The sequence below is a fragment of the Synechococcus lacustris str. Tous genome (assembly GCF_003011125.1).
GTDB lineage: Bacteria > Cyanobacteriota > Cyanobacteriia > PCC-6307 > Cyanobiaceae > Synechococcus_D > Synechococcus_D lacustris.
This window is the reverse complement of sequence record NZ_PXVC01000007.1, coordinates 1-57,671: the sequence shown is the minus strand read 5'-3', so window position 1 is coordinate 57,671 and position 57,671 is coordinate 1. Positions and strand designations below refer to the sequence as shown.

The window sequence follows — 57,671 nt, the reverse complement described above, 5'->3', positions numbered from 1 at the left end:
CAAACTGGGGCCCAAATCTTTGCTTAGCAACCGCAGTAAMCCCACCAACAATCCGCCGAGCACGGGTCCYARAACCACAGGCCAACTGCTCAACCATGGCRGCGGCATTGGCACCGGCGGCAACACAGGTTCAGGCGGCAGCACAGGTGGTGGCGATAGAACTCCCAAGCCACCTAGGCCTATTTGTAATAAAGACTGCAATGGMGTTGCAGCCGCTGGCGGTGGCGGCGGCGGCAGCACYTCMGGCACYAATGGATGGGGGCCAACCGCATCCATCACGAAGGCAACAAATGGKCCGTAGATCAGATTATTAATAAAGCCAAGTAGATAATGAAAACCAACAATTGCCAARCCGGTAAGTAAGCCAACTAGGGCTGCCCACGCCAGTAAACCCCACTGAAATGGAGCGGCAGTGGCTTCAGCYTTGGGGTCTAACATCTGCAAATATCTGTTGGAGAATTTCCCCTGCCCCTTGGCTGCGTAATTTTTCRGCCAGGGCAATTCCTATCGCTTCAGGATCAGCCTGGCTGCCTTGCACTTGATCACGTATTAAACGCTTTCCATCAAGGCTCGCCACCATACCTGTGAGCACTAAATTATCGGCAGAATCAAAGCTGCTATTWACGCCAATTGGCACCTGGCAACCSCCCTCAAGGCTGCGCAAAAAAGACCTTTCTGCTAAACAACGCAATGCCGTTGGGCGATGCTCTAATACTTTGATTAATGCCAACACTTCAGGATCMGCTTYCCTGCATTCAATTCCCAATGCACCTTGACCAACAGCATGGAGTGAAATACTTGGATCAATTAACTCGTGGATACGATCTGCAAGTCCTAAGCGGCCTAGGCCCGCGGCCGCTAATATCAAACAGTCATAATCGCCAGAATCAAGCTTCTCTAACCTAGTTATTACATTACCTCGCACATCCTTAAAAACAAGATGGGGATAGTGGTAGCGCAGTTGCGCTAAACGCCGCAGGGAACTAGTGCCAACAACTGATCCTTCAGGCAAGCTGGCAAGSGATTTATCGAGRTGGCGGGAATGAACCACCAGGGCATCCGCTGGATCCTCCCTTTCGGTAACACAGCCCAGCATYAAACCAGCGGGCAGATTGGTTGGTAAATCCTTGAGGCTATGCACTGCAATATCTGCATGATTAACCAACATCTGCGCTTCTAATTCCTTAGTAAATAAACCCTTATCACCAATTTTTGCCAATGCMACATCAAGGATTTTGTCCCCTTGGGTGGCCATTGCCTCGATGCTGATTTCWAGGCCGGGATGGGCCCGCAGCAATTCAGCCTGCACCCACTCGGTTTGCACCATCGCCAATTGGCTGCGGCGGGAAGCGATTCGAAGGGTGGAGATGGTCATCAGTGCGTTGGGTTGTCCGGTAACCGGCCAAAAACAGCCATTTAGCCTACGTAGTCGCCCCCTAATAAAGGGATCAGATGAAGAAATCCAGCGGCAGGGGSCCCCAGGTGTCTTCAGCGGCAGGATTAGAGGGGCATTGGCCGCTGATTAACAAGCCCTCCCCCAGGCCAGCCTCATGGCGAAGCGTTACGGTTCCAGTGCGTTGATTGGCCTTTAAAAACACAGCCCCATCTGGTAGTTGGTGTTGATCAAGCAATTGCATCGCTTGCCAGCCAAGGCTKGCTTCCATGGCACGCAAACTAGCCAAGGCTTGATCTGCGCCGGGGGCCATAACCCCCACCGTGAACCAATCGCAAGCGGCAATGCGCTGCTTGAGATCCTCTGCGAGCTGTTGTTTCTGCTGGGCTGTTAAATCAGGGGCAGATCTCAAACCCTTTAAATCTTCAAGAATCACTTAATACACCTTGTTTGTATTATTTAATATATTCTTTGAGGATGCCATTGCGATTTGGATGGCGCAATTTGCGTAGGGCTTTAGCTTCAATTTGACGAATTCTTTCGCGTGTAACATCAAAAATTTGACCAATTTCTTCCAAGGTTTTCATCCTTCCATCATCTAAGCCGTAGCGTAAACGCAATACATCGCGCTCCCGTGGGCTGAGGGTWGCAAGTACGCCCTCAAGATCTTCCCTTAACAGATTTTTTGCAACATCTTGATCTGGATTCTCGATATCTGCTTCGATGAAATCACCCAAGCGGGAGTCTTCCTCTTTRCCAATTGGTGTTTCTAGGGAAATMGGCAATTGGGCTGATTTAGCTATAAAACGTAATTTTTCGATGGTCATTTCCATCGATTCTGCAATCTCTTCCTCCGTTGGCTTGCGTCCAAATTCCTGGCTTAGGATTTTAGTAGTTTTTTTAATCCGCGARATTGTTTCATATAAGTGCACTGGCAAACGAATTGTTCTGCTTTGATCTGCAATGGCGCGGGTGATTGCTTGACGAATCCACCATGTTGCGTAGGTGGAGAATTTATAACCCTTCTCATGGTCGAACTTTTCAGCTGCCCTGATCAAACCTAGGCTGCCTTCCTGGATTAAATCCTGGAAGGAGAGGCCACGGTTCATATACTTCTTRGCAATYGAWACAACAAGGCGCAAATTAGATTGCACCATTTTTTCCTTTGCTCGCCTGCCAAGCATCAGCCGACGCCTAAACTTAATCAATGGCATCTCAACTAAGGCTGCCCATTCCTTGTTATCTGGATAGTGGCCGTTATCTTCTTCAAACTGGGTGGCAAGTTCTTCTAATTGCAATAAATCAGCAATTTTACGTGCTAATTCGATTTCTTCATCCGCCCTTAGCAAACGAATYCGGCCTATTTCCTGCAAATAAACCCTGATTGAATCCTCGGTGTAAACACCTTTGGGSCCAATTTTGATGCTAGGGGTTTTAATAGCGCCCTTGCCATCTTTAAGATCTGAGGAAAGGGCATCTGCCACCTCCTGCAATTCTTCGGCGCTCACCTCAACGGTGAACTCCTCATCAGCAACGGGATCTGCTGCTGATTTKGCTGATTTCTTTRGTTTTGGCTCAGCTGAGCAGGAGCTTTGGTTTTAGCTGCTGCTTTTTTTGCCACCACGGGCAATTCAGCCGTTTTGGCTGTAGCCAAAGTGGGCTCGATTTCTGCCACTTCGGGCACAGATTCAGTCACAGCAGTAGCAGTCATGCGATCGGGATGCAACAGGGGGAAGCAAGCAAATAAAGGCTTCAGCCAGAAACAATCGGGCAGGGGCCAAATATTTTTTGAAAATAGTTTTCAGCAAGATCTTTCGCCAAGCATTGCTGGCGAAATGGTTTGACAGGGTTGTCAGGGGTGATCGCAGACCCGAAGCAAGCTTCCCAAGGTCTACCCACTGGCCGGAACTCTGCCGTGTTCCGGGAGCTGCTTAGCAGCCCAACCCYCATATCTTAAGAAAAGATCAGAGGATCGGCAAGTAATCAATAAGTRGGTTTGGATAACGGGTTGGGCTCCCCAACGAGCGGGCATTAAGTGGGCGGGCTAGGAACAGCTGTAAATGTGTGGGTTGAAGCGGGCCGGGAAGGGCTGCTGCTCACCTATGGCCAAGGCGATTGCCCCGCCCTGCAAAAGGGGGATCTGGTGAGGGTGAAACTGCGGGGCAGGCTTCATAACGGTTTGGTTTGTTCAGTTAATGCCGAAACCCCTGAAGGGTTAGCACTGGAGCCAGTGCTTGAAAGRCTTGAAAGCGCAGCCATAAACGAACGCTGGCAGGATTTGCTCGTGGCAGTTGCAGCCCAGTGCCACACCGCCCAATTCCARGTGCTTAAAACTGCTCTGCCGAATGGCTGGCTAGGTAAAAAGCAGCAGGCAGCTGGCCTTGGTTGYAAGCAGTTGGTGGCCTCAGCCATCCCCGGGGCGGCCCCAGCATGCCTCACCCAAAAGCAACAAGGCCTTCTTGAGCAATTGCAGCTAACAGGTTCTCAGCCGGCAAAAGAACTGATTGCGGCTGGCTTTGGTAGGTCGTTATTGAAGGCCCTTGAACGCAAGGGTTTAGTTCAACTCAAAAGCGAACTTCAGCCCCCAAAGGGTTGGCCAAGCAGCTCTAGCCCCAGCCTTGAAATCCCACCAGAGCTAAATCCGGATCAAGCAGCGGTATTAGAGCGGCTTAAGCAGCAAAGCAATCAACGCCAATGGCTGCTTTGGGGAGTAACCGGATCAGGTAAAACCGAGATCTAYCTGCGCTGCTGTGCTCCAGAACTAGCTGCTGGCAAAAGTGTTTTGCTCCTYACCCCTGAAATAGGACTCATACCCCAACTTTTRGAGCGYTGCCGCCGCCGCTTTGCTGGCGCTGTGGTGGCCTATCACTCAGGCCTAAGCGAAGGCGAACGACTTGCCGCCTGGCGCCATTGCCGTTCCGGCAGCCCCTGCATTGTGGTGGGAACCCGTTCSGCAATTTTTTTACCRCTGCCCAAGCTTGGTTTAATCGTGCTGGATGAGGAGCACGACAGTTCATACAAACAAGAAGCACCAATGCCCTGTTATCACGCCAGGGATGTTGCTCGGCTCAGGCAGGAAAAGGAGGGTTGTTTAATCCTTCTGGGCAGTGCCACCCCTTGCCTGGAAACCTGGCTTGCCTGCCAAGGTGCCAAAGCCAGCATTGGCCTATTGCGTTTGCCGCAACGCATTGCCGCCAGGCCATTGCCGCCGGTGCGGGTGGTGGATATGCGGCTTGAGCTGGCAGAGGGCCATCGACGCCTGCTCAGCAGACCACTTTTGGATCGACTCAGCGGCCTAGCCGATCGCGGCCAACAGGCTGTGGTGTTAGTACCCCGGCGGGGTTACAACACTTTTTTGAGCTGTAGGAGTTGCGGGGAAGCGGTGAGCTGTCCCCATTGCGATGTTTCACTCACGGTGCATCGCAACAGCAATGGCCAAAGCTGGTTGCGCTGCCATTGGTGCGACCACCGGGAAGAGCTGGCAAGCCGCTGTGGGAACTGCGGTTCTACCGCTTTTAAGCCGTTTGGAGCCGGCACCCAAAAAGTATTGGAGCAGCTAGAGCAAGAGCTAGAAGGTATGCGCCTATTGCGTTTTGACCGTGATAGCACCCGGGGAAGGGATGGCCACAAACAATTATTGGATCGTTTTGCCGCTGGAGAAGCCGACGTTTTAGTTGGCACCCAAATGCTTGCTAAGGGCATGGATCTGCCAAAGGTAACTCTGGCGGTTGTTCTAGCTGCCGATGGCCTTTTGCATCGCCCCGACCTACGGGCAGCGGAACAAAGCTTGCAATTACTACTTCAACTGGCAGGCAGAGCGGGCCGGGGGGARCAACCAGGGGAAGTTCTAGTTCAAASCTACGATCCAGACCATCGCGTTATTAAGCATCTTTTGGCGGGTAGCTATGAACAATTTTTGRAGGAGGAGGTTGCCCTAAGGCGCTCGGCCGGGTTGGTGCCCTTCAGCCGCGCCTGTTTACTGCGCTTTGCAGGCACGCAAGCAAGCATCACAGCCAGTGCAGCAACCACCCTGCTGAACCATGTATCGAAGCAATTAAAAGCTGCCGATTGGCTGGCCATCGGGCCWGCCCCGGCACCTCGGGCAAAGGTAGCTGGCCTYAGCCGCTGGCAACTCCTGCTTCAAGGCCCATCTRGCAGCGCCATTCCGCTACCAACTGAGCAAGAGTTACGCCAATTGCTGCCTAAAGGGGTGCATCTGGCGATCGATCCAGATCCGTTGGAGCTTTAAGCAATCTCTGTTGGAGCAACAAGCTAGTTGCAAGCAAAAATGCTGTTGCCAGTGCGCCTAAGCCCAGGCCACTCCATCGCCAGCAGGAAAATTCGAATCGATTTAATTGGCCTGGCAATAGTTGCCAATCCAAACCATTTGCACCCTCTGCCTCCGGCATTAGGGGTTCTGCTAGTTCAACAGCCCTTGRGGCCAGGGGCCTGAAATGCAGGTGCATAAACAAGCCGGGCACAGGATCAAGCGCTCTCAGATCCCAGCTCAATTGCATCTGCTGCTGAACTCCCACAAGCCAGTTGCGCTCACGCCAGTTGATTTCCGGCTCCTGCACTTCAATGCCATAGCGCTGCTCAAAGCGTTGCAACTCAACCCCAATTAGTGGTTTTAATTGCTCGAGGATTAAAACCCCACTGCGGCTGGCTGGTTGCCCCTGCAATTGCTGCTGGAATTCAAGCCTGCCTGGCCCATGGAATTCAATGCTGCTATCAACCCTCATGCAACCGGCTAGCAGCAGGGTGAGGCATAGCAAAAAGAGGCCAGCGAATAGGGCAAAGCCAATGGGAGCCTTTGTTTTACCAACCGGTGGTGCAGGTTTAGGCATTTCTTTTTTTGCCCTGCCACGGCTTGCCGCGCCGCGGGCTAAGCCCTCAAGGGGGGGGCTATCACCAAGGTGGGGCAATTCGATGCTCCATTCCTTAGGGCGTTGCAAAACGGGCGCTTCGATAATTGCTAAAACCGCCTGGGCCTGGCGGCGTTGCTCACCACCACCAACCAGGATCACCTCACGGCAACAGGAAACAGCACTGGCTTGATCATTCAAACCTTGATATGCGGTAGCCAGCCACAGCCGCAATTCAGCTCCCTTGGCATTGGATGCAGGTAGTTCGGTTCGCAGCGGCTCGAGCAAGCTCACCACCTTGCGATATTCACCACAATCAAGGGCTCGCCGCGCTTCTGGGTGCATCTGGCCTAACCCGAACTGCTTCCCACCACCATGGTGCCAATGCCCGCCTTGGTRAACACTTCGAGCAAAAGCGCGTGGGGCACMCGRCCATCAACGATATGGGCTGCCTTAACCCCTTGGGCTAGGGCGCGAATGCAGCATTCGGTTTTTGGAACCATGCCACCGGCCACAACCCCGCTGGCGATCAATTCCCTSGCTTGAGAAAGGGTGCTGTGGCGAATCAATGAACCTGGATCGGCCCGATCCCGCAAAATCCCMGGTGTGTCGGTGAGGAGCACAAGCTTTTCGGCATCTAAAGCAGCCGCCAACTCACCTGCAACCGTATCGGCATTGATGTTGTAAGACTGCCCTTCARCGTTTGGGGCAACACTGGAAATCACTGGGATATAACCCAAATCCAAAAGCGGAATAATCACGGCCGGATTAACCCGTGCCACATCGCCAACAAGCCCCAATGAGCCGTCCCCATGGGTACGTGCCTGCACAAGGCCTCCATCGGCGCCACTRAAGCCAACGGCATTGCCGCCCACATGATTTAAACCATTAACAATTTGCTTATTTACCCGCCCTACCAAAACCATTTCCACCACGTCCATGGTGGCGGGATCGGTAACCCTTAAACCCTCTTGAAAAACCGCCTCAATCGCCAAACGCTTTAACCATTGATTGATCTCGGGTCCACCACCGTGCACTACAACGGGTCGCACACCAACACTGGCAAGYAGGGCTATATCGCGAAAAACCGCCTCGCGCAGATGTTCATCCACCATGGCGGCACCGCCGTATTTGATAACCACCCTGCGGCCACTAAAACGCTGGATGAAAGGCAGTGCTTCACTAAGAACCTCCACCCTTAGGGCGTCGTGGGGGGAGATGCTCGGATCTATGGGCATGGCTGTCTAAAACAAATGTTCAGGGCATTGGCACCGTTTTCCTCTAGGCAAGCCTCTAAGCCGGGGCCAAAAAATCTACCCAAACGATCCTCCAAGGCAAACCAACGGCTTTTATCAACGGCGTTGAGCTGCACTTGCAGGCGCAGGGCATAGCGATCGCCATAGTTGTATTCCTCGATGCTTTCAAGCTGGGGCGGATTATCTTCATCCCACAATTTGAGCGCCTCCAAGGAACTTTCCAGGTGTGCTTTTTGGCCATAACGCCATCGCACCACATCCTTGAGCAATTTGAGTTGACCCTCGGTGGCAGTTTTATCGCGCAGTTCTTGAAATTGGGCAGGGGCCGTTAGGCGCCTCACCGGCGGCAGCTCGGAGGATTTAAGGGCAAGGCCCCCCAAAAATATGGGGATGCCATAGAAAATTGTTGGCAAACTGAGATTGGGCGCGTCGGTGGCGTAGGCAATCGAACCGATAACCGTGAGCACCGAGCCCAACACGGTTAARAGGGAACCGGGGGAAAGAATGGCTTGCATTCCGCCATCTTCCTCCAAAGGGCTCCAGGATGGGGCTTGATTCAAGCTTTATATGACCAGCAGCTCAGAAGCTTCTGAACAAAGCGATGCCAAAGAGCTGATTACAGCTCTTGAGCAAGACCGTGGTTGGTTAYTAAGGGAACTTGATGGCGGCAGCTGGCCGGAACTGCGCCTTGATCTAGCGGCCTTAGAGAGGGAATTAGGCCAACTGCTGGAGCTAGCAAGCCAAAAAATATCCCCCAATTAAGCCGGCTAGAAGGGAATTTCATCCTCTGGTAAATCCACCAGGGGGCCTGTGTTCCAACTGGTTGGTTGCACCGATGGGCTGGCTTTAGCTRCTGCTGCCGGCGGCTTGTTCGCCACCGTTGCCACAGGCGCTACYGCAGCAACTTGRGGCGTTGCTGGGCTGGCACCCAGCGGGTGGATACGGGCCAAGGTGAATTCAACCTTTTTTTCCTTAACTCCATCGGCACGGGCCACGGTGTTCATGCGTAAACGCCCTTCAACCACCAAGCGTTGACCAACGCTTACTCGGTTTTGTAGGTCTTGGGCCAAGCTGCCAAAACCAACAACCTTAAGTTCGCCGGCTGGGTCYTCRGGCCGCAAACCCTCAAGCCGCACGGCCATTTCGGCAATAGGGGTTTGGTTGTCTTGGGTGTATCTAATTTTTGGAGCCTCCAGCACTTCAACTTCCAGCAGGCATTGGTTCACAACAAAAACGCAACCGTGGTTCCTATTCTCCCCCAATCAGTCCCCAGCCACCAGCGGCTCTGGCTGCTYAGTGGTACGGGAGAAGGGCCAAAACTGGCCRRGGCCTTGATAGGGCGGGGCTGGCAGCTAAGGGTGAGTGTTGTTTCAGCCGCCGCTGCCCGCGCCTATCCAAACCATCCCAAACTGGAAATCCAAATTGGCGCCCTGGGAAATAACGGCGAATTAAAGCTTGCCCTCGAGCAATGGCCCTGCCGCTGGGTAATTGATGCCACCCATCCATTTGCMCGCCATATTCATCAGCAACTAAACCAAGCCTGCRGCGAATTACACCAGCCACTGCTGCGCTATTGGCGGCCGGAGCTGGCACCAGGAAAGGCAAARATTTTGCCCAATCTTGCCGCCCTAAACAATGAAGCYCTTGAGGGCAAGGTATTACTCCTAGCCCTTGGGGCCAGGGAATTGAGCAAAGCATTGCAATACAGCAGAGCTAGCGACCACTGCGTGCGCCTATTGCCTAGCCCTGGGGCCCTAAGGCAGGCCCTTAGCCATGGCTTTGCCCCTGAGCGGATTGCCTGCTTGAAACCCCATCCGAGCCAATGGTTYGTGGAGGCAGCTCTCTGCCGCCAATGGGGCTGCCACAGCGTGCTCACCCGTCAATCGGGGGGCCTGAATGAGAACCATTGGCATGAACTTTGTAAAGCCTTAAATCTGCAATTGCTTTTGCTTTCCCGCCCTAACGGCGCTGGCTTAAACATCAAAGAACTACTGGCTCAAATTGGGCAACCGTGTAATTACGGGAATTGAATTATGTAAAAATGAATAACTGCTAAAGGATTCCACAGGCTTAAAATTGTTGCGGAATTGAGATCGCTCAGCTATTATTATAATAAATTTATTTAATAAAAATGGCCGAATTAGCAGTTGAGGTGGAGAAAGTACTCCAGGCGGACCCGTTAAATTCCTCAGAGATAAAACCTTTACCTTCTAGCGAGAAAGGAGCCTTAGACCTCCTCGAAGAAGAAGTTGCAACAAGCACGAAAGAATCCACTGCAGTAGATACGTCTAGTAGCACTCAAGGAACATCAGAAACCATTGACACATCCCAAGAAACCATTGATGTATCTGATACTTCTCAAAAACCAGAAGAAGCTAATACTAGCGAAAAGGCACCAACTGAGATGGCGACTTCAGATTTCTCGGAAGTTGCAAATGATTCAATGAGTGAATCCATGCAAAAACTTCAAGAACTTAGCGCGGGTGAGTTATATTTTGCACTTGCCATGGGGCAAACAAGTGATTCAAATAAAATATCTGAAATAGCCAATTGGCAATCAACATTTGGAACAGGTGAAGACTCAGCAATTTTGTATCATAATGTTCATAACGCTTAATCAATACCAACTAAATTAGCTTCAATTAATCCCAACAAATCAACCTGCGAACGGGGACCCATTTGGGTAACAACCCTACCCGCGCAGATCGAACCRGCATGCCCGCAACGTTCGTAGCTCCAGCCYTGGCTATAGCCATAAAGGAAACCAGCGGCGTAGCARTCACCGGCACCTGTGGTGTCGAGCAAATCGCCAAAAYGATAGGGCGGTATTGAAAAAGTAGTATCRCCAGTGAGCACCAATGATCCCTCAGARCTGCGCGTGAGGCAAGCAATCTTGCAATGACCACGCACTAAATCCGTAGCAACTTCAAAGGAATCAGTGTTATACAAACTAGTGATTTCTGCTTCATTAGCAAACAAAATATCAACATAACCTTCCACTAATTCAAGAAAGCTCTGTTGATGCCGTCCCACGCAAAATGGATCAGAGAGGCTTAGGGCAACCTCACCGCCATGGGCTTTTACTTCAGCGGCAGCGGCAAGAAAAGCTTGTTTTGCGGCCTCAGCATCCCAGAGATAACCCTCTAGATACAGAACTTTGGTTTCACGCACCATMGAAAGGTCTAGATCCTTGGGATCTAAATCAATAGAAGCGCCAAGAAAAGTGCCCATCGTGCGTTGGGCATCAGGGGTAACAAGAATCATGCAGCGGGCAGTGGCAGCTCCTGATTCAGCGGCGGGAGTATCAAATCTTGCGCCAGTGGCCCTTAAATCATGGGCAAATATTTCACCCAACTGATCATTGCGCACCCGGCCGATAAAACCGGCCCTAGCCCCAAGCTGGGCAACGGCTGCAATCGTATTTGCGGCAGAACCTCCGGAGGTTTCGATGCCATTCCCCATGGCGCTATACAAGCTATCTGCCTGCTCAGCGTTCAAAAGGGCCATGGTGCCTTTTTGCATACCTTGCGATAGCAAAAATTGCTCACTGGMTGGAGCCAACACATCAACGATGGCATTACCAATGCCAACCACATCGAAGCGGGGGGATGTCATGCGCTCAGGAGTGCTCGTTTTGGTCCGTGGATGGGATCCTCCACCACGATCGTTTGATCACGGCTGGCCCCAAGCGACACAATTGCAATGGGCACCTCCATCAATTCAGCCAGAAAACGCAAGTAGGCCATTGCCGTGGCGGGCAATTCATCTAAMCGGCGACAATCGGCCGTGGAGGTTTGCCAGCCGGGCAGGGTTTCATAAACTGGGCGGCAACGGGCGAAATCAGCTGCACTGCTTGGGAAATGCATAATCCGCTCACCATCGAGCTCATAGGCAACACAAACTTCAATTTCATCTAGTTCATCGAGCACATCCAACTTYGTGATCGCCAAGCAATCAAGGCCATTCACYTCAACGGCATAGCGRCCGATCACTCCATCAAACCAACCACAGCGGCGGCGGCGGCCAGTGGTAGTGCCGTATTCACCGCCGCGATCGCAGAGGTGATCCGACAGGCTCCCCTCCAGTTCCGTTGGGAAAGGGCCCTCACCAACCCTTGTGGTGTAAGCCTTGGCAACCCCAATTACGCGATCGATCAGGGTGGGCCCCACTCCAGCGCCAATACAGGCGCCCCCAGCCACAGGATTTGAGGAAGTTACGTAGGGATAGGTGCCGTGATCTAAATCAAGCAGGGTGCCCTGGGCCCCTTCAAAAAGAATATTTTTGCGTGCTTTTGCTGCCCCATGGATGCTGCGGATGCAATCCACCACATGGGGTGCCAATAGGCGCCCATAACCGGCGTATTCAGCAATAACAGCCTCAGCGTTAAGGGGCTCTAGGCCATGRATKCGCTCCAGRAGCAAATTCTTGGTTTTAATTGGGCCCTCGAGCCTTTCGCGCAGGTGTGCCTCATCAAGGAGGTCGATTACCCGAATGCCATTGCGCTCTGCTTTATCTGAATAGGTGGGGCCGATGCCGCGGCCGGTGGTACCGATGCGACCACTACCCCGTTGCTCCTCAATCGCCTTATCGAGCAGGCGGTGATAGGGCATGGTTACGTGRGCAGTGGATGCCACCTTCAAACCACTGGCATCAATGCCATTGCTGGCGAGCATCTCCAGCTCACCGAGCAACACCTTGGGATCTACAACAGTGCCGGAACCGATCAGACACATGGTGTCTGGGTAGAGGATTCCCGAGGGAATGAGGTGCAACTTGAGCACCTTGCCATCCACAACAATCGTGTGACCGGCATTTACCCCCCCCTGGTAACGCACCACCACATCGGCGGAGCGGCTTAGCAAGTCGGTAATTTTCCCCTTGCCTTCGTCACCCCACTGAGCCCCTATGACGACAACGTTGGCCAAGGCAAGGGCGGCACGGGGCCGCTTCTCAAGACAATCCGAAAGTTTCTCAGATCAAGGTGCCTTGAGTCAAAGAAAAACTTTTAAATTGCTGCAAGATTGCTCAAGATCCYCTGGTAACACTAGTTTCAGCCTTGTGTAATTCCTTATCTATGCGCTTTACCAAGGCCTCGGGCAATGGTCTATTGGCATAGCTGGCGTAGTGGCCAGCTAAGGAATTCAGGGCTGTTTGCATTGTGGTGAAGGAGGCGAGTCCGTTCACGGAACTATTGGGGCGATAGAGGGCGATGTAGCTATTGATTAGGGCCCTGGCATCTCGCTGCTGGTTAGCCCGCTCTGGCCCCTCAGCCGGAGTGGAGATGGTGGTTATCAAGGCTTCTGCCACCGCCATGGTGTCGTCTACATAGGATCCGGTTAAACCGGAAGCAGATTCACCACAAGCCGTTAGGCCAAGGGCCAAACAGCCGATCAGAAGAAAGCTGAGCAAAGGCYTTATCAGTTGCTCGTTTATTTGGTTTTGCATGTGCCTTAAGAGCGATTGCAGCTTTGTGGGCAACATGGTTTCCAAGCAATTGCTAAAGCTTAATTGCTACGCCAACGGGGGGGCAGCTGCGCAGCTGKGCAATGGCTGATTGCAAGCTGTTTTAGCCAAGTTGGAGGAAGGCTTCCATCAGCCCCCGACCAACTGCGTTCAAGGGAAGGATCGCGTCGATTAATACCCAGCAGCGGATCCTCACGGCGCAAATTAATCAAACTGATCAAACCGCTGGCCGGCCTAGCGCCATCGCACTCCAACTGAACCTCCAGGCTGATTTGCTCGCCAGCTGGATTTTTAATTAAAACCGGCAGTTGCCAAAGGCTTCGATCTGGCCCTAAACGGGTTTTGGTTTTTGATTCACCTAGCCACACCTCACGGCTGCCTAAGCGGGCAACAGGCTGCCCGCAGCCCCATAGGCAAAGCAAAAGGCCAAAGCCCGAGAGGGGGAGCAGGGATTTCACTAATCACCTAGCCGTTGAAGGCTCAGGCGCTTGAGTAAAAAATCTATTAGTTCAGATGCAGGGCCCTCCTGTTTATCGCCACTGGAGCGTTCAACCAACTCCACCACCCCATTGGCGGCTCCCCTGCCCACCACCAGTCKCCAGGGAATGCCGATCAATTCAGCATCCTTAAATTTCACTCCCGCCCGCTCGCTGCGATCATCCAAGAGCGCATCAACACCAGCTGCKAGCAATTGCCCATAGAGCCCCTCTGCCAGGTCTACCTGTTGGGGATCTTGGGCACTGGCGATTACTAACACCACCTCAAATGGGGCAATCGGCACTGGCCAAATGATGCCGGCAGAATCGTGGTTTTGTTCCACAGCAGCCTGGGCCAAGCGCGAAACCCCAATGCCGTAACAGCCCATCCACAGGGCCTCCTCCTCTCCCTGTTCATTGGTGAAACGGGCATCAAGCGCTTCTGAATACTTCCTACCCAATTGAAAAATGTGCCCCACCTCAATGCCGCGGGTGGCCTGGAGCACTTGAGCTGGATCGTGGCAGCAGCGGTCGCCCGCTTGGGCGGAACGCAGATCAAGCACCTCAGGCAGTGGAATCCCATTGGTGCCCCAGCGGGCCCCAACCAAATGTTGGTTAGGGGTGTTTGCACCGCAAACAAAACAGTTGAGCTGGGCGGCGCTGCTATCGGCRTAACGCAAAAATTTTGGCGCCAGTGATGGGCTGCCWGCCAGCACGGAATCATCCAGATCAGGACCCACATAGCCCATCGGAATCAAGCKGGGATCTGCCAAGCARGATGCTTCCAAGGCCTGCAGTTTGAGCAGGCTTCCCCATTGGGAACCATGGGCTCTGGTTAGGGCATTGCTCAATTTCACCTCATTTARTTGCTGGTCGCCCCGCAGGCTCACCAGCAATGCGTGGCTAGTGCCATTGCTGAAACGCGCCACCAGCAAAAGCACCTTCACCGTTTGGCTCKGTTGAAAGCCATGGGCTGAACAAAGGGCTTCAATGCTGGTTTGACCAGGGGTAGCCAGATAACTGGCTTCGGCTATCAAAAGTGGTTCAGCTTCCGGTGCCAAGGATTCAGCCCTTTCCTGGTTGGCGGCATAGCTGTTATCTGCGCTGATCAAAATCAGATCTTCACCGGCGTCGGCCGTAACCATGAATTCCTTACTGGCGGAGCCACCAATCGCACCGCTATCAGCATCAACTGCGATCGACTGCACACCGCAACGGGCAAAAATTCGCTTATAGGCCGCTTCCATCACCCCATAGGTGTTGGCCAGGTCGCCGCTGCTGGCATGGAAGGAATAGGCATCCTTCATGATGAATTCGCGGCCGCGCATCAAGCCAAAGCGGGGTCTGATTTCATCACGGAATTTGGTTTGAATTTGATARAGGCTTGCWGGTAATTGCCTGTAGGAACGCAACAAATCAGCAGCCAGGGTGGTGATTACCTCTTCATGGGTGGGGCCAAGCCCCAGGGCACGATCCTGGCGATCCACCAGGTTGAACATGATTCCTTCCCCATCGGTGTAGCCAGCCCAACGGCCACTGCGCTGCCAGAGCTCTGCCGGCTGGAGCTGGGGCAAGAGGGTTTCCAGCGCGCCGGTGGCATTCATCTCCTCTCGAACAATCGCTGAGACCTTGCTTAAAACCCGCCACATCAAAGGCAGATAGGCGTAGATGCCAGCCGCCAGCCTTCTGATGTAACCGGCCCTCACCAGGAGGCGATGGGAGGGGATTTCAGCTTCGGCGGGGTCATCGCGCAGCGTCACCAGGAGTAAACGGGAGACGCGCATGGGGAATTTGTGGCTTGGCCGGAAGCTATCACTGGGCCGCGGCGATGGGACGCTTTTTTTAGCTCCACAGCACAGGATTTAAGCCTGGACCAACGAAAAACATCTGCTATGGTCTGGCGAAATCCCGCTTGTCCAAGAGCTGTCTCATGGTTGCCATATCCCCCATGGGTTACACGAACGAAGAAGTAGTTGCCAGTGATGCACTCATCTCCATCGATGACGTGCAGCGGGCCCTAAATCGCTCTAGGGCATCYGTTTACAGATACACAAACACCGACCCCCGCAACCTCAATCCACCCTTTAACGCCCGCAAGCTCAATCCTGAATATCGCAGCGACCAAAAGGAAGCGTTGCTATTTCACCCCAATGAGGTGGCTCGTTTTGCCAGGGATGTGCTGCGCATCAAGGAGGTAACGGTTGAGGTGCTCAACTCCCCCTATTCAGCAACTCAACAACTGCTCAGCACAATCCTSGAGGAACTGCGTGATATCCGTGTTCTGCTAGCTGAATCAAGTAGCAACAGCACCACCGACCTGAATTCGCGCCGGGATCTAAAGCGCAATGTTGCCTGATGCAAACCTAAAAGCTGCATATCCTTGCAGCGCCTGTCATTATGCAAATAACCCAATCCAAGGGTTGTTGTTGATCCCTTTGTATGACACCTGGCTTAGAAACTGATAGTGAACAAAATGGAGAGCCCCACAGTAGGGGCTTCCATCCAGTTGCTGAATTAACCGGACTGAGCATTGGCTTTGCAGCGATTTTATTGCCAATTTGCTGCGTTTTGGCTGATCAAATACTGCCCTTGCCCACCAATCAAGTGATTATTGGCGTCGCAGCGCCACAACCCCTTCGTACTGAAGCGCCTGAAATACCCGGATTGGATCGCTGAATCCCGCCGCATCCAGCAGAGCCGAGCGGCGAGCTTCACCAATCGGGTAGAGCCCTTGATTGATAAGGGGCAGTTCCTGGCCTAGGCCACTGGMCCTTTGAAATTGCCCTAGGGCCCCCTGGAATTGCTGTTCCATGGCGCTATTCAAGCCGCTGCCACCGCCCATTAAATCAAGCAGCAACAGGGGCGCCCCAGGCTGAAGCAAGCGGGCCAAGGAAGCGAGAAAGGCCAATTTGGAGCCATCGTCTGCCAATTCCTGCAACACCAGCACCGCTGTGGCAGCAGCAAAACATTGCTCCCCAGGCAAATTCTCCACCGGACCTTGAACCCATTGCACCGCTTCGGCATCACTGCCAAGCCTCTGGCGGGCCGCCTCCACCATGGCAAATGAGGGATCCACTGCTGTGAGCTGCCAATCRCTTCTTTGCGCCCTGGCCTCTAGTAGTTCAGCCCCAGTGCCGCAACCAACCACCAGCACAGGCGCCCCCTCTACGGCGGCCGTTGGGAARCCAGASATCAAGGCCACCGATAAACGAGCCAAACTGCGATAGCCAGGAATTTGGCGTTCGGCCCTGTCGTCGTAGGCGGAACTGGAAAGTTGTGTTTCCAAAATTTGTGGCCTGGGTAAGTTGCCAAATGTTAGGCAGAGCCATTCGGTTGCCCCGGCCGGTTAAGTTGGCTGGCACCTAATCAATCCAAACGCCGTGCCCACCATCCGTTTTGAGCAGGAAGCCCAGCAGGTTGGTTGCATTGAAGGGGCAAATCTCCGCAAAGCCGCCTTGGATGCTGGTATCAACCCTTACAAAGGCCTGAATAACCTCAACAACTGCGGTGGGGTAGGCCAGTGCGGCACCTGCGTTATGGAAGTGGTGGAGGGTATGAACAACCTCTCGCCCCGCTCAGATGTGGAGGAGGTTTACCTCGCTGATCGCCCCGCTAACTACAGGCTGAGCTGCCGCACCAGCGTGAATGGCGACGTAACTGTTAGAACCCGCCCTGCCGATGGGGCGGGMCAAGGATCAAACAGTTTGCTTGGTGCCCTCAAGGCTCTGTTGCCAAGCCTCCGTCGCTAAATTGCTCTAGTTTTTGCAATAAATTATCCACGCCAGCACTATTTATCCCTGATAAGTAGGTGAGTTTTAACTGCTCCAAGATTTCCGAGAGCAGAGCCTGGCTCTGCTCCAATGTTGCTGTTTCACCTAGGGCGTCCCCAAGCTCATGCCAAAAGGCTTCACTGGCACTTAGCCATAAATCTTTAACCCGTTGGTCATCCCTACTCAATTCAGCGGCTGTGCCTTTGGATAGATCTAAAAGGGCYTCGATTACACCAGCGGCTAATTGCCTACTGAATTCCCTCTCCATTATTTGCACYGGCTGAAGTTTTTGCAGCGGTGCTGATAGTGGGGTTTTAACTAAACTTCTTTGCAAGCCATAGGCCAACAATTCCTTACCTTGGGGCGCCAATCTTGGCAAAACCCGGCCAAGTAATAAGGGAAGCCACAGCCGCAATAAACCTTCAATATCTTGCTTTTCAGCAACTTGAAAACTGTTTGGTTTGCCTAATCTTTTAATTCGCTGTTCCCATTGGGGGGAACGAATTAACCCCTGCAAACCCTCTACTAATTGCAGCGCAATTACTTCAATCAGTTCCACAGCCAACAGGGCCACAACGCCCCTGCTCACCACCACTCGCACCGGTTCAACATCCACTAGRCCACTACTCCTAAGCCTGCTTGCCACTGGTATCACCCGGGCAACACGCCAAAAAGGCAGTAGTAAAGGCAAATCCATCCAACGTCTCAAGCAAGCATCACGCCATGAAAGAGCTGGAAAGCGGCGTTTTAATTGCAGCACTCGCAAGAGAATATCCAGGGCAAATACGCTTTGAAACCACACCAAATCAATGCGCCAGAACCGCTCAGTTGCCCTACCGGTTTCATCGATTGAACGCCAATAATTAGTTGCAACCAGGGGTARCACCTCCTGCTGCCAAAAAATACGTTCTGCCGGCCATGGATTTAAAAGTAACCATTCAGAGCTGAATAGTTTGGCCGCCCCAAGCCGAGCAGATTCAAGGCCGGTGCGTTGCCTTAAACGGTTTTTGATCCGTTCCAGGGTGCCTGTTTTATTAGCCGCCAAAAAGGGGTTTTCGGTTATTAATTTATCCGTAAGCGCCAACTGTTGCCCTAATAATTGTTTGCTTTTATTAGTTGTAAGTTTATTGCTTAATAAATGTTGATCCAAATCATGCCAACGCCTTAAATAGTTTTCCGTATCGCGATGGGGTTCGATACCTTTGATCGGGTCGTAGTAAGGAGTGATATCAGGTAAAAAAGTAAGCGGTATGGCTATGGCAACCCCTGGAAATAAATACAACTGCCGTTGCAACCAAAAATTTCGCAATGGCACATAACTGATATCAAACACCACCAACAGCAAGTTGAGGCTGGCCCAAATGGCCACAAATAAATCCCAACTGTGCCCCAAAGGCCTTAGGGGCAGATGGTTGCGCCATTTAGGGGCATGCAGCCAGCGGGGTCGCACCATCACATATTTTCAATCACCCCAGGCTATAGGGAGTAACTTGCCCTTGATTGCGGGCTAACAAGGTGGCATTGCACCAATTAGATCAATTTTTGCAGCAAGCGCGCCTGGATCCAAACCTGGCCGAGCAATTGAAACAGCCCATGGATCTAGAGGCTTTCCTTGCTTTGGCAAGCCGAGCCGGTTACCAGCTCAGTGAACAGGATGTGTTGGCAGCCCAGGCAAGGCAGGAAGCAAGCCTGAGCAACCGCGACCTACAACAGCGTGCTGGGGAAGAAGCCCGCCGCTTGCGTTCTTTCATTCCCGGCTAGTGCTCAGTTTGTAAATTGCAGCGCCTTGCCCCGGCAGGCTTCATTGAATTGGCCCTTTTCATAGCCAACAACACCTGCCACCACCGTTGCTTCAGGCCAACCGATCAATTCCCAACCCTCAAAGGGACTCCAGCCACAGCGGCTTACCACCTCCTCCCTAAGCACGGGCTTGGAGCGATTCATATCTACCAACACCAAATCCCCATCCCAACCAGGCTCCAACTTGCCTTTACGTTCAATTCCATAGAGTTCRGCTGGTTTCAAACTCATCCAGTTGGAAACTTGGGCCAAGCTGCATCGGCCAAGGCCAACTTGAGTAAGCATCAAAGCCAGTGATGTTTCAACCCCTGGCATACCAGAGGGACTATGGGGATAGGGTTTTGCCTTTTCTGTGAGGGTGTGGGGTGCGTGGTCGGTGGCGATGCAATCGATAACCCCATCCAATAGGGCTTGCCAAAGCATTTCTCTGTCTGCAGCGGTGCGCAGGGGTGGATTCATTTGGGCAAGGCTGCCGATTAAGCCATAGGCACTGCTATCCAGCAAAAGATGCTGGGGGGTTACCTCTGTRCTGATCAGAGYGGTTTTGTTGTGGCGCAACCATTCCGCCTCTGCCCCAGTGGTGAGATGAAGCACATGTAAACGGCGGCCATARCGATTTGAAAACAGCACAGCCCGCTGGGTGGCAAGCATCGCTGCCTCTGGATCATGCACTTGGGAATGGAGATCCGGCGGCCGTTCAGAGGGGTTGGGGTATTGGGCTARAAGCATTTCACTGCGCTGGCGCAGCCGCTCTTGATCTTCTGCGTGCACGGCAATCAAGGCCTTGCCAGTTGCAAAAATGCGTTCCTGGCCATCGATATCACCACAATCAAGGATGCCCTTGCCGCTTCCCATAAACATCTTTATGCCGCACACCGGGCCTGGGTTGCTTAGGGCATCCAGGTTGGAGCAATCACCGCAGGCACCAAAAAAGAAGCCGTAGTGCACGCGGCTAACCGCTGCAGCCCGTGCCAACTTGGCTGTGAGCGCCTCGGCRCTAATTGTTGGTGGCACCGTATTAGGCATTTCCAGGTATGCCGTTACCCCTCCCCGTAAACAGGCCCGGCTGGCGCTAATTAGGTCTTCCTTATGGGTGAGGCCAGGATCACGGAAGTGCACTTGGGGATCAATCACCCCTGGCAACACGGTTAACCCATGGGCTTCCAGCACAGGGCCATCCCAAGCAGCGGCTKGAATCTCATGGCAGGCCTCAATTACGCCAGCTCGGATCTCTAAATCCAGCGATCTCAAACTGCCATCGGCTTGCAGCACTTGGCCACCGCGCACCATCAAATCWCCTTCGGCCATAGCCATGGCAAATGCGCAGCAGCTTTGCCCCTAGTGTGCATATAAAGCACTGTTTCGGCTTGGAAGAACCACAACAGGAAGGGGGGTTTTGGCGCAGCCTGCTGTTACCGCTGGCTTTGATCTTGCTAACGAGGCATTTTTTGCTGGAGGCCCGCTATATCCCCTCCGGTTCAATGCTGCCCGGCCTGCAGTTACAGGATCGTTTAATGGTTGAAAAACTCAGCAGCCGCCAACGCAGCCCCAGGAGGGGAGAAATAATTGTTTTTAATGCCCCCCAGGCCTTTGATCCGGCCCTTAAAGACTCCTACCGCCCAGGCCCACTGCAATGCTTTTTTGTAAACTTGCCAATTATTGGTGCCCTGGCTGGCCTCCAGGCGCCAGCCTGTGATGCCTACATAAAAAGAGTGGTGGCAATAGCGGGAGATCAAGTTGTTGTTGATCCAAGCGGCAAAATACAAATAAATGGTAAAAAAGTTTTTGAACCCTATGTAAGCAATTACTGCAGTTCATCACCCTGCAAATCATTGCAAACTGTGGTGCCAGCTAAATCTGTTTTGGTTYTAGGTGATAACCGCGCCAAYAGTTGGGACGGACGCTTTTGGCCTGGCACAAACTTTGTGCCAGAGGATCAAATAATTGGCMGGGCGCTGTTTCGTTTTTGGCCGCCTAACAGGTTTGGYTCACTTTTGCACCCTGATCCCAGCGCCAAGCCTGCGGCGCCTGCAACCCAGTAGCCAGCACTTGTCCTTTTAATTGCTCTTGCCTTAAGGGGCGATTAGCAGCAAGGCTGCCAGCTTGATAGGAAAAGGGGTGCTGGGGATCAAATAGCAACCAACGGCTACTGCCTGGCACCAGGMTYTCTGGCCGAACACCCAGAAAACTGGCAGGTCCCCAACTAAGGGCCTGCCATAGTTCCGCAGCACTCCAKCCCTCCCCTTCCACCAGGGCATGCCAAAGGCTGGGCAACACCGCTTGATAGCCGGCCACACCAGGCCGCCTTTGATCAAGGGGTAGCAGCTGTTCCTCAAGATCTAAGGGGCAGTGATGCACCGCCACAGCCTGCAATAAGCCCGATCGCAGGGCTTGCCTCAAACGGCAACGATCMAATTCCCCGCCAAGGGAGGGTTGCACCCGCCAGCCCTCAGCCTGGGGATTTAGTTCTGCGTTGTGGGTTAGCAGGTGCCACCAGCTCACGCTGGCCTGGGGAGGTTGCTGGCAGTGTTGCAATTGATCCAAAGCCGCTGCCGTTGATAAATTCATCAAGCGAAATGGCAGGGCTGAACCAGTTGCCGCAATAAGCGCTAATAAACTTGCCAATGGCAGCGTTTCGCTAGCGGGGGGGTCGCCTGGCCAACCAAGCCGCAGGGCAGCAACCCCATCGCGCACAAAACCACCTTGGGTTAGAGCTTGGTCCCTTGGCGCCAGCAATAGGGGAGCCTCCAATACCTCACCGAGCACAACAGCCCGCTCCAGCAGAGGCATTGGTGGAATCGACTCCGATTCGGCAAGGCCAATGGCCCCTGCCTGCAGCAATTCTCGATGGGGTGCAAATGCCTTGCCATCACCCGCAAGGCTTAGGGCGCCCCAACAATGCAACTGCAGGGGCTGGGGCCATTGCAGTTGCAACTGTTCAGGTTGATCCCTCCAGCAACGGGCCTGGGGTAACAARGCAACACTTCCATAGCCAGCGGCGGCACATTCRATGCCAAGGCTTTTGAGGGTTTCGGCAGGGCCTAGTTCTGGATCTTCAAGAATGCTGTGGGGATCTACAAGTACAGGTGCGATCAGCCATTGGCTTTGGGCCTGCAGAACAACAACCTCAGCATCAAGGGCTGCCAATTGCTCTGCTTGCTGATCAAAGGCCAGCAGTTGTTGGCCAGCTAATAGAACCGATGTTCGCCTCAGGGGTTGATTTGGGCCCTCTAAGAACTGCAGCTCACGCAGAAGAAACTTCACAGGGCCCCAGCTGCAGTGCGATCAAGCACCCCCCCCAGATGACCGGTGAGATTTAAACCTGCCACCACAGGTTCGCCAATCCCCCCGGGGCCGTAATCGATCACACTCACCCCACCATTGCCCTGCTTAACCGCCCAAATATCAGCTGGGGAGAGCCCTAGCAGGTAACAAAGGATTGTTTTATTCACTGCATCGTGGGCCACCACCAGGGCGGTTTCCTGGTTGCTTAAACCAGCCACAATCGCCTGCCAACTTTGAACCGAACGGTCCCACACCTGTTGAATTGTTTCGCCACTGGGCATTTCCACCGTATGGGGGTGGCTTTGCCATGCGGCCAACAAATCAGGCCAACCAGCTTGGATTTCWGCTTCTAAACATCCCTCCCATTCGCCGTGGGCAATTTCCACAAGTCCGCCACAACTGGTAAGTGGAACTGCTTTTGCTTGGGCCYTAAGGATTGCTTCTGCTGTTTGACGCGGCCTGGCCATGGAACTGGTGTAAGCCCGATCCAATTCAACATTTTGCAAGAACTGAGCTGCTGCCTCAGCCTGGGCGTAGCCCCGATCGTTTAGAGGAATGTCGATTTGCCCCTGAAACCTGCCCTCGCGGTTCCAATTTGTTTCCCCATGGCGAACAAGCAAAAGCCTGGGGCCACCTGAACGCTGGGGCAATGGATCATCAAGGTGGGAAATCGTATTGAGGGATTCAATCTGCACTTCGCCGCCAGGGCGCAAATTCAGAACCGATAGGGAACAGTTATTGATGCGGTAGCGGTTGAAATGGCTGGCAGGTAAGCCAAGGGCAGCAAGTAATAAACAACGCAAAATTCCGTTATGGGCAACCACTAAAACCGTGTGATTTGCCTCTGGTGGATGTTCAGTAGTTAGTTGCTGCCAGAATTGYTCAGCTTGGCTGTGCAGCTCCTGTACTGGTAGGTAGGRCCTGCCATCTGCTTGCTGCAACTGCAGTTCAGCCGGTGCCTGCTTCCATTGCAGGTGGGCCTCTGGATACTGTTCAGCCACCTGGTTGCGGGTGAGCCCAAACCATGGGCTGAGGTCGATTTCAAGCAACAGATTGCTGCTTGTGATCGCTGCTTTACCCCCTTGGCACTCCATTAACAACTGGGCAGTGCGTTGGGCCCTCTGCAGGGGGGAACACAAAATCGCATCAATGCTTAATTCCGCCAGGGCCTTACCCAGCTGGCGGGCCTGTTGCTCCCCTGCGGCACTGAGCAMAGAGGCATCCTCCCGCCCTTGGATGCGTCCTTCGAGATTGAAGSTGCTGAGCCCGTGTCGTACCAGTAAAATCCTTGTGGCCACAGGACTCTTTAGGATCTGATTAGCCATCGTAGGACGCACCGTTGCCCCCCAAGCGCACTGCCGTTGGTATCACTCTGTTGGCTTGGCTAAGCCTGCTATTAGCAAGTTTGATCTGGGGCTTTTCCCTGCTGGATAGCCTTGATCGCCCCTCCGTGGGCAATGCCCTCGAGCAAAGGCAACTGGAACTAAATCTGCTGGCGATCCAAGGAAAACAAAGCCCAATAATTGAAAAGCTGGTGGAAAAAAATCCAACCCAGTTATTGCTAGAGGCAGTGCAAAAAAGCAGCACTGCAAGCAGTAGTGAAAGTTTGCTTRAGCAGGGCCTGCTGGAGTTGCAGCTCGGTAAAAGCGCTGCTGCAAAACTGCATTTTGAATCGGTGGCAAGCAATGGCAGCCCCCAGCAACAGAGCTTGGCTAAAGCCTTGCTCAGGCCTGAAGCAAGCGAGCAATTGCCCCCACTACCTGAACGACCGATATATCGCTTACTGAGTTGCAAAGCCCTCTCAAAACCCACCAACCTATGTGTGGCACCGCCCCTAATCGAACAGGCAAAAACCCGTTTGATGTTGGTGAGCCTGCTGCCCTTGGCTGGGGTGGTGGCTGGGGTGTTGCTGCTGGGCAGATTGCTTTGGCAGATATGGCGCCATCGCCTCAATGCAGCGCCAGAGCTACTCGGCCCAGGCTTAAGCCTCATGGAAACAGTATTTGTTGTTGCCGGTGGTTTTGTTGTGCTGGGGGAGGTAATCGTTCCCCTGGTGGCGATGCCACTGGTTTCAAAGCTGATATCCCTTTTACCCCTTGAAGCTGCCGCCAGCAGTGGCGCCGTTGTTATGGGGCTCTACAGCTTTACRGCAATACCAGCTTTGCTTTTGATCTGGGCCTTTAAAGGCAAGGATTTGCAATGGAATCCCAGCTGGAATGCCATTGGGCAGGGCTTTAGGGGGCTACTGCTCGCTTTACCCCTGGTGGCATTGGTGGGATGGGTGGTGGAACAAATCTGGCCCCAAGCCGGAGGCAGTAATCCGCTGCTCGAACAGGTTTTAGAYAGTAGAAATGGCACCGCCTTAGCCCTGCTTGCAATCACAGCAGTGGTGTTAGCGCCACTATTTGAAGAGCTTTTGTTCCGTGGCCTGCTGCTGCCGGTGCTGGGGGGCTATTGGGGAAATTTTGCTGGTGTTGTTATCAGCGCCCTGGTTTTTGCCCTTGCCCACTTAAGCCTTAGTGAGGCAGCACCCTTATTTGTRCTCGGCCTAGGGCTCGGCTGGGTGCGGCTACGCAGCGGCAATTTGAGCAGTTGTGTTGTTATKCATGGGCTTTGGAACGGCCTCACTTTTTTCAATCTAATAATGCTCGGCAGTTAGTTAGCAAAAGCGGTTAAATAATGGAAGCTTTTCCGTAAACCCTTGCCACCACCAGTGGTGGATGGTTCACTAGCGCATCTTGCTTAAGCTCCACAACTAGTGGCTGTTCCGCTCCTCCTTCGCCATCCCCAAACTAATCACCAAGATCAGGAGCTGGAATTGCGCAGGGCCCAAGTAGCCCAACGCAAGGCCCAACGGCAAAAACGCAAACTTGAGTTATTACAGGGTTCCCTATCTGCCAAGCGGGTGGAACGCCAGGCTCCTTGGCTGGCCGGCCTACACCGCATCGCCGATGGTGGATTGGTAGCAACAGGCGTAGCAGCAGTTGTTTTAACGGGTTTAACACTGCATTGGCAGAACCGCTGGGGCAATGATTTCCGGGATCTCCATGCTGCCCAAGAACTTCAACATCGCGTGCAGGAAACGATTTCATCCTTAGAACAATTCCACCTGCTCAAGGCGCGTCAACCGGGAGCGCTAGTGGCAACCCGCAGCGAAGATTTGTTATTCGTGCCAAAACCACCATCGGCTAGCCAGGCCATAGATCAAATCCATCGGCCCTTGCGCTTTTCCTTGATGGCAAGTGGCTACTAAAAATTTGGCCCGTAAATCTTCAGCCACAATGGCGCGCAAAACCCCGCCAAATCGCCACAGGGTGTTGCAATTGCACCCCGTGCCAAGTTCAAGGCTGGTAACGGTTGTAGTGCTTTTAATTTTGGGTTTAGGCGGTTTAGCGCTCAGGTTGGGTTGGCTTCAAGTGATGGAAGGCCAAAAACTTGAAGCAAAGGCCCGGCAGGTGCAAACAGAAAAACTTGATCCCYTKGGTAGGCGCCGCAGCATTGTTGATCGCACCGGCCGCTTACTGGCGATTGATGAAGAACGGGTAACCGTTTGGGCCCACCCCCGTTATTTCCATTTCCCCGGCGACGACCCCGGTAGAAAACGCAGCAATCGTGAGGTGGCCCTRCGGTTGGCCCCACTGCTGGGGCTTGATCCAGATGTATTGGTTGCCCGCCTTGGCAGCCATCGCTCTGGCGTAAAACTRGCCACAAATCTCGAACCATCGCTTGGCTCAAGGCTCAAAGCCCTTGGYATTGATGGCATCGACTTTGAACACGGACCGCAGCGGATTTATCCSCAGGGGCCACTATTTGCAAATGTTGTTGGTTTCCTCAACCTGGAGCGAATTCCCCAAGCTGGATTAGAGCAAAGTTTAGAAAAGGATTTACGCAGCCAAGAAAGCAGCATTGGCATCCGCCGCGGTGGCGATGGCACCCCACTGCCGGATGGCTTAGGGGCAGGCAGCATGTTCCGCGACGATTTGAAGCTGCAACTAACCCTTGATACCCGTTTACAACGGGTGGCTCAGATGGAGTTAGCCCGCCAGGTGAAGAAATGGAATGCCAAGCGGGGCGCAGCCATGGTTATGGATGCCCGCAATGGAGAATTATTAGCACTCACTTCAGTGCCCACCTACGATCCAAATCAATTCTGGCGCCATCAACCCGGYCTATTTCGTGAGTGGTCGGTGCAGGATCTCTACGAACCTGGTTCAACTTTTAAACCGATAAACATCGCCATCGGTTTGCAGGAAAAAGCCCTGCAGCCAAACACCCGTTTAAACGACACCGGTTCCTTACAAATAGGCGGCTGGCCAATTTTTAATAACGATAAATCCGCCTATGGCCTAATTGATCTACCCACCACCTTGCAGGTTTCCAGCAATGTGGCGATGGTAAAAGCAATGCAGAAACTAAAACCAGCGCTTTATTGGCAATGGTTAGATCGAATTGGCATTGGCACAGCCCCAGATACCGACTTACCAGGGGCGGTGAGCGGCCAGCTCAAATCACGGGCCACCTTCCTTGAAAATCCAATCGAACCAGCCACCGCAGCCTTTGGCCAAGGCTTTGCTCTCACACCATTAAAAGCACTTCAATTGCATGGGATGCTGGTGAATGGTGGCAAGTTGGTGAGCCCCCACATCACCCGCGGCYTGCGCAGTGGCGACAATCTGGCCGATGCAGCCGCCAGCAACGGCTTGCAATTGTTGGATCCCAAGGTGTGCAAATTAGTGCTGAACTGGTTGGAAACAGTGGTGGAAAAGGGCAGTGGRAAAGCTGCCCAGGTGCCGGGTTACCGCATTGGTGGTAAAACCGGCACCGCCCAGAAAGCAGCCAATGGGGTTTACATCGCTGGGGCAAGGATTACTAGTTTTGTGGCCCACCTACCGATTAATGATCCCCGTTATGTGGTTTTAGTGGTGGTGGATGAACCCCAAGGAGGTAATGCCTATGGTTCCACCGTGGCGGCGCCGGTTGCTAAAAGCATCATTGAAGCTTTATTAGTAATCGAACAAATTCCACCCAGTAAAACCAGTGCTTCAARCAAAGCCTTAAGCAAGGCTTGAACCGCAGCTGTAAAGCCTGGCTACGGTGCTGATGAACGATTTTGAAATGCCGTGGCCACCCTGCTTGAACAGCTTTCCAGCATGACCGTGGTGGTTGCCGACACCGGCGACCTCCAGGCGATACAGCAATTCACCCCAAGGGAYGCCACCACAAACCCATCCCTAATCCTTGCTGCAGCACAAATACCCGACTACCAACATTTAATAGACGACACCCTGAAGGCATCCCGCAAACTTATTGGTGCCAATGCCCCTGCTGAGCAGGTTGTTGCTGAGGCGCTAGATGAAATCTGTGTGAGTTTCGGTAAAGAAATTCTCAAAATCGTGCCCGGAAGGGTTTCCACAGAAGTGGATGCCCGGCTCAGTTTTGACACCGAAGCAACGATTGCAAAAGCGCATAAATTAATTGGTCTTTATAAYGATGCCGGCATCACTAACGAGCGGGTTTTAATCAAAATTGCATCCACCTGGGAGGGCATCAAGGCAGCTGAATCCCTAGAGAAAGAAGGTATTCACTGCAACCTCACCCTCTTGTTTGGTTTTGCCCARGCGGTTGCCTGCGCTGAGGCGGGCATCACCTTGATCTCACCATTTGTGGGCAGGATTCTGGATTGGTATAAAAAAGACAGCGGCCGCGACAGCTATCCAGGCCCTGAGGACCCAGGTGTAATCTCAGTTACGAAAATATTTAATTACTTCAAAACCTACGGCTACAAAACAGAGGTTATGGGTGCCAGCTTCCGCAACCTAGATGAAATTATTGAGCTTGCAGGTTGTGATCTATTAACAATTTCACCTAAATTGTTGGATCAACTGCGTAATACCGAAGCACCCTTAAGCCGCAAACTAAACCCAGGGGCCCCCGCTGCCACCATTGAAAAATTCAGCATTGATGCGGCCCGCTTCAGTGAAATGATGCAGGAAGACCGGATGGCCCATGAAAAGCTGAATGAAGGGATCCAAGGYTTCAGCAAAGCAATAGATACTTTGGAAGCCCAACTGGCCCATCGATTAGCTGTAATTGAAGGTGGTGCAGCATTTGCCCATGCGGCCCAAGAAATATTCCTGCTCAATGATCTTGATGGTGATGGCTGCATCACCAGGGAAGAGTGGTTAGGTAGCGATGCCGTATTTGACGCCCTTGATTGCGACCACGACGGCAGRTTGATGCCCGAAGATGTGCGCGGTGGCCTAGGGGCGGCCCTTGCCACAGCTCGCTGATCGCAAAGGAGCCAATAGGGCGAGGCGATTCGCTTGCAGGGGATTGAAATTATCGTCGCTTGCAAGCAGCAAAGTGGAGCGGCCATCGCCCAAGCGAGGCCCCTCCGCCATCGCCTCCCAGTTGTCGGGCGCCAGGCCAAGGCCAATCAAATCCCATTGGGCAATGGGTTTTAAGGGTCCCTTTGTTTTTGCCGAYAACTGGATTGGTGCAAACAACTCCAAGCGAGACCACCATTGATTTGGCTCCCGGTAGCCACGCCAAAGGGCAAGTAAGGCATCATTTTCAATTGCAATTAATTCTGTGAGCCCCCAATGGGCTTCAGCTCCTGCTGCTGGCTGATATTCAAGCGMTGGCARRATTTGTTTGAACTKRAGTTGATCTGGTTTACTTTTAATTTCTGCCAGCAGCAACCGCAGCTGGTTGGGGGGATCCTGTTTTAAAGGACGTTCCGCCGCCATTAGCAATTGTTTTCCGKGTAGTGCCACCAATGCCTCGGGGCCTTGATTTGGCAGCAACCCTGAATCAAGGGCCGGCTGCCATTCTTGCGGCAAGGGGAATCTATTAATCAGAGAAAAGCCAAAATTAGARCTGCTCGCTTTATTCAGCTGCAATAATTCAGCCGGTTGGATTGATGCATCCCTAGCTTCACTTGCCATCCACCAAGCAGCCCCTGCTTGCACCAAGGCCTCCCCATCTAGGGGGGTATTTGGWGARCCTWGAATTGGTTGAGGTTCACTCAACTGCCAGCGGGGATTTAAAAGTGAACCACGCCAATCAATGCTAAGGGTAAAGGCACGGGGAGCATCACTAAGTAAGATAATTTGCTGCTTTTTTAATAGGGTTTGCATACCAGAAAAACCGCCAATTGGAACACCCATGGCACTTTGTTTTGGTAATTCCTGCTGCCAAAKCAACTGCCATCCAGCCGTTAATGGRCATGGCAAAAGTGGATTGAGCGCAAGGGCTGCCAGCAGCTGAATTGCAATCATTTAAAACCAAACATCAATCGACGAATCACCCTTTGGGCAATATCGCCATAGCCCATTTCACCGCTGAGGATTTGGGCAATCCGTTGCGGTGCTGTGGGACGTTTGATACCCAATTGGTAGCCCACCTTTGGGAATCGATAAAACACTTGGCCAATGCGTCTACCCCATTGCATTGATTCACCCCATTCGCTTCGCATTGTTGCCGAATAGCCGGCAAGGGCGTTGGGATCTCCACCAAACCATTGGTGCAAAGCCTCAGCAGAACGTAAACCAGATAGCAGGGCTGGTCGTARACCCTCAGCCAGGAAGGGATCRGCAAGGGACGCCGCATCACCCACCGCAAGCACRGCATCGCCGTGGAGCGGATAGTGGCCATTCCAAACCCTTAGGGGCCAGGGCCGCCGCCTACCGGCGGTGGCTTCAAATCCAAGGGAGGGCAATAGTTTTGATAACACTTGATCGTAATTAGTAGCTAAATCATTGYTATGAARAGCGGATGTTTTTCCTAAAAATGTACCAACGCCAATGCTGTAGCCACCGAGGCGAGGGAAACACCAACAAAAGCCATTTTTAACCAGGCCAAATTCAAACCTTGCCGTTGTTTCTTCAAGAACCTCACCATCTAAATCAACCGCTAAGGCAGAGGCGAGCCGAGGCTGCGGATCACCTAGGCCAAGCTGATGGGCAAAATTACCTTTAGAGCCATTGGCCAACACCAAAGCAGCACAACACAAACTTTGTTCACCGCCGGAACCCTTTAATTGCAAACGCCATCCGCCTTGATCCCTTTCAATGCCAATAAGGCTAAAACCCATTAACAATTCAGCACCATGGTTTTGCGCTTGGTTTAGTAGATAGGCATCCAATTTCAAACGAGTAACGATCCAAAAGGGCGACTCCCCAGGCAAATCAGCAATTACAGGATCATCTAAACACCAGGTAAAACGCACCCGATCGATCACCCGKTCCACCACCGGGCTTAGATCACAGGGAAACCAACGTTGCACCGAAGCGGCCATGCCACCGCCGCAGGGTTTAGGGCGAGGGAATGGGCCCGGTTCAATTACAGCAACGGAATGGCCCCGGAGCGCTAGGTGGTAGGCGGCGGCGGCACCTGCGGCGCCAGCGCCTACCACCGCCACATCAAGCCTGGAGGYGCTCACACCTTGAGAATATCCGCTTCTTTATCAGCTAGAAGCTTCTCAAGTTCAACAATAGATTTATCAGTTACTTTTTGTACTTTTTCCTGCTCATCACGGCTTAGATCTTCCGACAACTCACCATCTTTTTCCTGTTTTTTAATTTGATCAATCGCATCGCGGCGAATGTTACGAAGGGCAACCTTACCCTCCTCAGCATATTTWGCTAGCAGCTTGCAGAGATCCTTTCTTCTTTCCGTTGTTAAGGGTGGAATATTTATTCTTATCAGCCTGCCATCATTATTAGTGGTGAGCCCTAAATCACTAGTGGCAATTGCTTTTTCAATCAAAGCCATAGAGCCACTATCAAATGGTTGAATTTGAATGGTTTGGGCATCTGGTGTTGATATTGTTGCCAAAGCTTTCAGCGGTGTTTCAGCGCCGTAATATTCAACAATTATTTTATCTAACAAAGAAGGATTGGCTCTACCGGTGCGAATGGTGTTAAAGGTGCGCTGGGTGGCCTCCAGCGATTTGCGCATGTTTACTTCAAGGTCCATGGATCGCATTGCTATGGGTGATGTTTAGAGATTAAGCCGTTGGGGTGATGCGGGTGCCGATTGCTTCTCCAGCAACCGCYCGGGCGATGTTCCCAGCACCAAAAAGATCAAAAACTACGATTGGAATTGAATTGTCTTTACAGAGGGCAATGGCGGTGGAATCCATCACCCCAAGCTCCCCTGCCAAAACATCTTGAAAAGTAAGCGTTTCATAGCGCACTGCATTACTAAATTTCTCAGGATCACGGTCGTATACCCCATCAACCTTGGTGGCCTTGAGCACCACATTTGCGCTGATCTCAGCTGCCCGTAGGGCCGCGGTGGTGTCTGTGGTGAAGAAGGGGTTGCCACAACCGGCGCCAAAGATCACCACMCGACCTTTTTCAAGATGACGAATCGCTTTGCGGCGGATGTAAGGCTCAGCCACCTCCTGCATGGCAATGGCGGTTTGCACTCTGGTGGGGATCCCAGCCCTCTCCAAACCGTCTTGAAGGGTGATGGCATTCATCACGGTGGCAAGCATGCCCACGTAATCAGCGGTGGCCCGATCCATGCCGGCGGCGGAACCCTTAAGGCCGCGAAAAATATTGCCGCCGCCCACAACGATGGCTAATTCAGTGCCAGTTGCCACCACTGCCGCCACATCTGTGGCAATGGCACTAACTATGGCGGGATCGATGCCATAGCCCTGCGACCCCATCAGGGCCTCACCACTGAGCTTGAGCAGAACCCTTTTGTAAGCCATTAAGCGCCTCTATCCGGCGAACAGTAGCAAGCGCCGCCAAAAAAACTTGCACGCTTCAAAGCCAACCGCTTGGATAGCGCMAACCGCTTGCTGGCCATGGTTGATAGCTGTCGCAGTGGAATGATGGCTCGCCTCACCCTTTCAGCCTTAGCCAACGCCACCAGATCTGAATCCGGCTGGAGCCAACCGGAGGTTCATAGGGCCCTATTGGTGAGTGGTTTATCYGTGTTGATCTCAGCCACTTGGTTATTGCGGCAGGATCTAAACGGYGAACTGCCTTTTAAAACTCAATCCCCTGTTGTGCCTTAACGCCCTGTTCGCGGAAGGGATGTTTAACCATCGTCATCTCAGTTACCAAATCAGCCCGCTCGATTAAGCCATCAGGGGCTCCCCTCCCCGTGAGTACCACGTGGGTGCCAGGGGGCCTTTTTTCAATACCTTCAAGCACCCAAGCCAAGGGCAAATARCCAAGTTTCAAGGCCACATTCACCTCATCTAAAAGCACAAGCTGCACCTCGGCATCCTGCAAATAAAGCAACGACTGCTGCCAAGCGGCCTCCACTAGTTCCTGATCCCGCTGGCGATCCTGGGTTTCCCAAGTAAASCCCTCCCCCAGGGCATGCCAACTGATGAGGTCGTTGAAACGCTTCAGGGCAAGGGCTTCACCGGGTTCCCAAGCACCCTTGATGTATTGCACCACCGCAACCCTCTTGCCATGGCCAAGGGTGCGTAGAACCATGCCAAGGGCTGCGGTGGTTTTGCCTTTACCCAAACCKGTGTGCACCAGCACTAAACCCTTTTCCAGGTTCCTTTCACCCACCCTCTGATCCTGCACCTGCTTGCGCCGTTCCATACGCAAGCGATGGGAATCCAATTCCTGGCTTGGGGGTATGGGGTTTGGGGCGCTCAAGGTTGGGYTGTTTKTGGTTTACATAACAATCGTTGCAGGGCACCAGCGGCCAAAAGTTGCTGCCGCTCCACCTGCCATCCCCTGCTGGTTAACTCAGCCRCCAAATGAAGCTCCAAAAAGGCAATGGCCGTTTCGGTTTCAAATAGGGCACAAAACAAATTTTGTAAGGGGGCAAGGCCTTGGCCCGCGGGATGCAAATCCACCAAAACCAACCAGCCATCAGGCTTGAGCAGGCGTTTTGCCGCATCCAAAACCYTCCATCGCTCCTCGGCTGAAAATTCGTGCAGGGCCAAGCTCAGCTGAACGGCAGCAAAACTGCCAGGTGCAAGGGGTGGATCATCGGCAAGGCCCTCCACCAAATTCAAAGCTGGGTAGCGCTTGGCCGCTAAATCAAGGGCGCGGGGCGAAATATCCAATCCGGTAACTGTGAATCCGGCAGCCAGCAATGGAGCAGCGGCATCACCACTGCCGCAACAGAGGTCAATCACCGCAGCGCCGGCTGGTAACAACTCAATTAGCCATTCAGCTCCCAGCAGCCGCAGCGCTTTTGGACCACCCACCGCCAAGGAGGAAAGCGCCGTAACCGCGTCGTAAAACCAACGGTGGCGATAGGCAAACTGCCTGAGGGGACGCGYCTTCATGGGCTGCGCCTTGCGAGGGCTGCATCCACCGCCATCTGCTGGTCGCGCCGGGTGATCCAGTGGTGATAGGTGCGGGTGTGAATCGCTACGGAGTGACCCATCATSCGGGCCGCCACCGTATCGGGCAAACCCATGTGAATGGTGCGCAGGGCCCAGGCATGGCGGAGGTCGTAGGGGGTGAAAGGCAGGCCATAGCGGCGAAATTGTTCCGCCACCCTTCTACCCACCTGCTGCAGGGTGGTGCGACGCAGGTCGGTGCCCACAGGGGGCAGCTGGGCGCTGCCATCRGCAAGGCYGCGCAAATTGAACTGATCCACCCATTCCGGTTGAAACGGCCACACCTGGTGTTCCCCGGTTTTTGTAGTGGGCAGCACCCTCACTACAGCGGCTGGATCTTCAGCAAAACCCGAGAAATCACAAAAAAAGAGTTCGTGATTGCGCAAGCCATAGGTGGCCATGAGTCCGTAGGCCATGCGCCAGCCCGAATTGGGAATCAACTCGAGGTTTTCAATAATTGATGTGTCACTGGGAAGCTGCCTGAAATGGGCTTGATGCAAGCCATAACCAGCACACCTTTCCTGCCAATCCTCAGGCAGGCTTAAACCCTCCTCACGGGCCAGCAGTGCAAGCACGGTTCCGCATTGTTGACGGGCCCTACTAGCCAGGGCATAGCTCTCCAAAACCTGCTCCAGCAATGCCAGATCAAGCTGCTGCTGGCCCATGGCWTCAAGCCTTCTCAAATAGGGCCGATAGGCGGCGCTCCAGGTGGTGCGGGCACCCGCTGGATTGCGCCTGCGGCGGGGGTCATTAAAAAATCTCTCCTCAAAGGCWTGCAGCTGCTTTGCCAATGGATTGGGAGGGTTGATTTGAATTTTTGTTGTTGCTTTGCTGCCCTGGTTTGGCCATTGGAAACAACCCTTATTCACCTCCATTTGCACCTGGTGCAAGCGCTGCAATGCCTGCGCCAGCCCTGCTTCATCAGCGCTTAAGCCCAGGCTCAAGCGCTGCACCCTTAGCCCGGGTTCGCCGTTGCGCAGRGGTAATGGCCCYCGCAAACAAAGCAACTGGCCCCGTTGCTCCAAGCGCAAACGAATGCCAGTGCAGCGCAGGGCGCTATTGCATTGGGCCAAAGATGKGGTGAGGGGAACACCCATGGCTGGGGCGGTTAGGCTCAGGGCAGTTTGGATGAATTGGGCATGGGCCGGGTCGGCGTTGTGCTGCTGAACCTGGGTGGCCCAGAGCGCATCCAGGATGTGGGACCTTTYTTATACAACCTGTTTGCTGATCCGGAAATTATTCGGCTGCCCCTGCCAGTGCTGCAAAAGCCCYTGGCCTGGCTGATCAGCASCCTGCGCAGCAGTAAATCCCAAGAGGCCTATCGATCGATTGGTGGCGGCTCSCCATTGCGCCGCATCACCGATCACCAGGCGAGGGAATTGCAGAGTGTGCTTCGCCAGCGGGGGGTGGAAGCCACCACCTATGTGGCAATGCGCTATTGGCACCCCTTCACCGAATCGGCAGTGGCCGACATGAAGGCGGATGGCATTGATGAAGTGGTTGTGTTGCCCCTCTACCCCCATTTTTCGATCAGCACCAGCGGTTCAAGCTTCCGTGAATTGCAAAGGCTTCAACAAACCGACAGTGGTTTTGCCGCACTGCCCCTACGGGCGATTCGCAGTTGGTACGACCACCCTGGTTATCTACAGGCCATGGCTCAATTAATTAATAAAGAACTCGATGCTTGCATAGATCCAGCCACAGCCCATGTGTTTTTTAGTGCCCATGGAGTACCCAAAAGTTATGTGGAAGAAGCGGGCGATCCCTATCAAAGCGAAATTGAAAGCTGTGCCCAGCTGATTATGAAAACAATCAATCGCGATAATCCCTGGACGCTTGCATACCAAAGCAGGGTGGGGCCCGTTGAATGGTTGCAGCCCTACACGGAAGAGGCCCTGGAGCAGCTTGGAGCTGCGGGGGTAAAGGAGTTGGTGGTGGTACCGATCAGTTTTGTGAGTGAACACATCGAAACCCTGGAAGAAATTGATATCGAATATCGCGAAATTGCCACAGAAGCTGGTGTTAGTAATTTCCGGAGGGTGCCAGCCCTTGATACGGATCCCACCTTTATCGCTTGCTTAGCTGATTTGGTAGAGCAATCAATGGCAGGCCCTGAGGTGAATCTTGAGAAGGCTGCTTCCTTACCAGCCCGCACCAAGCTTTATCCCCAGGAGAAATGGGTGTGGGGCTGGAACAACAGCTCCGAGGTTTGGAATGGCCGGCTGGCAATGCTGGGATTCTCAGCCTTCCTATTTGAATTACTCAGTGGTAGGGGACCGCTGCACAATTTGGGCTTGCTATGAACCGGCCAGCACCCCTTACGCCTAAGTTAAGAAACTAATGAACAGCTATTTGGTGCTGCCGTGACTATCACTACAGCTTCCCAAACCGCAATCGCCTTGGAGCTACCAGGGGAAGTGAGCGGTGCCTACGCYCTKATGGATGCCCTGCACCGCCATGGGGTGGAGCACATTTTCGGCTATCCGGGTGGGGCAATCCTGCCCATCTACGACGAACTGCTCCTAGCCGAACAAAGGGGTTGGTTGAAGCATGTGCTGGTGCGCCACGAGCAGGGCGGCACCCACGCTGCTGATGCCTATGCCAGGGCCACAGGCAAGGTGGGAGTTTGTTTTGGYACCTCGGGCCCGGGGGCCACGAATCTGGTAACGGGCATAGCCACCGCCCAAATGGATTCCGTGCCCATGGTTGTTGTTACGGGGCAGGTGCCAAGRCCAGCMATCGGCACCGATGCATTYCAGGAAACAGATATTTTTGGRATCACCCTGCCCATCGTTAARCATTCCTGGGTGGTGCGCGATCCAGCYCAAATCGGCAAAATCGTTGCAGAGGCATTTCTAATTGCMGCCAGYGGTCGTCCAGGCCCTGTGCTGATCGACGTTCCCAAGGATGTGGGGATCGAGCGTTTCCATTACATACCAGTTGAACCTGGATCAGTGGTGCCCGCTGGTTTTCATCTTCCAAGGCCSCCAAGGCAAGCAAATATTGAAAAGGCGCTGGATTTRATCCGCGAAGCCAGGCGGCCCCTGCTCTACGTGGGAGGCGGTGCCATCAGTTCTGGTGCCCATGCTGAAGTGAAAATCCTGGCCGAACGCTTCCAATTGCCAGTTACCACAACTTTGATGGGCAAGGGCTGCTTTGATGAAAACCATCCCCTATCGGTGGGAATGCTGGGCATGCATGGCACTGCCTATGCAAATTTTGCTGTTACAGATTGCGATCTTTTAATTGCCACCGGTGCTCGCTTTGATGACCGGGTTACTGGAAGATTAGATAGTTTTGCCCCTAGGGCTCAAGTTATCCATATTGATATCGATGGGGCTGAAGTTGGCAAAAATCGTTCCCCTGATGTTGCCATAGTTGCCGACGTAAAAGATGCCCTYAAGGCACTTTTGGAAACATCAAATCATCATCAAGCCAATAACCGCACCGCTGCTTGGCTGGAGCGAATCAAYGATTGGAAGCACAAATATCCCTTGAATATTCCAGAGCCAATTGGGGCAATAGCTCCCCAAGAAGTGATGCTAGCTCTGCGGGAACTAGCAGCTAATGCAACCGTAACAACCGATGTTGGTCAACATCAGATGTGGGCTGCTCAATATTTAAATAATGGCCCAAGGCAATGGATTAGCAGCAGCGGCTTAGGCACCATGGGKTTTGGCTTGCCCGCTGCCCTGGGAGCACAAACAGCACTGGAGGGTGAGCAGGTAATTTGCGTTGCAGGTGATGCCAGTGTTTTGATGAATATTCAAGAGTTAGGTACCCTTGCTCAATATCAATTACCAGTAAAGCTGATAATAATTAAYAATGGTTGGCAAGGAATGGTGAGGCARTGGCARGAAAGTTTCTATGAGGAGCGATATTCAGCCTCAGACATGAGCCTTGGMATGCCTGATTTCCCCGCCTTAGCAGAAGCTTTTGGTGTGAGAGGAATCTCAATTGTTAGGCGAGAAGATCTACGCAGCAGTTTACAAGCAGCATTTGATCATCCCGGCCCAGTTTTGGTTGATGTGAGGGTGCGTAGAAATGAAAACTGTTACCCAATGGTGCCACCGGGCAAGAGCAATGCTCAAATGGTTGGTTTACCTAGCCACCCTGAACTAGCCCTGAGCGAAAGGCGCAACTGCAGCAATTGCGGCCATTCAAAYCCAAGCGAACATATCTTCTGCTCCAGCTGCGGCGATAGGCTCTAAATCAAGCCAATAGGTCTTTACCCTTWGCCAAACATTCCCTCTGCTCAGCGGAAAGGGGTGGATAACGAAGACCCARTGATTCAAGTGATTTATTGATTGCCCTWGTAATAATCAAGCGTCCAAACCACTTATTRTTCATRGGGATACAGTRCCAAGGGGCAATATCAGTACTAGTTTCTTGCAACATTTTCTCAAATGCCCCCTGGTAATCATTCCAGTAACGCCTTTCTTCTAAATCACTAAAAGAAAACTTCCAATTTTTCTCAGGYGCCTCGAGCCGCTTKAGGAAGCGCTTTTGCTGCTCATCAGCACTTATGTGCAAAAAGAATTTAAGAATRACAATACCATTYCTGGTGAGATGCTTTTCAAAAGCATTRATATCTTCATARCGCTCCCTCCAAAYRTGGGGACCAAYTAGCGAATCGGGCAGGCATTGATTAGCCACAAGATTATGCACCTTAACAACCAAAACYTCCTCATAATAWGATCTATTAAATATRCCAATTTCGCCCCTTTGAGGCAAGCGAAGATTATATCTCCAAAGCCAATTATAACGCAAATCATCACTRGATGGATGTTTAAAGCTATGCACYTTTACCCCTTGGGGATTAACACCACTCATCACRTGTTTAATAGTGGAATCCTTCCCAGCTGCATCRATGGCCTGCAGCACAATCAACACACCCCAACGGCCATCGGCATAGAGCAAATCCTGGAGCTTTGCWAGTTTTTGAACCCCCTCTTGCAGGGGACCCATGGCAGCTTCYTTATCCTTTAAATCRGCCTTGAAGTTGGGATTTTGATCCGCTAAACGGAATTTAYCACCTGCTGGAACCCTGTAAAAACTGGGCTCATGCCATTCAGCTGCCACAACCAAGGAGCCAATTGGYCAGAATAGCAATGGTTTGGGRTTTCAAATGAARCGTATTTTTGATTATTGTTTGGCACTGSTTCTATTGATATCTGGATTACTGCTTAGTCCAGTGAGAGTATCAGCAGCTGAAGTGCTACAGGTGCGAGAAGCTGATCTGCTTTTGATCGGCGATCAAAACCGCACCTACAGCGTGAGGCTAGCTTGCGCAGAAATAAACCCAGGGCAGGAGCAAAATTCGATTGATTTCYTGCGTAAGCAACTGCCAAGGCGTCAAAAAGTAAACCTGATGCCTATGGGCAGCAAGGATGGGTTATTACTAGCAAGGGTGAGGCCCCTTGGCAGCAGCCAGGATCTCAGTAGTTTATTAGTGGAAAATCAATTGGCARAATTAAACCAAGGCTGCATCAAAGCAACTAAACCAAYGGRGAAGGCATGAGTAYTAAYCGAACTGCAAAAGGAATCGTTTTAGTTCCATGCCTTTTACTTGGGGGTGCATTCCTTAGTGCAGCTGCTTGGGGTTCAGAAAGCAATCAAACCGTTGCTATTTGGCTTGGCATCGCTCTGCTTGCCGGTGGTTTTTTGGCCCAATTAATCCCAACAGAAAAAGATTAGGGTTTAGCTGCGCCYCCCTGGCCCTGTTCYTGCATCAATTTAAAAAATGCCTGYGTGGGATAAAAAACAAATTCGTCGTTTTTGGATTCAATCATTCTGCCCAAGGCAACGGTGAGATCAGCTGCAAGCATTTCAACTTTCGTGCCTTGGATTTTTGCAGCAGCTGCAGCTGCATCGCTATAGGAAAGAAAGAAAACTGCTTTGGTGCCCTTCGGGGTGTTGATCGTAATAAAGGGTTTRGAGAAAAACACCGGTACCGATAGGCCTTCATTGATGTCTTTTTCACTTACCCCTTGCTTGCGTAGCAATTCAACAGCCTTTGCCATATCCGCATCGGAGCTAATCACAGGAGCAACAAGCTTTTTATCGGTAAGTTTTTTATTTATTTCATTTACCTTGTCGTTGGCTAAATTCATTGGAATCGGTGTTACACGCGCTTTTGCAGCGGGGTTAGCCTTATTAAAAGCAYCTAGTTCCTTTTGGGCCTTTGCTTGATCCAAAAACATTGGCAGCAGCAAATTTTTATCGCCCTGGGGGATTGGTATKGGTGATCCCTGCTCATTAGTGATTARAAACACAGGAATAACCGCTAATTTTTTTAGAGCATCAGCCTCTGGAATTGCCCTGAGCGGCAGGGTTGGTGCCARTAGCGGCAAGCATGCAGCGGCCCCCAAGGCAAATGAACGAGCAGCTTTGAAAACGCTCTTCATGAAAATCCCGCTTTTAATYRATAAGCGTAGGCATAAAGCAAGCCCTAGCCTTGCCGAGCTGGACGGTATTCGTCATGACCACCAATAAAAGCTCATCCCCCCTGCAAGTTGCTGGAGTGCTGGCGGCTCTACTAGCTAGCCAAAGCCTTGTTGCTTCATGGCCCCTACCTGGAAATGCCCTGATGCTGCTACCTAGCGAGGKTGCTGTGGCTGGTTTGGGRGATGGCATCCGGCGCGGTTTTAGCCTGGCCCAAGAACAAAGTGAACTTTGCGGCGCACCAAAAACCCAATGGTCGGTGGGCTGGATAAAACCCGGCAGCGATCCCTCTAGCCAACTTGGCAATCGCAGGTTGCCGCCGCTTTTATTGGCGCCACCGGCAACGCCACTGGTGGAAACCGGCCTSCTTGCCCAATTTGAAAAACGACAGGTTTTATTGCCGTTGCAAAGGGGTGCTTCCTTGCAGCAACTGGCAAGCCGCCGCGGTTCAGATCAACTCTGGCCCGTAACACCTGCCCGCAGCTTAGAAATTGATGCCTTGGTTAAGGCAATGGTGCAAGCCAACCTGCGCAGTTTTCTTTTAATCAGTGATGGCAGTGCTGATCAACAGTTATTGGCTGATCGTTTTTTGGAAACCATGCGATTACAGGGAGGCGTGCTGCTTGGAACTGATCTGCAGGCCCGCAGGGTTAATGCCAGGGATGCAGAGGAATTAAAACAGTTAGTTTCYGATGCTGAATGGTTTAGTCCAGCGGCACTGGTGGTTATGAGCCCAAGGAATAGTGAATTAATGCTTGCTGTTATGGCTCAGGCATGGCCAGAGCAGATGCGTTTAGTGTGGAATTTCGCCCCTAAAACCACCAGTAAACAGGTGCAGATTGGTGTGGAGGAAGCCAGCCGTGGCCCTGGCTGGGGATCATTTGAAAAGGATTTTAAAAAGCGCTTTGGYTATAAACCTGGAACGGTAGAAGCGGCTGGGTTTGATGCCGGCCAAYTRGTYGCCCTATCTGTGTTACCGGCAAAAATAACAACTYTCAATGGCATGGCTGGATTTAACCCAGGGCTAAAGCCAGCCAGCATTTGCGCAAACGTAAAAATCAGGAAAGAAGGTGCCGCAGCAAAACCGCTTGGCGCAATCAGCAATATGGATATGAAAGCAGCAACCCCGCCCACAGCCCAGCTGGATGTGATCCAGCTGGAGGTGAACGGGGTGCAGCTGCGTAAGARCTTTAATTTAGGCGCTAACTAACAGGCTAAGTGGGCCTGGAAGTTACTCTTCGGTTTCATCCTCACCGCCCACTGGCACCAAGCGGATYTGCTTGCGACCCAGCTTGATATCAAATTCATCACCTGGCTTCAGGTTCAGCATGGCTGTGTAGGCCTTGCCGATCAACAARTTACCGTTGCCTTGAACAGTGGCGATGTAGCTGAGTTTRCGGCCGCCTTTTCCAACGGAAGCACCACCGATATCTACGCCTTTTGCCTCTAAAAGGGCTTCGTAGAATGCTGTGAAGTTTAGGCGCTCACCACCATCTTTCTTAGTGGATACATAGCCGCAAGCCCGCACGATCTCAGATTTGCCAGCATCGCCAAGTTCGCGAACCTTGGTTAGAAGGTCATTCCCGATGAGCATGTGAAGTTGAAAAAGAATTACTCCCTAAACATACCAATCAAATGGCTGGTTTGAGAACCTTTTCCCAAAAATGATTTTGTTTTGCTGTCCCCTGCTCACGTAGATAAACTGTGGAGYGCTATCAAATKCCGCYATTTGCAGGCATCTAAAACCAGATGGGATCAAGGATGCACGCCAATTGTTGGCCATTGCGACGAATGTTGGCCAGTGACCATGCCGAAGTGCGCCAGGTATATGTGGATGCAGTGCTGAATTTATCGCCGAGGATCTATAGCCAAGCCCAACTTGATGCCTGGTCTGCTGTGGCCCTATTGCCAGGGGTGCTCGATGAAACCCTGCRATCTGGCTATGGCTTAGTTAGTTGCAATGGCGAAACAATTGAAGCCTTTGCGGTGTTACACCCAGTTGATCGCGTTGCTTTGCTTTATTGCAGGGCCCGCTCCCATCGCCAAGGCCGTGGYGGCCAATTGCTTGTTTCCCTTGAGCAGGARGCATCAAGGCAAGGGGTTAAGAAATTACGCAGCGAGGCSAGCTAYATCAGCCATCCCCTCTTTGAGCGGATGGGTTGGCTAACAGTTGAGAAAGAACAACTCTTGATTGGCGGAGTTAGCTTTGAACGGTTTCGAATAGCCAAAAGTTTGGCTTAAACCTATGCAGCGACGCCAGTTACTACTAAGTGCCTTAAAGGGTTCTGCCACTTTKCTGGGCCTGATGCTGCTGCCAAAACAAGCCCAGGCCATGGGGGGAGTGCTGCCGGCCTTAGATCAACCAGCACCTAATTTCAACTTGGCTGGCATCGATAAATCTGGTGCGGTGCAACGCAAACTTGCTGATCTACAGGGCAAGTGGTTGATTTTGTATTTTTACCCTAAGGATTTCACCAGTGGCTGCACCCTAGAAGCGAGGGGATTCCAAAGGGATCTTCCAAAATTCCGCAATAARGGGGCAKACATAATTGGCATTAGCGCCGACGACCCAAACCAGCACGCCTCCTTTTGCGGTAGTGAGGGTCTTACATACACCCTGCTATCTGATCCCGATGGCAAGGTTAGTAAATCCTATGGATCATGGATCGCCCCATTTTCGCAAAGACATACGTTTTTAATTGATCCAGATGGAATTTTGCGCGCCCGCTGGACTGCGGTGCAGCCTTCAATTCATAGCCAAGAAGTGTTTCAAGAATTGGAAAAGCAACAGGCCTAGGTATTTGTTCTTGCAATCGCTGCCGCCGCTAACACCCCACCGAGGAAACCGCTGAARTGCCCAATCCAACTCACGCCAGGTGCTGAAAATATCGGGATCAAACTCGGCAGAACACCTCCRTAGCTAACGAGAGCTAATCCGGAAAGGGCAATAGATAGGGGTTKTTTCTCCAACCAGCCAATTATTAATAAGTACCCCAGCAGCCCATAAACAACACCAGATAGGCCATGGCTGCCAYTGGGCCAAAACAACCACACGGGAATAGCGCAGCAGTAAACCCCAAGCCAAACGGCTAGGTAATCCCTGCGGCCTCTTAAAAGTACCAACCACGACAATGGTAAAAAAGTTAAGGAGTTRGCTAATAAATGGGCAAAACCAGCATGGCTAAAAGGAGCTGTTAGAACACCAAGAAACGAACCACCCGGAACCATCGGTARATTCCATTGACCGCGAAAGAAGATTTGATCTAAAAACTCCTGTAGCCAGGCGATCAGCAAGATCAACAGGGGCAAAAGCAAATTAAGCCGCGAAAACCATGCAGCCATTAGGAATTACGCARATACTCCAGTTCGCCACGGCTATGCAGTTCAGCTAGGGAGTTGTAGCCACCAATGGCCACCCCATCAATAAATATYTGTGGAACACTKCCATCACCCGTGGGACTGATCTCCTGAAAGGGAATCCCCAGGGTGCGCAGCATGCGTAAGGCCCGCCGCGAAAAAGGGCATTCGGGTAAACCAGCCACCTGCACCCTTGCCTGGGAKGGGGTTTCCCCACTAAGCAGGCCCAATAGAAGATCAGCGCCGCGCAGCACCGTGGTGCCCGGCTCCAGGTGTCCGCCCCAAACGGCACATTCAGGATCGGAAAAACTGAGGTGCAAATGCACGCCCTTAGGGGCGATGGTGCCCTGCAGGGTGATTATTTCGAGCTCACCACTTAAAACCATCGGCGTTTTTTGGCCAGGACAGGCAAAAGCCGCTTGGGCAAGATTGCCCACAACACTCAACACAAAACCAGTTGCATTGCGTTCTTGGGCAAACTGTTCAAGGCTGCTGCGCACATCACTACCGGCATCTAGGTGAAGTGGCACGGCCTGCATAACAGTTCAGAGGAGCAAATGAAAWCAAGCCTAAGCCGGCCCCTAGCCAATTTGAACTTGGCTGTGGTTGGCCATGTGGAATGGATGGGCTTTGTGGCGGTTGAAAAGTTGCCCAAAGCTGGAAGCATTAGCCACGCCACTGCCTACCGGGAGGAACCGGCAGGCGGTGGGGCRGTGGCGGCGGTGCAACTTGCYCGGCTAACCGGAASAAAAGTTAGTTTCTTCACTGCCTTAGGCCGTGATGCCGTWGGCGAACAAGCAGCTGCTCGGTTAACGGAACTTGGGCTTGATTTAAAAATTGCCTGGCGTGATGGAGCAACTCGCCGGGGAATCAGTTTTGTTGATGCAGCAGCKGAGCGAACTATCACKGTTATTGGTGAGCGACTYGCTCCAGAGGCAGAGGATCCCCTGCCATGGGAAGCACTAGCSGAAACAGATGGTGTATTTGTAACGGCCACAAATGCAGCTGGTTTACAACTTTGCCGCCGCAGCGCCCTGCTCACAGCAACACCAAGATTGCGGTTGCCACTRCTGGAAGCAAGTGGCATTAGCTGTGATGCCCTRATCGGCAGCGCCCTAGACCCAGATGAAGAAGTTCCCAGGGGAGCCCTTAGTAAAAAACCGCTATTGCGTATTGCCACCGAAGGAGCCGCCGGGGGCTGGTGTGAACCCGGCGGACGCTATCAAGCAATGCCACTAAGCGGCAAACTGGTTGATAGCTACGGCTGCGGCGATAGTTTTGCGGCGGGGGTAACGGCTGGGCTAGCGGCTGGTTACAMAGTTATGGAAGCAATTCAACTTGGGGCACGTTGTGGCGCTGAATGCGCTTCGGTTTTTGGACCATATGAAAAATAAATATATGCGTATTTTATTTATCTGCGTCCATTAACAATTACCGAACTACCCGAAACGCCAGCGGCACCAGGCAAAGCTGGCACTACAGAGGTTTGACCATCCCATTTATCAAGGAAGAGTTTATAAAGMACTTGATCATCAAGGCTCGAATTAAGGGTTTGATAGCGCTTTGCTTCCTGCTCAGCAATCAATACCTCAGTTTGGGCMCGGAGCAATTGCTGTTCAGCAATTTGTTTTTGTTCAATAGCCGCTCTATATTCCTCAGCTATCTGTAAACCAGTAAGGTCTAAACCCTGAACAGTAACATAATCAAACTTACGTAATTCTTCAGCAACTTTTTCTTGAACCAATTCRGAAATTGAATTCCATTCGGTGGCGATTGTAACCAGCTCATACTGGGAAAAAACAGATTTCAAAGCTTTCAACAAAGATGGTTGAATAACTCTCGGATAAATCTGCTGATCATCAGTGGCAATCGTTTCATAAATCCTGCCGGCTTCGGCCGGTTTCATTGCGTATTTAACAGTGGCAGTGGCCTGAATAACCTGCAAGTCTTTTGTGAGTGTTGAGAATTGCTCAGGTTTAACCTGGGTTCTCACATCAAATAAGGATGTGTTTTGAACCAAAGGGGCCTTAATATTTGCACCGGGATTACGGGGCACACCAGTTACCTTGCCAAGGGTAGTTACAACCGCCACATTGCCGGCCGGCACTATAAAAACGGTTTGACTCAATAAAATCGCYAAACCAACAACTACGGCTAGTACCAAGCTAAGAATTGTTCCTGGTCCATCTGAGCCGTTGGCRGATCTAAGCGGCGATTGCATTGGCAAGGATCGTGGGAGRATTTATCCTAGGCASCTWATTCAGCAGCGGTTAAATCAAATCGATCTAGATTCATTACTTTTGYCCAGGCTGCACAGAAATCAGYCACAAATTTCTGTTGGCCATCGRCCTGAGCGTAAACCTCAGCGATGGCCCTKAGCTGGGAATTGGAGCCAAATAACAGGTCTATGCGGCTGGCAGTCCAGCGTAKGGAGCCACTGTTGCGGTCCCTGCCCTCGTAACTATTTTCAAGCTCCTTGCTGGGCGCCCAAACGGTTTGCATATCAAGCAAATTAACAAAGAAATCATTGCTGAGGGTGCCAGGCTTATTTGTAAATACTCCATGATTAGAAGAATTACAATTAACACCTAAAACCCTCAAACCACCAAGCAGAACAGTCATTTCTGGTGCMGACAAGCCCAATAATTGAGAACGATCAATAAACATATGTTCTGCTAAATCGCCAATTMCAGGCTGCTCATAATTACGAAAACCATCAGCTTTAGGTTCCAGTGCTGCAAAGGAAGCGATATCGGTTTCAGCCTGGGATGCATCATTACGACCWGGGCTAAAGGGCAKATTTAACTCGWAGCCTGCRGCMTYAGCTGCAATTTCAATACCAACACCACCAGCTAAAACAATCAAATCRGCCATTGAAAGCCAGCAGYCAWATTTATCACTGGAATTGAAAGTTGCTTGGATCTCACTAAGAACAGACAGAACGGTTTTCAGCTGGTTTGGTTCATTCACTGCCCAAYTGCATTGGGGCTCAAGCCGCAAACGGGCACCATTTGCACCACCGCGCTTATCTGAACCTCGAAAAGTAGAAGCAGATGCCCATGCAGTTGCTACCAATTGGCTAGCGCTCAAACCGGATTGTTTTAGTGTTGCTTTCAATTCAACTATTGCAGTTGAATTAATTGCAGGTTTTGTTAAKGCTGGGATGGGATCCTGCCAAACCAACACTTCAGCTGGCACATCCGGTCCGAGGTATAAACAGCGGGGTCCTAGATCACGATGGGTGAGTTTGAACCATGCCCTTGAAAAAGCATCAGCAAATGCATCGGGGTTTTGATGGTAGTGGCGTGCAATCGGTTCATAGAAAGGTGAAAACCGCAAAGAAAGATCCGCGGTTGTCATTATTGGTGCATGTTTAACACCGGGGATGTGGGCATCGGGAATTAGGTGCTCTTCCTTTACATTTTGGGCTTGCCATTGCCAAGCACCAGCAGGGCTTTTAAYCAGCTCCCATTCATAACCAAACAACATATCGAAATAACCCATATCCCAACGGGTTGGATTTGGCTTCCAGGCTCCCTCAATGCCACTGGTGTTGGTATCAGCGCCATGGCCACTGCCRTGGAGATTGCGCCAACCCAAGCCCATYTCTTCAAGGGGGGCACCTTCTGGAGGTGGACCCACCAATTCCTTATTGCCCGCTCCATGACATTTACCAAAGGTATGCCCCCCTGCCACCAGGGCAACGGTTTCAGCRTCATTCATGGCCATGCGCGCAAAGGTTTCGCGCACATCAATGCCTGATGCCCCTGGATTTGGGTTGCCATTTGGGCCCTCAGGATTCACATAAATAAGCCCCATCTGCACTGCAGCAAGGGGAGCCTCCAATTCACGATTACCGCTATAGCGCTCATCTCCAAGCCAACTKGCTTCCTTACCCCAGTTGATATCTTCCTCTGGCTGCCAAATATCAACACGGCCGGCAGCAAAACCAAAGGTTTTGAAACCCATGGATTCCAATGCAACATTGCCAGCGAGAATAATTAAATCTGCCCAGGAAATTTGGTTGCCATATTTCTGTTTAATGGGCCAAAGCAAACGGCGAGCTTTATCTAAGTTGTCGTTATCAGGCCAACTATTAAGTGGCGCAAATCTTTGATTACCAGTGCTGGCACCGCCACGGCCATCGCCAACCCGATAGGTRCCGGCACTATGCCAGGCCATMCKGATAAATAAACCACCGTARTGMCCCCAATCCGCAGGCCACCAATCCTGGGAATCGGTCATCAAATGAGCTAAATCCTTCTTGAGTTCAGCAAAATCAAGGTTATTGAAAGCTTCTGGATAATTAAAATCTGATCCGAGGGGGTTTGCCTTTGAGTTGTGTTGGTGAAGAATGCTCAATTTCACCAACTGGGGCCACCAGTCGCTGGGGGATTGRCCAGCTCCAGCTCGGGTTTCATGGCTTRCGCCACTGAAGGGGCACTTGCCAGAATTARTGCCACTYGCTGAAGCAGAACCCGTCATGGAAAGCAAAACGTATGCTTAAAACTAACAAAAACAAAAAAACAGCTGTAGAAATCACACAATTTCTACAGCTGTGARATGAAGTTGGAGCTTAAAAAAATAATTCTTGTATGTAAGTTAGTCSTTTATTTKTACATATRCCAAACTTGAATTATCTTCTGAWAGATCGAAATCATCCGATACRGCTTGGCTCGCCTTAGCGGGTAAMAGCCTGATCAATAAAGCATCAAGAGAAAATAATCCAGGTCCAGTTAGTAGTAAGGCGATGCTACCGCCTARATAAAGTGCAACCAGCTCAAGTACGTAAATATTAAAACCRCCGGTTAARATATGTTGATAGGCTGCAACTGCCATGGTTCCAGTGATAGCWAGCGCACCAAGCGGMGCGAAAACTCCAAATATCAACAGCCAACTGCCAATTAACTCAGAYAACCCGGCCGCATAGGCAAAGAAAAGCGGAAAGGGAAGATGCAAGGAKGCAACATAGGTGTCTGCAAATTGCTGTGGATCRGCAAGCTTTTCTTGGCCGTGGTGAATCATCATCACACCAACTGCAATACGCAGTAAAAGCAARCCARTTGAAGCGATGTAGTTCTGCTTCAATAGGTAAGACTTAAGAACGGGTTGAAGGYTTGAGAGGATAGAAGTAAACCCAAAACTGGGAAGCTTCTTTACCGTTAGAAACCAAAGGGCAGCGCAGGAAGCTAAAAAACCTCCGGCCGACTCGAGCAAGATCGGATTGGTCATGGAAGGAAAAATAGGTTTAAAAAAGTCTGGCGCGYGAGATTGCGAAATGTGAAGCGATCTCAATCGCTRGGCATGTCTGGYTGRGCSAGCGCYCCAACAATCCAGGCWCCAATYAGAAGCACTGCAATGGCAGCGGCGGGGGAAACRTCCATGGCTGWGTGTTGACTTTTGTAAAYAAACTGTAACGTTTCAATAAGCTGGTTGGTGGCTAGGCAGCGATTGCCTTGTGGTGACGCCTGCGACCGAGCGGTTCGATCCAATCGTTTAAAACAAGTTTKTGCCTGAGGAGTTGAGAAGGAATTCGGCAACCAAGATTGATGGCGCCGGAATCGAGAAGCCTGCCAAGTTTTAGGGCYGTTGCCTCTTCATCGCGRTTAAAGCGRTTTTGCTGAGCCGCCAACCAATCRATTTCTTGTTCTGTGATAACRCCGGTGCTCAGGGAYTCGAGAAAAACCTCACCAAGGGTCAYGGCCGATAACTTAACGAACCGTTACATTATGGCTTGAGATCGCTTAGGGCGTTGGAAAACCAMATACCAGCCTGGAGGCAGGTTTTACGTGCTGCCCAGGCTAAGGAAAAAAATTCWATKTCTAAAAACTGGGTTCARTTGGCCACAACAGCAACCGATGGCAGCCCCAGGGTGCGWACCGTTGTTTTTAGGGGWTGGCACGGGGCAAGTGAACTAGACCTSGTAACCGATAGAAGGAGTGAAAAATCAATCGAAATTCAAGAGAACCCAAGGATTGAAATTTGTTGGCTRCTSCCAAAGGCAAAAAGCCAATTTAGATTTCGGGGAATCAATACATTTCTAACTGCAGAGAGAGAAAAGRAAGCCGTTCAGCAGCACTGGCAAAAGCTCTCAGCGAAAGCAAAAGCATCATGGTTTTGGCCAGCGCCGGGATTGTCCTTARATTCAAAAAGCAATTTTCCGCTCCAGGTGCCTGAAGAAACCCCTCCTCCAGATAATTTTGAGCTTATCCGTGTTAACTGTGAGATGGTTGAAYTGCTGGAATTAACTGCTACCCCCCACAGAAGATTCTGTTGGAAAGCAGAAAATGGWTGGCTTAAGGAAGCTATAAATCCTTAAATTGAGGGGATAAGTGCATGGATCTCAGTTAAWCGTTTGGCATTAACACCTAAATCAGAATCACCAAGCCTAGAAACAGAGCGGGCCTGCAARAATCCGCGGATAGGATCTGCATAAAGYTCYAGATCATCTACAAAGCCAAAWAARGCACTGCTAACCGTTGCATGAATATAGCCATTTTCCTGCTCTACCAATTSAGTGCGTGGCATTTTTTCTAACAATGGAACCAATTTATTAAGAACATCCGATGGTTGAGCAACAGACCAATTYGCCCTKGCGCAATGGGCCGGTGAGGCACAGGGGGAYAATTCAGCATTGTGAACTCCCAAATCAGTKGGTTCAGGACCTACAAGCTGGAATAAACTCAACGAGAATAAGATGATGCAATTAATTAAAAAATTCATTMAAKAGCAGATTAGTAAAGKGGGATTGTAGCGAAATSAAGCCAAACTATGCAATCATAACTCAATTGARRTTTTTGCRCCATGTCCCTTGTTGATCTTAAGGCATTCATGGCACTACTACAACAAGATGAAGAAATTAAAAAATTRGTGCTTTCTGCATCAACSGCTGATGAYGTTGCATTGMTTGGCAAAAGATATGGGCTTGAGTTTTCAGGCGATGAACTTTTAAGAATATCAGGKCAAAAATTCGATCGGGTAACGGTTCATAAAAATACTATTCCTGGTGAATATAATTAAACAKCAGTATCTGCTTTTAAAATCCATAATGCAAGTCCACCGCCTCTACCACGGGCAGCCAACCAACCATTGCTGTTGCGAGCTATGAGGGCAAAAAATGGCATTTTTCGGGATGGGGGTTGGGGTAGATTACGTTTGAATATCACAAGTGAGCCCAAGGAAACAGAAACATACTGGAAGGTAAAAAACAAAATTGGCCTTACACCATTTAGAAAGGCTTCGCCAACAAAGCTCAGTTGTAAAGACCCAATGCTTACAGAATTAATAATTTGAAATTGATTTGTATCAATAGTTAAGCGCAGGCAAGCACTAAGATTCTTCAGCAAACCAGCAGCAAAGGTTGACGGAGATTTACTACCTTTAGACCACACACGCTCGAGATACCAAGAACCAAGCAAATCGTTAGGATTCAAACCGCTGCCATTGACACGGGCCTTTTGCTCAAGCAACAGGAGCTCCTCAGCAGTGGGGATAGCAATTTGCAAAGCTGGATAATCGAGCACGCAATCGCAACAATAAACATCCATAATAGCGGTGCAACAAGCAAAGGTATTGGTGAACACACCGGTAGAATTCATTTCTGTTCTCAACAATCAACAACGAGTTAAACAGGATGAAAACAATGATGAATTATTTTATTCAATGCCAAGATTTGTTCAACATCTCGATGGGGGTTTTCGCAAGGAGCTAACTAATCTTTATAGTGATAGGATTGAAGCAGGTTCAATAATATTAGATTTAATGAGCAGTTGGGTAAGCCATCTTCCAGCAAGCAACAACTATAAAGAAGTTATTGGCCATGGCTTAAATGAACAGGAATTAAAAGCCAATAAGCAACTGAGTAGCTATTGGCTGCAGAATTTAAATGTAAATCAACACCTACCTTTAGCAGATTGCCAAGTAGACACTGGATTAATTGTTGCAGGTTGGCAGTACTTACAAAAACCAGAGGCTGTAGCATCAGAATTATTTAGAGTTGTTAAACCAGGGGGAATATTAATTGTGAGCTTTTCAAATAGAATGTTCTCCAGCAAAGCGCCATTAGCATGGCTTGAATCAAGCGACAGGGAAAGATTAAATCTAATCTCAAAAGTAGTAAGGCATCAAGGTTGGCATATAGAAGAACTAGTTAGCAAAGAAACCATAGATACCGGCCCACTAAAATGGTTTGCAGGCAAAGGAGATCCATTTTTTTCTGTTATCGCTAGAAAACCAACTTAAATCAAGCCACTAATCAAACCGATGGAAACAACAAATAACATTACAGAAATAGTAATCCTAATCGACGCGTARGTRACYTTTTTTAGCCACTTAACAGCAAGAAATGCACCAATAAAAGCAGACAWTGAGGCTGCGGCAGTTAAACTCCAATCCACGGCAAACGATTGCTGGTAAAAACCAACACCGTATACAAAAAGCCTTGCAATATCAACCATAACAGCAATCACAACACCTGTTGATATAAATGCTTCTTTTGATAGATTTARGTTTAATAGAAACATACTTCTGAAGGCACCTTGGTGACCAGAAAATCCTCCCAAAAAACCAGTCACAATGCCGCCAACAGGTARCCATCGCAWTGGCAGGGCGATTGATTTAAATGATTTAGAAAAATCAAKAAACAAGAAAATCAGGATCAAGAAGCCAACACTTAGATTAATCAAAGTTATTTGAAATTCCGAACCAAAGAAAAAATATTTGTAAATTGGTTTAACCGATGCAAAAATGTTAAGCAAACCGGCGCCGATAAAGGCTGCTAAAAGGGCGGGAATGCCAAATTTCAATACTACAGCACGGTTTGCTTGTGATCCAACCAGTGCAAACTTAAACAAATTATTTAACAGGTGAACAATCGCAGTAATTGCAATTGCAAGATTTAATGGAAAAAAAATAGCAACCACTGGCATCAACAAGGTGCCTAAACCAAAACCTGAAAACAGGGTTAACGCCGATGCAAGTAGTGCTGCAAGGCAAACRACAATATATTCCATAGGAWTTAAAAAAAGAAGCTCTCATATCCCYATGAAAGTCTATAATAGGCGTAGATCGGATCTAGCAATGGAAGATGTTGTTAAGGCCTATTACGGCAAGGAACTCAAGAGCAGCGCTGATTTAAAAACCAGTGCCTGCTGCGATGCAAATGCAATTTCAAACTCCCTAAAACAGCTGCTAGCAAAGGTTCATCCAGAGGTTTGCAAGCGATACTACGGTTGCGGGCTTGTATGTCCGGAATTAATAGAGGGTTTTAGGGTTCTAGATCTTGGAAGTGGAGCTGGTAGAGATGTGTACATATTGGCACAGTTAGTTGGCTCCAAGGGAAATGTTGTAGGCGTTGATATGACGAAAGAACAATTGGAAATAGCCCAAAAATATAAAGAATATCACGCTGAACAATTTGGTTATGCAAACGTTGAATTTATTGAAGGAAGAATTGAAGAATTAACCGAACTTGGTTTGGGAAAAAGCAGCTTTGACTTAATTGTAAGCAACTGTGTGCTAAACCTTTCAACAAACAAGCCCGCAGTGCTAAAAGGAATAAAGCATTTACTTAAACCTACCGGAACTTTTTATTTTGCTGATGTATACTCGGATCAGCAGCTTMCACAGGAAATTAGTAGCCATCCTGTGCTTTACAGCGAATGCCTTGGAGGAGCCCTCTACTGGAGGGATTTTGAAGAAATGGCCATAGCAACTGGATTTAGAAATCCAGAGCTAATAAATGTAAAAGATCTAGAAATTGATGCAAACGAACTAAAAGAACTTGTAGCRGATATAAAATTTTCATCTAGAACCTATAAATTAACAACTGTGTAGCCACCTAAGCYCACAATYGGTGTAGCACCCCCAGGGCGTGCTACACTGTTGAAACAATCCTTAACAAAAGGCCGTTCGCTCATGTTCACGATTGAGAAGGCGTCACAGATTTTCCCTGAAACCCTTACYGCAGACGTGGTTCCTGCTATCACAGCTCGCTTCGAGCTGCTTAGCGCCGAAGATCAACTGGCCCTCATTTGGTATGCCTATCTAGAGATGGGCAAAACAATCACAGTGGCAGCCCTGGGCGCAGCAAGCATGCAGTTTGCAGAGCGCACCCTGGCGGAAATCAAGGCAATGAGYTTTCCAGCCCAAAGCCAAGCAATGTGCGACCTAGCCAATCGTTCAGATACAGCTATTTGTCGCACCTATTCAAATTGGTCTGTAAATATCAAACTTGGCTTTTGGTACACCCTTGGGGAATGGATGGCAGAGGGTACTGTTGCTCCAATTCCTGAAGGTTATCAACTATCAGCAAACGCCTTAGCCGTTTTGAGCTCAGTTAAAACCGTGAGTAGCGGTCAGCAAATCACATTGCTCCGTAATTTTGTTGTTGACATGGGCTTTGATCCCAAGCGCGAGGGTGCTCAAATAATCAGCGAGCCTGTGGCACCTCCAACCCCAGCCCAGCTTCGTGAGAAGGTTTCTATTGAAGGAGTAGACAACCAAACAGTATTGAGTTACATAGAGCTGCTCAATGCTAACGATTTTGATAATTTAATTCAATTATTCCTGCCAGATGGTGCTCTYCAGCCACCATTCAAAAAGCCAATAGTTGGCTCAGATAATATCCTCCGCTTTTTCAGGGAAGATTGTCAGAATTTAAAACTGCTTCCCGAGCGCGGCAAAGCTGAGCCMGCTGATGATGGTTTYACACAGGTAAAAGTAACTGGAACMGTGCAAACCCCATGGTTTGGTGCTGGCGTTGGTATGAATGTTGCCTGGAGATTTCTTCTAGACCCAAATGGCAAAATCTATTTTGTTGCTATTGATTTACTTGCATCTCCAGCTGAACTTCTAAAGTTTGCTCGTTAATGCTACCAGCAGTTGTTATTGCCAGCTTGTGGATAACTTCTTTTCTTAGTGTCCTTTCATTCAATCTGCAATCAACACCAATTCTATWTGTGTTGATTGCAGTTTTTTTTAGAACATTTCTTCAAACTGGGCTATTTATTATTGCCCATGATGCAATGCACWCTGTTTTGTGCAGATCGAATCTGAAACTAAATAACACATTAGGCTCTATTTCATTGGCACTATATGCTTTTYTACCATTTAGTAATTGCAGTAAAAACCATAATCTTCACCATAAACATCAAGCCACTGAATTGGATCCAGATTTTTCCTCGGCAAATAATARAGGAATTTTAAGTTGGTACTTTAAGTTCATGACTGGATACTTAAGTTTAACACAAATGGTAATGCTTTTGTGTAGTTGGGGCTTGCTATGGTTTGCATTTAAAAGTGTKACCCCATCAGCAATGCTAAATGTGTTTATTTTTTGCATTGTTCCGCTACTTTTAAGCTCTATGCAATTGTTTATATTTGGTACTTATTTGCCCCATCGCCACCAAGGGGCTGGCGAGGCCAAACAACAAGCTCAAAGCCTAGAACTACCASCTTTGCTATCACTGTTGGCCTGCTACCACTTCGGGTATCATAGGGAACACCACATCAATCCCTCACTTGCCTGGTTTGAGCTTCCCGCTGCCCGTTGTAGATCGAAAGAGCTCGCGATCAGCGGAKAACTCAATTAGGATCTTTTAAATTAATTTTCAAAATATGGTTGACACTGTTTTAGARGGCTGGACAACCAGCGAACAAACCATCGCTAAAAGCGCTTTTGATCAGGCCTATGCGAGGTCTATAGATCAACTGATTAAATCTGTACGCTCTAAATCTGAGCAGCTAGATACGGCTGAAACCATTTGGGCACTTCATGATTATTTAAGTATTCAACGTCACACCATCGAGGGCCGTTTTGATTTTAGGCCAGAAGGAATATTGTTTGTGTTCGCCCGGCTAGTAAAAGATGAACTRCTCAAGTTATCTGAACTTGATGGACTAGATAAGGAAAAGCTAACTAAGATTGCTGCAATGGCACGCTTCTAAGATCCAGGKTGTTTTTGTGTTGTTTTGGTTAGATACCCAAAGTTTCACYGCCATCTAAATAAAGATCGTGAAAGGATATATGTGATGAATCTGGCGAAAGTAAAAATGCTGCAGCTGCTGCCACCTGATCTGGTTGGCCCACATGGGCATCAGGTATTGGCGGTCGAAAGGATTCAAGGTTTCCATCAGCTAAATTGGCTATATTTGGATGATCAGCAATTAATTTGCGCATCATCTCAGATTCAGTTGGCCCTGGTGAGATCAAATTAATACGTACCCCATGGGGAACTGTTTCCAAGGCGAGTACCCGCTCAGCTTCATTTGATTTTTCAACAAGTGCTGCTATTGAGCATTCATCTGCAAGATCAACATGTAACACATCAACCTGYAAACGGTCTGATCGAAGTGTGCTTGCAAGAGAATCCATCTCGGCATTTGAAATCCCCGCAAGCACTAGGCGAGTTGTCCAGATTCCATGTGAATTCAATTCTCCCTACGGCATAAGGCTTGGAGCATTGATAAACGGCTCCTCTAGGGGAACTTGCAAGACATTATTGGTTAAAGCGAAYAACACGTATTGTGAAACCAAGGAAATTAAATCTATTACTTGTTGAGCACTTATCTGGGCAGAATAAGTTGTCCACAGTTCRGCAGATATGGTTCTATCAACAACCATAGCTTCCGCAAAGCACAATAGGGCTCTATCTAAGCCAGTRAAAAAATCAAAATTTCCGTTACGCACAGCATCGATCTCATCATTGCTTACCCCAAACTCACAGGCAACAGGTACATGATGCTTCCACACATAATCGCTTGCATATAAGCAACCAATTCGCAAAATCACCAATTCTTGTTGGCGTTCAGCAAAAGCCATTGCACTTTTACTGGTAACCCACCAATCAAGAAATCGGGCAAGTAGTTCAGGGCTGTGCATAAGTTGACCAAGCACATTTGCTGGAAAACCAGAACCCTTGAGGCCAGCACCTGGAATACGCTCAAGAATTGCGCAACACTCAGCACTTAATTCCTCGGTGGAAAGACATTCCAACCTTGCAGTGGCCTCATTTGGATGCAGGGGGGGAATAGACATAGGCWRAAAATYAATCACTTTAAACTAATCCATTATYARGATATGGGCAAATTTAGTAGCAATTGATCACCGCCTGAATGGGTGATTAAGCCTAAACCAACAGGTAGGCCTTCAATATTATCAAGGCTCCCTGGCCAACACAGTTGCGGTAGCCCACCAATGCTGGCAAGGGCTCCAAGTTGCAGCAAGCGGTGAATCACATTGCTGTTGCTGCGATCAGAACCAAGACTATTGCGTAGGGGGGCAACTGTTGGTGTGCAAGGCATCAACAACAGAGCAGGGGCATCACTGCTGGAATTGGGTGCTAATAGATGGTGCAACCTTTTTTGCAAATTGAGGCGATCTATTTGGGCGGAAGCCAAGAGATTGCGATCGCGGTTTGCTACCAAAGAGCAATTACGCGCAAATGTTGTGCCAACAGGCAACTGAGGTGGCAAATGGGAGAGGCTCGATTCAATTTCAGCCCATTGCACTGCCTCCAACAGGTTTTTTAATTGCTCTGTACTCGAGAGGTTCAACACCGCTAAGGGCCATTCCTGAAGTGTTAATCCCAAACGGCTAGCCAAGTGCTGGCATTTTTCTTTTAATGGTGCCGCCACTGCTGGATCAGCCAGCTCCCATAGTTCAGGAATCCAAGCAATTGCGCGAATAGCAGTTGTTTCAGCAACTGGATTGCYTAGCTGAAGCAAGGTAAACATCCCTTTTCGCAGTAGCTCAAACGATGAGGCGAAGAGGCCCACCGTGTCGAGGCTTGGCGCTAGAGGTGCCACCAATTCTGTGGATATCAAGCCGTGGCTAGGACGCATTCCCCATAAGCCACACCAACTAGCAGGGGCGCGAATTGAACCAGCCGTATCAGTGCCAAGGGCTATGTGAACCTCACCAAGTGCCACGGCTGCAGCACTGCCACTGCTTGAGCCCCCGGGAATTCTGCCCGGGGCCTTCGGGTTTGGAGGTGTTCCACCCCAGGGATTCTCACCAGCCAAACCAAAGGCGAATTCATCAAGCCAAGTAGTGCCRAGGCATCGGGCACCAGCGGCCAATAACAACTCAATGGCAGGTGTTTGACGACAATTAGGTAGGCGGGTCGCGCCAACTAGATAGGCGGGTCTCAGGACGCGACAACAGGGCTCCGATCACGGTCTGGAGCTCCAGCGATGCCCGCCCCTCTGTCGTTGCGGATCAAGGAGCGGT

The 57,671-nt window shown here is 50.7% G+C and carries 66 protein-coding genes and 1 pseudogene (1 of these 67 running past the window's edge); 28 read left to right on the top strand and 39 right to left on the bottom strand.

Annotated features, from left to right (window positions below; all coding sequences use genetic code 11):
- The 4 genes and pseudogenes from C7K08_RS03280 to rpoD form a co-directional block, all read right to left on the bottom strand.
- On the bottom strand, positions 1-438 hold the start of the coding sequence (locus C7K08_RS03280; RefSeq protein ID WP_106499219.1) for a chloride channel protein. The gene continues 1,494 nt to the left of window position 1, outside the view; only the first 438 of its 1,932 coding nucleotides appear in the window; it begins with the start codon at positions 436-438; the stop codon falls past the left edge of the window.
- Positions 419-1,375 carry a hydroxymethylbilane synthase gene (hemC, locus tag C7K08_RS03275; RefSeq protein ID WP_106499218.1) on the bottom strand — a complete coding sequence of 319 codons (957 nt, stop codon included), beginning with the start codon at positions 1,373-1,375 and terminating at the stop codon, positions 419-421. Before hemC ends, C7K08_RS03280 begins: the two co-directional genes overlap by 20 nt.
- Before the next feature lie 73 nt (positions 1,376-1,448).
- On the bottom strand, positions 1,449-1,829 hold the full coding sequence (locus C7K08_RS03270) for a DUF1824 family protein (RefSeq protein WP_106499217.1): 381 nt from the start codon (positions 1,827-1,829) through the stop codon (positions 1,449-1,451).
- 19 nt (positions 1,830-1,848) lie between these two features.
- Positions 1,849-2,958 (bottom strand): annotated as a pseudogene (gene rpoD / locus C7K08_RS03265) (RNA polymerase sigma factor RpoD); the annotation flags it as partial.
- 470 nt (positions 2,959-3,428) lie between these two features.
- Between rpoD and priA the strand changes: the two are divergent.
- Positions 3,429-5,642: a replication restart helicase PriA gene (gene priA / locus C7K08_RS03260; RefSeq protein WP_106499216.1), complete on the top strand. Its 2,214-nt coding sequence runs from the start codon at positions 3,429-3,431 to the stop codon at positions 5,640-5,642.
- Here the strand turns inward: priA and C7K08_RS03255 are convergent.
- Genes C7K08_RS03255 through C7K08_RS03245 form a run of 3 tightly spaced genes read right to left on the bottom strand, consistent with a single transcriptional unit; the run spans position 5,596 to position 8,029 of the window.
- Positions 5,596-6,603 (bottom strand): DUF3153 domain-containing protein, encoded by a 1,008-nt coding sequence (locus C7K08_RS03255; protein WP_106499215.1) that lies wholly within the window; start codon positions 6,601-6,603, stop codon positions 5,596-5,598. The two genes, priA and C7K08_RS03255, sit on opposite strands and share 47 nt — an antisense overlap.
- Before the next feature lie 5 nt (positions 6,604-6,608).
- A complete protein-coding gene (gene argB / locus C7K08_RS03250) occupies positions 6,609-7,496 on the bottom strand; it encodes an acetylglutamate kinase (RefSeq protein WP_106499214.1) in 888 nt (295 codons plus the stop codon).
- Positions 7,487-8,029 carry a DUF2854 domain-containing protein gene (locus C7K08_RS03245; RefSeq protein ID WP_106499235.1) on the bottom strand — a complete coding sequence of 181 codons (543 nt, stop codon included), beginning with the start codon at positions 8,027-8,029 and terminating at the stop codon, positions 7,487-7,489. The genes argB and C7K08_RS03245 overlap by 10 nt, the downstream gene beginning before the upstream one ends.
- A 52-nt stretch (positions 8,030-8,081) precedes the next feature.
- On the opposite strand from C7K08_RS03245, the gene C7K08_RS03240 reads away from it, so the two are divergent.
- On the top strand, positions 8,082-8,276 hold the full coding sequence (locus C7K08_RS03240) for a hypothetical protein (RefSeq protein ID WP_106499213.1): 195 nt from the start codon (positions 8,082-8,084) through the stop codon (positions 8,274-8,276).
- A 5-nt stretch (positions 8,277-8,281) separates the two neighbouring features.
- Here the strand turns inward: C7K08_RS03240 and C7K08_RS03235 are convergent, their stop codons facing one another.
- Positions 8,282-8,740: a single-stranded DNA-binding protein gene (locus tag C7K08_RS03235; protein WP_106499234.1), complete on the bottom strand. Its 459-nt coding sequence runs from the start codon at positions 8,738-8,740 to the stop codon at positions 8,282-8,284.
- A 15-nt stretch (positions 8,741-8,755) separates the two neighbouring features.
- Between C7K08_RS03235 and C7K08_RS03230 the strand changes: the two genes are divergently transcribed.
- Complete coding sequence (locus C7K08_RS03230; protein ID WP_161955805.1) at positions 8,756-9,544, top strand: precorrin-6A/cobalt-precorrin-6A reductase; 789 nt, start codon at positions 8,756-8,758, stop codon at positions 9,542-9,544.
- Between the two features lie 101 nt (positions 9,545-9,645).
- Positions 9,646-10,131: a hypothetical protein gene (locus C7K08_RS03225; protein WP_106499211.1), complete on the top strand. Its 486-nt coding sequence runs from the start codon at positions 9,646-9,648 to the stop codon at positions 10,129-10,131.
- Here C7K08_RS03225 and C7K08_RS03220 read toward each other — a convergent pair.
- From C7K08_RS03220 to C7K08_RS03200, 5 genes are all read right to left on the bottom strand, one after another.
- Positions 10,128-11,129, bottom strand: a complete 1,002-nt coding sequence (locus C7K08_RS03220) for an adenosine kinase (RefSeq protein WP_106499210.1) — start codon at positions 11,127-11,129, stop codon at positions 10,128-10,130. The two genes, C7K08_RS03225 and C7K08_RS03220, sit on opposite strands and share 4 nt — an antisense overlap.
- Entirely contained in the window at positions 11,126-12,439 is a 1,314-nt protein-coding gene (locus C7K08_RS03215) for an adenylosuccinate synthase (protein ID WP_106499209.1), read from the bottom strand. The genes C7K08_RS03220 and C7K08_RS03215 overlap by 4 nt, the downstream gene beginning before the upstream one ends.
- 100 nt (positions 12,440-12,539) lie before the next feature.
- On the bottom strand, positions 12,540-12,959 hold the full coding sequence (psb27, locus tag C7K08_RS03210; protein ID WP_106499233.1) for a photosystem II protein Psb27: 420 nt from the start codon (positions 12,957-12,959) through the stop codon (positions 12,540-12,542).
- 59 nt (positions 12,960-13,018) lie between these two features.
- Positions 13,019-13,435: a hypothetical protein gene (locus C7K08_RS03205; RefSeq protein WP_106499208.1), complete on the bottom strand. Its 417-nt coding sequence runs from the start codon at positions 13,433-13,435 to the stop codon at positions 13,019-13,021.
- Entirely contained in the window at positions 13,435-15,237 is a 1,803-nt protein-coding gene (locus C7K08_RS03200) for a proline--tRNA ligase (protein ID WP_106499207.1), read from the bottom strand. Before C7K08_RS03200 ends, C7K08_RS03205 begins: the two co-directional genes overlap by 1 nt.
- A 164-nt stretch (positions 15,238-15,401) precedes the next feature.
- Between C7K08_RS03200 and C7K08_RS03195 the strand changes: the two genes are divergently transcribed.
- Positions 15,402-15,809 (top strand): resolvase, encoded by a 408-nt coding sequence (locus tag C7K08_RS03195; RefSeq protein WP_241536999.1) that lies wholly within the window; start codon positions 15,402-15,404, stop codon positions 15,807-15,809.
- Positions 15,810-16,061: 252 nt separating this feature from the next.
- Here the strand turns inward: C7K08_RS03195 and C7K08_RS03190 are convergent, their stop codons facing one another.
- On the bottom strand, positions 16,062-16,739 hold the full coding sequence (locus C7K08_RS03190) for a class I SAM-dependent methyltransferase (RefSeq protein ID WP_106499205.1): 678 nt from the start codon (positions 16,737-16,739) through the stop codon (positions 16,062-16,064).
- A 94-nt stretch (positions 16,740-16,833) separates the two neighbouring features.
- On the opposite strand from C7K08_RS03190, the gene C7K08_RS03185 reads away from it, so the two are divergent.
- Complete coding sequence (locus C7K08_RS03185) at positions 16,834-17,202, top strand: 2Fe-2S iron-sulfur cluster-binding protein (RefSeq protein WP_106499204.1); 369 nt, start codon at positions 16,834-16,836, stop codon at positions 17,200-17,202.
- Here the strand turns inward: C7K08_RS03185 and C7K08_RS03180 are convergent.
- Positions 17,171-18,676 (bottom strand): hypothetical protein, encoded by a 1,506-nt coding sequence (locus C7K08_RS03180; protein ID WP_241536998.1) that lies wholly within the window; start codon positions 18,674-18,676, stop codon positions 17,171-17,173. The genes C7K08_RS03185 and C7K08_RS03180 overlap by 32 nt on opposite strands.
- A gap of 62 nt (positions 18,677-18,738) precedes the next feature.
- Between C7K08_RS03180 and C7K08_RS03175 the strand changes: the two genes are divergently transcribed.
- On the top strand, positions 18,739-18,984 hold the full coding sequence (locus C7K08_RS03175; RefSeq protein WP_106499231.1) for a Nif11-like leader peptide family RiPP precursor: 246 nt from the start codon (positions 18,739-18,741) through the stop codon (positions 18,982-18,984).
- Between the two features lie 3 nt (positions 18,985-18,987).
- Here the strand turns inward: C7K08_RS03175 and C7K08_RS03170 are convergent, their stop codons facing one another.
- Entirely contained in the window at positions 18,988-20,337 is a 1,350-nt protein-coding gene (locus C7K08_RS03170) for a dihydroorotase (RefSeq protein ID WP_241536997.1), read from the bottom strand.
- A gap of 5 nt (positions 20,338-20,342) precedes the next feature.
- Between C7K08_RS03170 and lepB the strand changes: the two genes are divergently transcribed.
- Positions 20,343-21,065 carry a signal peptidase I gene (gene lepB / locus C7K08_RS03165; RefSeq protein ID WP_106499203.1) on the top strand — a complete coding sequence of 241 codons (723 nt, stop codon included), beginning with the start codon at positions 20,343-20,345 and terminating at the stop codon, positions 21,063-21,065.
- Here the strand turns inward: lepB and C7K08_RS03160 are convergent.
- Positions 20,998-22,287, bottom strand: a complete 1,290-nt coding sequence (locus tag C7K08_RS03160) for an amidohydrolase family protein (protein ID WP_106499202.1) — start codon at positions 22,285-22,287, stop codon at positions 20,998-21,000. The genes lepB and C7K08_RS03160 overlap by 68 nt on opposite strands.
- On the bottom strand, positions 22,284-23,633 hold the full coding sequence (locus tag C7K08_RS03155; RefSeq protein WP_106499201.1) for a histidine phosphatase family protein: 1,350 nt from the start codon (positions 23,631-23,633) through the stop codon (positions 22,284-22,286). Before C7K08_RS03155 ends, C7K08_RS03160 begins: the two co-directional genes overlap by 4 nt.
- Positions 23,634-23,647: 14 nt before the next feature.
- Here C7K08_RS03155 and C7K08_RS03150 point away from each other — a divergent pair, with 14 nt between their 5' ends.
- The 4 genes from C7K08_RS03150 (at position 23,648) to C7K08_RS03135 (ending at position 28,598) form a co-directional block, all read left to right on the top strand.
- Positions 23,648-24,967 (top strand): CPBP family intramembrane glutamic endopeptidase, encoded by a 1,320-nt coding sequence (locus C7K08_RS03150; protein ID WP_106499200.1) that lies wholly within the window; start codon positions 23,648-23,650, stop codon positions 24,965-24,967.
- Positions 24,968-25,066: 99 nt separating this feature from the next.
- Complete coding sequence (locus tag C7K08_RS03145; protein ID WP_106499199.1) at positions 25,067-25,561, top strand: hypothetical protein; 495 nt, start codon at positions 25,067-25,069, stop codon at positions 25,559-25,561.
- A gap of 28 nt (positions 25,562-25,589) precedes the next feature.
- Positions 25,590-27,377 (top strand): peptidoglycan D,D-transpeptidase FtsI family protein, encoded by a 1,788-nt coding sequence (locus tag C7K08_RS03140; RefSeq protein ID WP_106499229.1) that lies wholly within the window; start codon positions 25,590-25,592, stop codon positions 27,375-27,377.
- Positions 27,378-27,428: 51 nt separating this feature from the next.
- Complete coding sequence (locus tag C7K08_RS03135) at positions 27,429-28,598, top strand: transaldolase (RefSeq protein WP_106499198.1); 1,170 nt, start codon at positions 27,429-27,431, stop codon at positions 28,596-28,598.
- Here C7K08_RS03135 and C7K08_RS03130 read toward each other — a convergent pair.
- Genes C7K08_RS03130 through pyrH form a run of 4 tightly spaced genes read right to left on the bottom strand, consistent with a single transcriptional unit; the run spans position 28,569 to position 32,032 of the window.
- Entirely contained in the window at positions 28,569-29,588 is a 1,020-nt protein-coding gene (locus tag C7K08_RS03130; protein WP_106499197.1) for an esterase-like activity of phytase family protein, read from the bottom strand. The genes C7K08_RS03135 and C7K08_RS03130 overlap by 30 nt on opposite strands.
- Positions 29,585-30,751: an NAD(P)/FAD-dependent oxidoreductase gene (locus tag C7K08_RS03125; protein WP_106499196.1), complete on the bottom strand. Its 1,167-nt coding sequence runs from the start codon at positions 30,749-30,751 to the stop codon at positions 29,585-29,587. The genes C7K08_RS03130 and C7K08_RS03125 overlap by 4 nt, the downstream gene beginning before the upstream one ends.
- Positions 30,748-31,296, bottom strand: coding sequence for a ribosome recycling factor (gene frr, locus C7K08_RS03120; protein WP_106499195.1), 549 nt, complete (start codon positions 31,294-31,296; stop codon positions 30,748-30,750). The genes C7K08_RS03125 and frr overlap by 4 nt, the downstream gene beginning before the upstream one ends.
- A 22-nt stretch (positions 31,297-31,318) precedes the next feature.
- Complete coding sequence (gene pyrH / locus C7K08_RS03115) at positions 31,319-32,032, bottom strand: UMP kinase (RefSeq protein WP_106499194.1); 714 nt, start codon at positions 32,030-32,032, stop codon at positions 31,319-31,321.
- Between the two features lie 69 nt (positions 32,033-32,101).
- On the opposite strand from pyrH, the gene C7K08_RS03110 reads away from it, so the two are divergent.
- Complete coding sequence (locus tag C7K08_RS03110; RefSeq protein WP_315855646.1) at positions 32,102-32,341, top strand: hypothetical protein; 240 nt, start codon at positions 32,102-32,104, stop codon at positions 32,339-32,341.
- Here the strand turns inward: C7K08_RS03110 and cobO are convergent.
- The 3 genes from cobO to C7K08_RS03095 are packed head-to-tail and all read right to left on the bottom strand — an operon-like array spanning position 32,313 to position 34,737.
- On the bottom strand, positions 32,313-32,942 hold the full coding sequence (gene cobO / locus C7K08_RS03105; protein ID WP_255096146.1) for a cob(I)yrinic acid a,c-diamide adenosyltransferase: 630 nt from the start codon (positions 32,940-32,942) through the stop codon (positions 32,313-32,315). The two genes, C7K08_RS03110 and cobO, sit on opposite strands and share 29 nt — an antisense overlap.
- Positions 32,939-33,583 (bottom strand): class I SAM-dependent methyltransferase, encoded by a 645-nt coding sequence (locus C7K08_RS03100; protein WP_106499193.1) that lies wholly within the window; start codon positions 33,581-33,583, stop codon positions 32,939-32,941. The genes cobO and C7K08_RS03100 overlap by 4 nt, the downstream gene beginning before the upstream one ends.
- Positions 33,580-34,737, bottom strand: coding sequence for a site-specific integrase (locus C7K08_RS03095; protein WP_106499192.1), 1,158 nt, complete (start codon positions 34,735-34,737; stop codon positions 33,580-33,582). The genes C7K08_RS03100 and C7K08_RS03095 overlap by 4 nt, the downstream gene beginning before the upstream one ends.
- A gap of 42 nt (positions 34,738-34,779) precedes the next feature.
- On the opposite strand from C7K08_RS03095, the gene hemH reads away from it, so the two are divergent.
- Both hemH and ilvB read left to right on the top strand, forming a co-directional pair.
- Positions 34,780-35,943 (top strand): ferrochelatase, encoded by a 1,164-nt coding sequence (hemH, locus tag C7K08_RS03090; protein WP_106499226.1) that lies wholly within the window; start codon positions 34,780-34,782, stop codon positions 35,941-35,943.
- A 60-nt stretch (positions 35,944-36,003) separates the two neighbouring features.
- On the top strand, positions 36,004-37,851 hold the full coding sequence (ilvB, locus tag C7K08_RS03085; RefSeq protein ID WP_106499191.1) for a biosynthetic-type acetolactate synthase large subunit: 1,848 nt from the start codon (positions 36,004-36,006) through the stop codon (positions 37,849-37,851).
- 1 nt (position 37,852) lies between these two features.
- On the opposite strand, the gene C7K08_RS03080 is transcribed toward ilvB, so the two are convergent.
- Positions 37,853-38,722, bottom strand: coding sequence for a polyphosphate kinase 2 family protein (locus C7K08_RS03080; RefSeq protein WP_106499225.1), 870 nt, complete (start codon positions 38,720-38,722; stop codon positions 37,853-37,855).
- Positions 38,723-38,834: 112 nt separating this feature from the next.
- Here C7K08_RS03080 and C7K08_RS03075 point away from each other — a divergent pair, with 112 nt between their 5' ends.
- A complete protein-coding gene (locus C7K08_RS03075; protein WP_341272128.1) occupies positions 38,835-39,161 on the top strand; it encodes a nuclease in 327 nt (108 codons plus the stop codon).
- Entirely contained in the window at positions 39,158-39,337 is a 180-nt protein-coding gene (locus tag C7K08_RS03070; RefSeq protein WP_106499189.1) for a GIVxVP protein, read from the top strand. Before C7K08_RS03075 ends, C7K08_RS03070 begins: the two co-directional genes overlap by 4 nt.
- Here the strand turns inward: C7K08_RS03070 and C7K08_RS03065 are convergent.
- Positions 39,334-39,843, bottom strand: a complete 510-nt coding sequence (locus C7K08_RS03065) for a hypothetical protein (RefSeq protein WP_241536996.1) — start codon at positions 39,841-39,843, stop codon at positions 39,334-39,336. The two genes, C7K08_RS03070 and C7K08_RS03065, sit on opposite strands and share 4 nt — an antisense overlap.
- A gap of 278 nt (positions 39,844-40,121) precedes the next feature.
- Here C7K08_RS03065 and C7K08_RS03060 point away from each other — a divergent pair, with 278 nt between their 5' ends.
- The gene (locus C7K08_RS03060; RefSeq protein WP_106499187.1) at positions 40,122-41,294 is read left to right on the top strand and encodes a type 1 periplasmic-binding domain-containing protein; all 1,173 of its coding nucleotides are present in this window, start codon (positions 40,122-40,124) and stop codon (positions 41,292-41,294) included.
- A gap of 21 nt (positions 41,295-41,315) precedes the next feature.
- On the opposite strand, the gene C7K08_RS03055 is transcribed toward C7K08_RS03060, so the two are convergent.
- On the bottom strand, positions 41,316-41,678 hold the full coding sequence (locus tag C7K08_RS03055; RefSeq protein ID WP_106499186.1) for an AbrB family transcriptional regulator: 363 nt from the start codon (positions 41,676-41,678) through the stop codon (positions 41,316-41,318).
- 167 nt (positions 41,679-41,845) lie between these two features.
- Between C7K08_RS03055 and C7K08_RS03050 the strand changes: the two genes are divergently transcribed.
- Both C7K08_RS03050 and C7K08_RS03045 read left to right on the top strand, forming a co-directional pair.
- The gene (locus C7K08_RS03050; RefSeq protein ID WP_161955803.1) at positions 41,846-42,325 is read left to right on the top strand and encodes a GNAT family N-acetyltransferase; all 480 of its coding nucleotides are present in this window, start codon (positions 41,846-41,848) and stop codon (positions 42,323-42,325) included.
- Between the two features lie 4 nt (positions 42,326-42,329).
- Entirely contained in the window at positions 42,330-42,881 is a 552-nt protein-coding gene (locus C7K08_RS03045; protein ID WP_106499184.1) for a peroxiredoxin, read from the top strand.
- On the opposite strand, the gene C7K08_RS03040 is transcribed toward C7K08_RS03045, so the two are convergent.
- Positions 42,878-43,426 (bottom strand): rhomboid family intramembrane serine protease, encoded by a 549-nt coding sequence (locus C7K08_RS03040; RefSeq protein ID WP_106499183.1) that lies wholly within the window; start codon positions 43,424-43,426, stop codon positions 42,878-42,880. The genes C7K08_RS03045 and C7K08_RS03040 overlap by 4 nt on opposite strands.
- A complete protein-coding gene (locus tag C7K08_RS03035; protein WP_106499182.1) occupies positions 43,426-43,980 on the bottom strand; it encodes a PCC domain-containing protein in 555 nt (184 codons plus the stop codon). The genes C7K08_RS03040 and C7K08_RS03035 overlap by 1 nt, the downstream gene beginning before the upstream one ends.
- An 18-nt stretch (positions 43,981-43,998) precedes the next feature.
- Here C7K08_RS03035 and C7K08_RS03030 point away from each other — a divergent pair, with 18 nt between their 5' ends.
- Complete coding sequence (locus C7K08_RS03030; RefSeq protein WP_106499181.1) at positions 43,999-44,835, top strand: PfkB family carbohydrate kinase; 837 nt, start codon at positions 43,999-44,001, stop codon at positions 44,833-44,835.
- A gap of 17 nt (positions 44,836-44,852) precedes the next feature.
- On the opposite strand, the gene C7K08_RS03025 is transcribed toward C7K08_RS03030, so the two are convergent.
- The 3 genes from C7K08_RS03025 to C7K08_RS03015 all read right to left on the bottom strand — a co-directional run bounded on the left by C7K08_RS03025 (position 44,853) and on the right by C7K08_RS03015 (position 48,673).
- On the bottom strand, positions 44,853-45,662 hold the full coding sequence (locus C7K08_RS03025) for a prohibitin family protein (protein ID WP_106499180.1): 810 nt from the start codon (positions 45,660-45,662) through the stop codon (positions 44,853-44,855).
- A 26-nt stretch (positions 45,663-45,688) separates the two neighbouring features.
- Entirely contained in the window at positions 45,689-47,926 is a 2,238-nt protein-coding gene (gene katG, locus C7K08_RS03020) for a catalase/peroxidase HPI (protein ID WP_106499179.1), read from the bottom strand.
- A gap of 117 nt (positions 47,927-48,043) precedes the next feature.
- Positions 48,044-48,673, bottom strand: coding sequence for a DoxX family protein (locus tag C7K08_RS03015; RefSeq protein WP_106499178.1), 630 nt, complete (start codon positions 48,671-48,673; stop codon positions 48,044-48,046).
- 502 nt (positions 48,674-49,175) lie between these two features.
- Between C7K08_RS03015 and C7K08_RS03005 the strand changes: the two genes are divergently transcribed.
- Complete coding sequence (locus C7K08_RS03005) at positions 49,176-49,760, top strand: pyridoxamine 5'-phosphate oxidase family protein (RefSeq protein ID WP_106499176.1); 585 nt, start codon at positions 49,176-49,178, stop codon at positions 49,758-49,760.
- Here the strand turns inward: C7K08_RS03005 and C7K08_RS03000 are convergent.
- Positions 49,757-50,164, bottom strand: a complete 408-nt coding sequence (locus tag C7K08_RS03000; protein WP_106499175.1) for a DUF1499 domain-containing protein — start codon at positions 50,162-50,164, stop codon at positions 49,757-49,759. The genes C7K08_RS03005 and C7K08_RS03000 overlap by 4 nt on opposite strands.
- 81 nt (positions 50,165-50,245) lie before the next feature.
- Here C7K08_RS03000 and C7K08_RS02995 point away from each other — a divergent pair, with 81 nt between their 5' ends.
- A complete protein-coding gene (locus C7K08_RS02995; RefSeq protein WP_106499174.1) occupies positions 50,246-50,461 on the top strand; it encodes a Nif11-like leader peptide family natural product precursor in 216 nt (71 codons plus the stop codon).
- Here C7K08_RS02995 and C7K08_RS02990 read toward each other — a convergent pair.
- Positions 50,458-51,024 (bottom strand): hypothetical protein, encoded by a 567-nt coding sequence (locus tag C7K08_RS02990; protein WP_241536993.1) that lies wholly within the window; start codon positions 51,022-51,024, stop codon positions 50,458-50,460. The two genes, C7K08_RS02995 and C7K08_RS02990, sit on opposite strands and share 4 nt — an antisense overlap.
- On the opposite strand from C7K08_RS02990, the gene C7K08_RS02985 reads away from it, so the two are divergent.
- Complete coding sequence (locus C7K08_RS02985; RefSeq protein WP_241536992.1) at positions 51,017-51,682, top strand: class I SAM-dependent methyltransferase; 666 nt, start codon at positions 51,017-51,019, stop codon at positions 51,680-51,682. The genes C7K08_RS02990 and C7K08_RS02985 overlap by 8 nt on opposite strands.
- Here the strand turns inward: C7K08_RS02985 and C7K08_RS02980 are convergent.
- A complete protein-coding gene (locus C7K08_RS02980) occupies positions 51,679-52,452 on the bottom strand; it encodes a sulfite exporter TauE/SafE family protein (protein WP_106499172.1) in 774 nt (257 codons plus the stop codon). The two genes, C7K08_RS02985 and C7K08_RS02980, sit on opposite strands and share 4 nt — an antisense overlap.
- Before the next feature lie 67 nt (positions 52,453-52,519).
- On the opposite strand from C7K08_RS02980, the gene C7K08_RS02975 reads away from it, so the two are divergent.
- The 4 genes from C7K08_RS02975 (at position 52,520) to C7K08_RS02960 (ending at position 55,387) form a co-directional block, all read left to right on the top strand.
- Positions 52,520-53,275: a methyltransferase domain-containing protein gene (locus tag C7K08_RS02975; protein ID WP_106499171.1), complete on the top strand. Its 756-nt coding sequence runs from the start codon at positions 52,520-52,522 to the stop codon at positions 53,273-53,275.
- Positions 53,276-53,356: 81 nt separating this feature from the next.
- Complete coding sequence (locus C7K08_RS02970) at positions 53,357-54,310, top strand: orange carotenoid-binding protein (RefSeq protein WP_106499223.1); 954 nt, start codon at positions 53,357-53,359, stop codon at positions 54,308-54,310.
- Positions 54,310-55,032, top strand: coding sequence for a fatty acid desaturase (locus tag C7K08_RS02965; protein WP_106499170.1), 723 nt, complete (start codon positions 54,310-54,312; stop codon positions 55,030-55,032). The genes C7K08_RS02970 and C7K08_RS02965 overlap by 1 nt, the downstream gene beginning before the upstream one ends.
- A 25-nt stretch (positions 55,033-55,057) precedes the next feature.
- Positions 55,058-55,387 carry a hypothetical protein gene (locus C7K08_RS02960; RefSeq protein WP_106499169.1) on the top strand — a complete coding sequence of 110 codons (330 nt, stop codon included), beginning with the start codon at positions 55,058-55,060 and terminating at the stop codon, positions 55,385-55,387.
- Positions 55,388-55,415: 28 nt separating this feature from the next.
- Here the strand turns inward: C7K08_RS02960 and C7K08_RS02955 are convergent, their stop codons facing one another.
- From C7K08_RS02955 to C7K08_RS16720, 3 genes are all read right to left on the bottom strand, one after another.
- A complete protein-coding gene (locus tag C7K08_RS02955; protein ID WP_106499168.1) occupies positions 55,416-55,814 on the bottom strand; it encodes an SDR family oxidoreductase in 399 nt (132 codons plus the stop codon).
- Between the two features lie 66 nt (positions 55,815-55,880).
- Entirely contained in the window at positions 55,881-56,477 is a 597-nt protein-coding gene (locus tag C7K08_RS02950; RefSeq protein ID WP_106499167.1) for a carboxymuconolactone decarboxylase family protein, read from the bottom strand.
- 35 nt (positions 56,478-56,512) lie between these two features.
- Positions 56,513-57,520: an amidase family protein gene (locus tag C7K08_RS16720; protein WP_341272129.1), complete on the bottom strand. Its 1,008-nt coding sequence runs from the start codon at positions 57,518-57,520 to the stop codon at positions 56,513-56,515.
- Positions 57,521-57,671 lie beyond the last annotated feature (151 nt).

What these genes read in the sequence shown, in the direction of transcription:
- C7K08_RS03225 (WP_106499211.1), top strand. Translation starts at nt 9,646, where the DNA reads ATGGCCGAATTAGCAGTTGAGGTGGAGAAAGTACTCCAGGCGGACCCG.